52 protein-coding genes (1 of these 52 only partly in view) are annotated in these 56,654 nt (G+C 68.6%); 23 read left to right on the plus strand and 29 right to left on the minus strand.

Features of this window, described 5'->3' with window-relative positions:
• Positions 1–348 precede the first annotated feature (348 nt).
• Entirely contained in the window at positions 349–966 is a 618-nt protein-coding gene (locus ACZ5PB_RS10935) for a GNAT family N-acetyltransferase (RefSeq protein ID WP_468689817.1), read from the plus strand.
• An 83-nt stretch (positions 967–1,049) separates the two neighbouring features.
• On the opposite strand, the gene trxA is transcribed toward ACZ5PB_RS10935, so the two are convergent.
• The 7 genes from trxA to ACZ5PB_RS10970 form a co-directional block, all read right to left on the minus strand.
• Positions 1,050–1,382, minus strand: a complete 333-nt coding sequence (trxA, locus tag ACZ5PB_RS10940; protein ID WP_189822535.1) for a thioredoxin — start codon at positions 1,380–1,382, stop codon at positions 1,050–1,052.
• Between the two features lie 42 nt (positions 1,383–1,424).
• Positions 1,425–2,399, minus strand: coding sequence for a thioredoxin-disulfide reductase (gene trxB, locus ACZ5PB_RS10945; protein WP_468689819.1), 975 nt, complete (start codon positions 2,397–2,399; stop codon positions 1,425–1,427).
• A 127-nt stretch (positions 2,400–2,526) separates the two neighbouring features.
• Positions 2,527–3,441, minus strand: a complete 915-nt coding sequence (locus tag ACZ5PB_RS10950; protein ID WP_468689821.1) for an anti-sigma factor — start codon at positions 3,439–3,441, stop codon at positions 2,527–2,529.
• Complete coding sequence (gene sigM / locus ACZ5PB_RS10955) at positions 3,438–4,142, minus strand: RNA polymerase sigma factor SigM (protein ID WP_468689823.1); 705 nt, start codon at positions 4,140–4,142, stop codon at positions 3,438–3,440. Before sigM ends, ACZ5PB_RS10950 begins: the two co-directional genes overlap by 4 nt.
• Before the next feature lie 31 nt (positions 4,143–4,173).
• A complete protein-coding gene (locus ACZ5PB_RS10960) occupies positions 4,174–5,910 on the minus strand; it encodes a protein kinase family protein (RefSeq protein ID WP_468689825.1) in 1,737 nt (578 codons plus the stop codon).
• 120 nt (positions 5,911–6,030) lie between these two features.
• Positions 6,031–8,178: a murein biosynthesis integral membrane protein MurJ gene (gene murJ / locus ACZ5PB_RS10965; RefSeq protein ID WP_468689827.1), complete on the minus strand. Its 2,148-nt coding sequence runs from the start codon at positions 8,176–8,178 to the stop codon at positions 6,031–6,033.
• 72 nt (positions 8,179–8,250) lie between these two features.
• Complete coding sequence (locus tag ACZ5PB_RS10970; protein ID WP_468690277.1) at positions 8,251–10,557, minus strand: DUF6049 family protein; 2,307 nt, start codon at positions 10,555–10,557, stop codon at positions 8,251–8,253.
• Positions 10,558–10,739: 182 nt separating this feature from the next.
• Between ACZ5PB_RS10970 and ACZ5PB_RS10975 the strand changes: the two genes are divergently transcribed.
• Positions 10,740–12,182 (plus strand): CCA tRNA nucleotidyltransferase, encoded by a 1,443-nt coding sequence (locus ACZ5PB_RS10975; RefSeq protein WP_468689829.1) that lies wholly within the window; start codon positions 10,740–10,742, stop codon positions 12,180–12,182.
• 44 nt (positions 12,183–12,226) lie between these two features.
• Here the strand turns inward: ACZ5PB_RS10975 and ACZ5PB_RS10980 are convergent, their stop codons facing one another.
• The 4 genes from ACZ5PB_RS10980 to ACZ5PB_RS10995 all read right to left on the minus strand — a co-directional run bounded on the left by ACZ5PB_RS10980 (position 12,227) and on the right by ACZ5PB_RS10995 (position 16,040).
• On the minus strand, positions 12,227–13,522 hold the full coding sequence (locus ACZ5PB_RS10980) for an MFS transporter (RefSeq protein WP_468689831.1): 1,296 nt from the start codon (positions 13,520–13,522) through the stop codon (positions 12,227–12,229).
• 75 nt (positions 13,523–13,597) lie between these two features.
• Positions 13,598–14,680, minus strand: a complete 1,083-nt coding sequence (locus ACZ5PB_RS10985; RefSeq protein ID WP_468689833.1) for an inositol-3-phosphate synthase — start codon at positions 14,678–14,680, stop codon at positions 13,598–13,600.
• Between the two features lie 50 nt (positions 14,681–14,730).
• Positions 14,731–15,408, minus strand: coding sequence for a PadR family transcriptional regulator (locus tag ACZ5PB_RS10990; RefSeq protein ID WP_468689835.1), 678 nt, complete (start codon positions 15,406–15,408; stop codon positions 14,731–14,733).
• Positions 15,409–15,914: 506 nt separating this feature from the next.
• Positions 15,915–16,040 carry a hypothetical protein gene (locus ACZ5PB_RS10995; protein WP_468689836.1) on the minus strand — a complete coding sequence of 42 codons (126 nt, stop codon included), beginning with the start codon at positions 16,038–16,040 and terminating at the stop codon, positions 15,915–15,917.
• 72 nt (positions 16,041–16,112) lie between these two features.
• On the opposite strand from ACZ5PB_RS10995, the gene ACZ5PB_RS11000 reads away from it, so the two are divergent.
• A complete protein-coding gene (locus tag ACZ5PB_RS11000; RefSeq protein WP_468689838.1) occupies positions 16,113–18,503 on the plus strand; it encodes a transglycosylase domain-containing protein in 2,391 nt (796 codons plus the stop codon).
• A gap of 169 nt (positions 18,504–18,672) precedes the next feature.
• A complete protein-coding gene (locus ACZ5PB_RS11005; protein WP_468689839.1) occupies positions 18,673–20,154 on the plus strand; it encodes a glycosyltransferase family 87 protein in 1,482 nt (493 codons plus the stop codon).
• Between the two features lie 97 nt (positions 20,155–20,251).
• On the opposite strand, the gene ACZ5PB_RS11010 is transcribed toward ACZ5PB_RS11005, so the two are convergent.
• The 3 genes from ACZ5PB_RS11010 to ACZ5PB_RS11020 form a co-directional block, all read right to left on the minus strand.
• On the minus strand, positions 20,252–21,283 hold the full coding sequence (locus ACZ5PB_RS11010; RefSeq protein ID WP_468689841.1) for an alanine racemase: 1,032 nt from the start codon (positions 21,281–21,283) through the stop codon (positions 20,252–20,254).
• A gap of 102 nt (positions 21,284–21,385) precedes the next feature.
• Positions 21,386–22,507 carry a lipid II:glycine glycyltransferase FemX gene (locus ACZ5PB_RS11015; RefSeq protein ID WP_468689842.1) on the minus strand — a complete coding sequence of 374 codons (1,122 nt, stop codon included), beginning with the start codon at positions 22,505–22,507 and terminating at the stop codon, positions 21,386–21,388.
• Positions 22,508–22,636: 129 nt separating this feature from the next.
• The gene (locus ACZ5PB_RS11020; RefSeq protein WP_468689844.1) at positions 22,637–22,951 is read right to left on the minus strand and encodes a hypothetical protein; all 315 of its coding nucleotides are present in this window, start codon (positions 22,949–22,951) and stop codon (positions 22,637–22,639) included.
• A gap of 267 nt (positions 22,952–23,218) precedes the next feature.
• Here ACZ5PB_RS11020 and rpsF point away from each other — a divergent pair, with 267 nt between their 5' ends.
• The 4 genes from rpsF to rplI all read left to right on the plus strand — a co-directional run bounded on the left by rpsF (position 23,219) and on the right by rplI (position 24,932).
• Positions 23,219–23,509: a 30S ribosomal protein S6 gene (rpsF, locus tag ACZ5PB_RS11025; RefSeq protein WP_005482942.1), complete on the plus strand. Its 291-nt coding sequence runs from the start codon at positions 23,219–23,221 to the stop codon at positions 23,507–23,509.
• Between the two features lie 75 nt (positions 23,510–23,584).
• Positions 23,585–24,187 carry a single-stranded DNA-binding protein gene (locus ACZ5PB_RS11030; RefSeq protein ID WP_468689845.1) on the plus strand — a complete coding sequence of 201 codons (603 nt, stop codon included), beginning with the start codon at positions 23,585–23,587 and terminating at the stop codon, positions 24,185–24,187.
• A gap of 43 nt (positions 24,188–24,230) precedes the next feature.
• A complete protein-coding gene (gene rpsR, locus ACZ5PB_RS11035) occupies positions 24,231–24,467 on the plus strand; it encodes a 30S ribosomal protein S18 (RefSeq protein ID WP_003967857.1) in 237 nt (78 codons plus the stop codon).
• 18 nt (positions 24,468–24,485) lie between these two features.
• Complete coding sequence (gene rplI, locus ACZ5PB_RS11040; protein ID WP_468689848.1) at positions 24,486–24,932, plus strand: 50S ribosomal protein L9; 447 nt, start codon at positions 24,486–24,488, stop codon at positions 24,930–24,932.
• 144 nt (positions 24,933–25,076) lie between these two features.
• Here rplI and ACZ5PB_RS11045 read toward each other — a convergent pair whose 3' ends face one another.
• The gene (locus ACZ5PB_RS11045) at positions 25,077–26,414 is read right to left on the minus strand and encodes an MATE family efflux transporter (protein WP_468689850.1); all 1,338 of its coding nucleotides are present in this window, start codon (positions 26,412–26,414) and stop codon (positions 25,077–25,079) included.
• A 447-nt stretch (positions 26,415–26,861) separates the two neighbouring features.
• Here ACZ5PB_RS11045 and dnaB point away from each other — a divergent pair, with 447 nt between their 5' ends.
• Complete coding sequence (dnaB, locus tag ACZ5PB_RS11050; protein ID WP_468689852.1) at positions 26,862–28,340, plus strand: replicative DNA helicase; 1,479 nt, start codon at positions 26,862–26,864, stop codon at positions 28,338–28,340.
• Between the two features lie 55 nt (positions 28,341–28,395).
• On the opposite strand, the gene ACZ5PB_RS11055 is transcribed toward dnaB, so the two are convergent.
• Together ACZ5PB_RS11055 and ACZ5PB_RS11060 are read right to left on the minus strand one after the other, a co-directional pair.
• Entirely contained in the window at positions 28,396–28,962 is a 567-nt protein-coding gene (locus tag ACZ5PB_RS11055) for a dihydrofolate reductase family protein (RefSeq protein WP_468689854.1), read from the minus strand.
• 85 nt (positions 28,963–29,047) lie between these two features.
• Entirely contained in the window at positions 29,048–29,428 is a 381-nt protein-coding gene (locus ACZ5PB_RS11060; RefSeq protein WP_468689856.1) for a VOC family protein, read from the minus strand.
• A 97-nt stretch (positions 29,429–29,525) separates the two neighbouring features.
• Between ACZ5PB_RS11060 and ACZ5PB_RS11065 the strand changes: the two genes are divergently transcribed.
• Complete coding sequence (locus ACZ5PB_RS11065; RefSeq protein WP_468689858.1) at positions 29,526–30,959, plus strand: serine hydrolase domain-containing protein; 1,434 nt, start codon at positions 29,526–29,528, stop codon at positions 30,957–30,959.
• Between the two features lie 141 nt (positions 30,960–31,100).
• On the opposite strand, the gene ACZ5PB_RS11070 is transcribed toward ACZ5PB_RS11065, so the two are convergent.
• Both ACZ5PB_RS11070 and ACZ5PB_RS11075 read right to left on the minus strand, forming a co-directional pair.
• Positions 31,101–31,580, minus strand: coding sequence for a GNAT family N-acetyltransferase (locus tag ACZ5PB_RS11070; protein ID WP_468689860.1), 480 nt, complete (start codon positions 31,578–31,580; stop codon positions 31,101–31,103).
• Positions 31,581–31,598: 18 nt separating this feature from the next.
• Positions 31,599–32,057 (minus strand): MarR family winged helix-turn-helix transcriptional regulator, encoded by a 459-nt coding sequence (locus ACZ5PB_RS11075; protein ID WP_468689862.1) that lies wholly within the window; start codon positions 32,055–32,057, stop codon positions 31,599–31,601.
• Between the two features lie 190 nt (positions 32,058–32,247).
• Here ACZ5PB_RS11075 and ACZ5PB_RS11080 point away from each other — a divergent pair, with 190 nt between their 5' ends.
• Positions 32,248–33,459, plus strand: coding sequence for an MFS transporter (locus tag ACZ5PB_RS11080; RefSeq protein ID WP_468689864.1), 1,212 nt, complete (start codon positions 32,248–32,250; stop codon positions 33,457–33,459).
• Positions 33,460–33,505: 46 nt separating this feature from the next.
• Here the strand turns inward: ACZ5PB_RS11080 and ACZ5PB_RS11085 are convergent, their stop codons facing one another.
• The gene (locus ACZ5PB_RS11085; protein ID WP_468689866.1) at positions 33,506–34,402 is read right to left on the minus strand and encodes a GNAT family N-acetyltransferase; all 897 of its coding nucleotides are present in this window, start codon (positions 34,400–34,402) and stop codon (positions 33,506–33,508) included.
• A gap of 315 nt (positions 34,403–34,717) precedes the next feature.
• Here ACZ5PB_RS11085 and ACZ5PB_RS11090 point away from each other — a divergent pair, with 315 nt between their 5' ends.
• The gene (locus ACZ5PB_RS11090) at positions 34,718–36,100 is read left to right on the plus strand and encodes a globin domain-containing protein (protein WP_468690279.1); all 1,383 of its coding nucleotides are present in this window, start codon (positions 34,718–34,720) and stop codon (positions 36,098–36,100) included.
• A gap of 74 nt (positions 36,101–36,174) precedes the next feature.
• Here ACZ5PB_RS11090 and ACZ5PB_RS11095 read toward each other — a convergent pair whose 3' ends face one another.
• From ACZ5PB_RS11095 to ACZ5PB_RS11110, 4 genes are all read right to left on the minus strand, one after another.
• The gene (locus tag ACZ5PB_RS11095) at positions 36,175–36,666 is read right to left on the minus strand and encodes an NUDIX domain-containing protein (RefSeq protein WP_468689868.1); all 492 of its coding nucleotides are present in this window, start codon (positions 36,664–36,666) and stop codon (positions 36,175–36,177) included.
• A 70-nt stretch (positions 36,667–36,736) separates the two neighbouring features.
• Positions 36,737–37,633 carry a LysR family transcriptional regulator gene (locus ACZ5PB_RS11100; protein ID WP_468689869.1) on the minus strand — a complete coding sequence of 299 codons (897 nt, stop codon included), beginning with the start codon at positions 37,631–37,633 and terminating at the stop codon, positions 36,737–36,739.
• Between the two features lie 284 nt (positions 37,634–37,917).
• A complete protein-coding gene (locus ACZ5PB_RS11105; protein WP_468689871.1) occupies positions 37,918–39,063 on the minus strand; it encodes a cystathionine gamma-lyase in 1,146 nt (381 codons plus the stop codon).
• A 5-nt stretch (positions 39,064–39,068) separates the two neighbouring features.
• Positions 39,069–39,449, minus strand: a complete 381-nt coding sequence (locus tag ACZ5PB_RS11110; protein ID WP_468689872.1) for a phage holin family protein — start codon at positions 39,447–39,449, stop codon at positions 39,069–39,071.
• Between the two features lie 72 nt (positions 39,450–39,521).
• Between ACZ5PB_RS11110 and ACZ5PB_RS11115 the strand changes: the two genes are divergently transcribed.
• The 4 genes from ACZ5PB_RS11115 to ACZ5PB_RS11130 all read left to right on the plus strand — a co-directional run bounded on the left by ACZ5PB_RS11115 (position 39,522) and on the right by ACZ5PB_RS11130 (position 41,917).
• A complete protein-coding gene (locus ACZ5PB_RS11115; protein WP_468689873.1) occupies positions 39,522–39,839 on the plus strand; it encodes a cupin domain-containing protein in 318 nt (105 codons plus the stop codon).
• Between the two features lie 216 nt (positions 39,840–40,055).
• Positions 40,056–40,289, plus strand: coding sequence for a DUF5326 family protein (locus ACZ5PB_RS11120; protein WP_468689875.1), 234 nt, complete (start codon positions 40,056–40,058; stop codon positions 40,287–40,289).
• A gap of 209 nt (positions 40,290–40,498) precedes the next feature.
• The gene (locus ACZ5PB_RS11125) at positions 40,499–41,383 is read left to right on the plus strand and encodes an IclR family transcriptional regulator (protein ID WP_468689877.1); all 885 of its coding nucleotides are present in this window, start codon (positions 40,499–40,501) and stop codon (positions 41,381–41,383) included.
• Between the two features lie 99 nt (positions 41,384–41,482).
• A complete protein-coding gene (locus ACZ5PB_RS11130) occupies positions 41,483–41,917 on the plus strand; it encodes an SsgA family sporulation/cell division regulator (protein WP_468689879.1) in 435 nt (144 codons plus the stop codon).
• 86 nt (positions 41,918–42,003) lie between these two features.
• On the opposite strand, the gene ACZ5PB_RS11135 is transcribed toward ACZ5PB_RS11130, so the two are convergent.
• Positions 42,004–43,506 (minus strand): YibE/F family protein, encoded by a 1,503-nt coding sequence (locus ACZ5PB_RS11135; RefSeq protein WP_468689881.1) that lies wholly within the window; start codon positions 43,504–43,506, stop codon positions 42,004–42,006.
• Between the two features lie 202 nt (positions 43,507–43,708).
• On the opposite strand from ACZ5PB_RS11135, the gene thiC reads away from it, so the two are divergent.
• Positions 43,709–45,538 (plus strand): phosphomethylpyrimidine synthase ThiC, encoded by a 1,830-nt coding sequence (gene thiC, locus ACZ5PB_RS11140; protein ID WP_468689882.1) that lies wholly within the window; start codon positions 43,709–43,711, stop codon positions 45,536–45,538.
• Between the two features lie 125 nt (positions 45,539–45,663).
• Here the strand turns inward: thiC and ACZ5PB_RS11145 are convergent, their stop codons facing one another.
• Together ACZ5PB_RS11145 and ACZ5PB_RS11150 are read right to left on the minus strand one after the other, a co-directional pair.
• Positions 45,664–46,053 (minus strand): hypothetical protein, encoded by a 390-nt coding sequence (locus tag ACZ5PB_RS11145; RefSeq protein ID WP_468689884.1) that lies wholly within the window; start codon positions 46,051–46,053, stop codon positions 45,664–45,666.
• A gap of 14 nt (positions 46,054–46,067) precedes the next feature.
• On the minus strand, positions 46,068–47,324 hold the full coding sequence (locus ACZ5PB_RS11150) for a helix-turn-helix domain-containing protein (RefSeq protein WP_468689886.1): 1,257 nt from the start codon (positions 47,322–47,324) through the stop codon (positions 46,068–46,070).
• A gap of 903 nt (positions 47,325–48,227) precedes the next feature.
• On the opposite strand from ACZ5PB_RS11150, the gene ACZ5PB_RS11155 reads away from it, so the two are divergent.
• Positions 48,228–48,431: a hypothetical protein gene (locus tag ACZ5PB_RS11155; RefSeq protein ID WP_468689888.1), complete on the plus strand. Its 204-nt coding sequence runs from the start codon at positions 48,228–48,230 to the stop codon at positions 48,429–48,431.
• 338 nt (positions 48,432–48,769) lie between these two features.
• Positions 48,770–49,612, plus strand: coding sequence for a phosphotransferase (locus ACZ5PB_RS11160; RefSeq protein WP_468689890.1), 843 nt, complete (start codon positions 48,770–48,772; stop codon positions 49,610–49,612).
• 1,290 nt (positions 49,613–50,902) lie between these two features.
• On the opposite strand, the gene ACZ5PB_RS11165 is transcribed toward ACZ5PB_RS11160, so the two are convergent.
• Positions 50,903–51,340 carry a GntR family transcriptional regulator gene (locus ACZ5PB_RS11165; RefSeq protein ID WP_468689892.1) on the minus strand — a complete coding sequence of 146 codons (438 nt, stop codon included), beginning with the start codon at positions 51,338–51,340 and terminating at the stop codon, positions 50,903–50,905.
• 159 nt (positions 51,341–51,499) lie between these two features.
• On the opposite strand from ACZ5PB_RS11165, the gene ACZ5PB_RS11170 reads away from it, so the two are divergent.
• The 4 genes from ACZ5PB_RS11170 (at position 51,500) to ACZ5PB_RS11185 (ending at position 55,766) form a co-directional block, all read left to right on the plus strand.
• Positions 51,500–51,868, plus strand: coding sequence for an SCO3933 family regulatory protein (locus tag ACZ5PB_RS11170; protein ID WP_468689894.1), 369 nt, complete (start codon positions 51,500–51,502; stop codon positions 51,866–51,868).
• 134 nt (positions 51,869–52,002) lie between these two features.
• Positions 52,003–53,397, plus strand: coding sequence for a P-loop NTPase family protein (locus ACZ5PB_RS11175; RefSeq protein ID WP_468689895.1), 1,395 nt, complete (start codon positions 52,003–52,005; stop codon positions 53,395–53,397).
• A 52-nt stretch (positions 53,398–53,449) separates the two neighbouring features.
• Positions 53,450–54,181 carry a DUF2637 domain-containing protein gene (locus ACZ5PB_RS11180; RefSeq protein ID WP_468689897.1) on the plus strand — a complete coding sequence of 244 codons (732 nt, stop codon included), beginning with the start codon at positions 53,450–53,452 and terminating at the stop codon, positions 54,179–54,181.
• Positions 54,182–54,317: 136 nt separating this feature from the next.
• Positions 54,318–55,766 carry a replication initiator gene (locus tag ACZ5PB_RS11185; RefSeq protein ID WP_468689899.1) on the plus strand — a complete coding sequence of 483 codons (1,449 nt, stop codon included), beginning with the start codon at positions 54,318–54,320 and terminating at the stop codon, positions 55,764–55,766.
• A 138-nt stretch (positions 55,767–55,904) separates the two neighbouring features.
• Here the strand turns inward: ACZ5PB_RS11185 and ACZ5PB_RS11190 are convergent, their stop codons facing one another.
• A protein-coding gene (locus ACZ5PB_RS11190) for a recombinase family protein (protein ID WP_468689901.1) crosses the window boundary here: on the minus strand, positions 55,905–56,654 show its final stretch. The gene runs 813 nt beyond the window's last position; the window shows 750 of its 1,563 coding nt (coding positions 814–1,563); its start codon lies off the right edge, out of view; its stop codon occupies positions 55,905–55,907.

Here is a 56,654-nt window from a genome sequence, read left to right on the forward strand (position 1 = left end):
AGGTCTTGGGGGAGAGGGAAGGGAAGGAGGGGGGGAGTTGGGCCCCTTGGGAAAATTTTTTTGGGGGGGGGGGGTGTTTGGGGGGGGACCAAACCACCCCCGCCCTTTGCTCGCCGTCGGTACCCGTCCGATTGCCCGGTGGATACGATGCTTGGTGGTACGGCGCATCCACTGTGATCCACCTCGGAGGGGGAACGGAGCCATGCGATCGGTGAGCCGAAGCCAACTGGTGACTGCGGGACTCGGAATCGGGGCCGTCGGCGGATTCGTCGGCAGCTTGATCCACGAATGGAGTGCGCTCAGCGCCGCTCGTGGTGCGGCAGGCGAAGAAAGTGGGGAACAGCCTTCATGGGGCGTCGGCTCGTACCGCTCACGCTGGACAACCTTGCGGACCTTCCCCACCGGTGCCGAGGCTGTGTCTTCTGGGAGCTCGATCCCGTCCGAGGGGAAGCAGCGGTAAACGAGGGCCGGGCCGAACTGGAGAAGGAGGCCTGGATCTCGGCAGTCCTGCTGGAGTGGGGGTCCTGCGGCAGGGTGGTCTATGTGGACGACATCCCGGTGGGCTTCGTGATGTACGCACCACCGGCGTACGTGCCGCGTGCGACGGCATTTCCCACAAGTCCGGTGTCACCTGACGCGGTGCAGCTGATGACAGCTCTGATCGTGCCCGGATACCAGGGACAGGGGCTCGGCCGGGTGATGGTGCAGACCGTCGCGAAGGACTTGCTCGGGCGGGGCTTCAAAGCGATCGAGGCCTTTGGCGATGCACGGTGGAAGGAACCGGGCTGTCTGCTTCCCGCCGATCACCTGCTGGCAGTCGGATTCAAGACAGTGCGCCCGCATCCCACACACCCCCGGCTGAGGCTGGAGCTGCGTACGGCGCTCTCCTGGAAGGAAGATGTCGAGCTGGCGCTCGACAAGCTGCTGGGTGTGGTCCAGAAGGACCCGGTGTTGAGGCCGTTGTAGGAAAAGACGTTGGAGTGAAAAACATTGAGGGCCCATCCCCGCCGGGGATGGGCCCTCAATGTTTCACGTGAAACAGCGGCAGATTACTCGCCGATGAAGGGGTCCAGGTCGCGGACGATCGCGGCCTTGGGCTTGGCGCCGACGATCGTCTTGGCGACCTCGCCGTTCTGGTAGACGTTCAGCGTCGGGATGGACATGACGCCGTACTTGGCAGCGGTGGCCGGGTTCTCGTCGATGTTGAGCTTGACGACCTCGATCTTGTCGCCGTGCTCGGCCGCGATGGCTTCGAGGGACGGCGCGATCTGGCGGCACGGACCGCACCAGGCGGCCCAGAAGTCGACGAGTACGGGCTTGTCGCTCTTGAGGACGATCTCGTCGAAGGAGTCGTCGGTCACGTTCTTCAGGTCGCCGGCCACGGCGGCCTCCTTCACTTCTTCGGGGTGTGGGGTGGGGAAAGGTCAGGCGGCGGGGGTCTTCTCGGGCTCCGCCAGCTTCTCGCTGTCGGCGAGCGCGGCCAGGTAGCGCTCGGCGTCGAGCGCGGCGGAGCAGCCGGTACCGGCGGCGGTGATGGCCTGCCGGTAGGTGTGGTCGACGACATCGCCCGCGGCGAAGACACCGGCCAGGTTGGTGCGGGTGGAGGGGGCTTCCACCTTCACGTAGCCCTCGTCGTCCAGGTCCACCTGGCCCTTGAAGAGCTCGCTGCGGGGGTCGTGGCCGACGGCGATGAACAGGCCGGTCACGTCCAGCGGAGCGGTCTCGCCGGTCTTGGTGCTGCGCAGGGTCAGACCCGAGAGCTTCTGGTCGCCCTCAAGGGAAGCGGTCTCGCTGTCCCAGGCGAACTTGATCTTCGGGTCGGCGAAGGCACGCTCCTGCATGGCCTTGGAGGCACGCAGGGTGTCACGGCGGTGGACGATCGTGACGGACTTGGCGAAGCGGGAGAGGAAGGTGGCCTCCTCCATCGCGGTGTCTCCACCGCCGACCACGGCGATGTCGTGGTCCTTGAAGAAGAAGCCGTCGCAGGTGGCGCACCAGGAAACGCCGCGTCCGGAGAGGGCGTCCTCCTTGGGCAGGCCCAGCTTGCGGTGCTGCGATCCGGTGGAGATGATCACGGCCTTGGCGCGGTGCACCGTGCCCGCCGTGTCGGTGACCGTCTTGATGTCGCCGGTGAGGTCGACGGAGACGATGTCGTCGGGGACGAGCTCGGCGCCGAAGCGCTCGGCCTGGGCGCGCATGCTGTCCATCAGGTCCGGGCCCATGATGCCGTCGCGGAAGCCCGGGAAGTTCTCGACCTCGGTGGTGTTCATCAGCGCACCACCAGCGGTGACGGCACCCTCGAATACCAGCGGCTTCAGCGACGCGCGTGCGGTGTACAGCGCGGCGGTGTAACCGGCCGGCCCGGAGCCAATGATGATCACGTTACGGACGTCGCTCACGGGTTTCTTCCTCGTCTCTGCAGACTGCTTACTGCCAACCGGGGCCCGGTCTGAACCTTTCACCCCACCCAACGGATACTACGGGGCTGGCATTCCCGGTACGGCCGAGCAGATCGAGGCGGGTCCCTCAGCGTCGGGGGTAGGCGTGCGTCAGCAGCAGCAGACCCTTGCTCTCGGGTGCCGTGTCCACGCACGCCGCGTCGATGACGTAGGCCTGGATCCGGGAGCTGTCGGAGACGTGCGGCAGGACGAGGAGGTACGCCTTCTTGCCCTCGTAGGTGCCCTGCTCACTGCCGAGCGGGGCCTCCGTGCGGCCGGTTCCCTGCTGGACGCAGGGCGGGACGTCGAAGGCCTTCCTGGGGGAAGGGGTGGTCGCCTCGGCATTGACCGAAGGGCCGTTTCTGTCCTTGGGGACGAGCGGCTTCCTGGCGTTCGTTCCGGCGAGCAACTGAGCTTGGTCCTGGAGCGGCGAGCCGGAGAACTGCTGGCTCTGCGCAGCGGCAGCGGTGTCCCCCTTGGCCGCGTGGTTCGGCTCTGTCTGCAAGGTCTGCACCATGAGGGCGCCCAGGCCCAGCGCGGCGGCGCCCAGGACGGCGCTCCACACGGCGCGGCGGCGCGGCCGCCGGGAAGCGGTCCATCCGGGGCCGGTGGCAGCGCGGGCGTGGCCAGCCGGTCGGTCCTGTGTGGGGCGCTCGGCCGGCTTCCGGTCCGTGCCGCTCGATGTTTCACGTGAAACGGTGACGGTGTCGTCGGTCTCGGCGGTGTCTTCGGGAGCCGTGGAGTTCAGCAGTGCTTCGGCAGCCAGGGCCGCGTCGATCCGCCCGGCGACGTCGGCGGGCATCCGCGGCGGGCCGGGCAGGGTGCCGAGCAGCCCGCGGATCTCCTCCAGGGACAGTTCGACGTCGGCGCAGAGCTCACAGCCGTCGAGGTGCTGGCGTACGTCCTCGGTGCGGGAGGGCGACAACAGCCCTTCCGTGAGGTCGGAGATCTCCGCGACATCAGGGTGCTGTGTTGTGTCGGCCCTGCCGGTCGTGGATGTCACGCGCGCCCACCTCCGCCCTTCACAGCAGTAGGGCCGGTCGGCCCTGCGTCCCTTTGTTCCGATGCCGGTGGGACGGATGTCCCCGGCCTCCGGTTCCTTCCCCTCCCGGGGTCATCGCTACCCCCGGTACTGCTGCGCAGATGAGTGAGGAGTGGCAGCAGTCTGGCTCTGCCGCGTGCGCAGCGGCTTTTCACCGTTCCGGTCGGTACGTCGAGGACCCGGGCGGCCTCTGCCACCGGGTATCCCTGCATGTCGACGAGGACCAGGGCGGCCCGCTGTTCGGCGGGCAAGGTGCGCAGCGCCGCCAGGAGTTCGTGGTGCAGGGCCTGGCGCTCGGCGGGTGCCTCGGCGGACTCGTGGGGTTCCAGGAGCTGTTCCAGGCGCTCCGTGTCGTCCATGGGCGAGGTCTTGCGGGAAGCGGCCTTGCGGGCGCGGTCGAGGCAGGCGTTCACCGTGATGCGGTGCAGCCAGGTCGTGACCGCGGACTGGCCGCGGAAGGTGTGGGCGGCCCGGTACGCGGAGACCAGGGCGTCCTGGACCGCGTCGGCGGCCTCCTCCCGGTCGCCCAGAGTGCGCAGGGCGACGGCCCAGAGGCGGTCGCGGTGGCGGCGTACGAGCTCGCCGAACGCCTCGGGGTCCCCTTTGACGTGCAGGGCCAGGAGTTCCTGGTCGTCGGCATCTCGCAGTGTGACGTCGTCCAACGGTGAGCCCCCCTCTCCCCTGATGGCTGAGTCAGCCCGTGAACTTCACATCGGTTATGGCCTGCTTGTGGCCCGCGCCGCTGTAGCCGTCCTGGCCGGCCAGGGGCATGGCTGTCATCCAGAGCAGTACGTAGCGCGTCTTCACCGGGTTCTTTGCCTTGATCGAGGACGTCGAACCACTGGTCGTCGCGGTGGCGATCTTCTTCATCGAGTCGACGTCCCCGGACGGGGACAGGGACTCTGCCGCGTACAGGGTGATCGTGGTGTGGTCTCCCGCGTATCGGAGCGCTATCGACGACTCGGCGACATTCTGCTCGCTGCCGAGGTCGTAGACGATGCCCACGCCCTTTTTGATGGAGGGAACCAGGTCGGGGCCGTCGGTGTACCACTTGGTGCGCCAGTAGCTCTTGCTGTCGCCGTCATAGGTCTTCGCCACGTCGGCGGGGGCCTGCGGCGAGCCGTCGGGAGCGTACTCGGCGGCGTCCTTGATGGTGAGCGGCTTGTGTGCGACCGGCTTCGGCCCCTGGTCGTTCTTGGGATCGGTCTGTGTCTGGGTGTCGTTGTTCTTGTCGCGCCGGTCCAGCAGGTTGTCGGCGACCTGCCAGCTGCCCAGCCCGAGTGCCGCGATGAGCAGGGCGGCCACGCCCCACTTGAGGGCCTTGCCGGTGCGGCTCTGCAGCGGGGCAGGGGGCACCGGCGGCGCCACCTGGGCGGCTGGGCGCGGCTGCGGGCGGCCGTACGAACCCTGCTGGTAGCCGGTGCGCTGGTATTCGGGGCGCGGGGTGAAGGACGGCTCAGGCGGCCGGATGCGGGGCATCGCGGCGACGGCCTTGGCCAGTTCGTCGGGGGTCGTGCAGGGCGGCTCCTGGCGCGAGGCGGTGGCGCCGTCGTTGGCCAGGGCCCGCATGGCGAGCTCGGACAGGCCCCGGTGGACGCCGGCCCGCACCTGGTCGGGGGCGACGAGCCCGAGGCCCTTGGGCAGCCCGGTCAGCCCGTAGGCGTCGCTCTCGTACGGCCAGCGCTGGGTGAGCGAGGCGTACAGCAGGGCGCCGATCGCCTCGGTGTCGGTGAGCTGCGGTCGCTCGGTGGTGATGCCGCGCAGTGCGGCGTTCACCGCGAGGCCGCGGATCCGGTACTGGCCTGTGGAGGTGCGCAGTACGGCGCTCGGGGTGAGCCGCAGGTGGGCCAGGCCCTCGCGGTGAGCGGCGGCCATGGCCTGGGAGACCTGGCTGACCAGCTGGTACGCGTCGTGGGGCTCCAGCGGCCCGGAGGCGAGCAGGGCGGTCAGCTCGATGGCGTCGGGCAGCCACTCGTGGACGACGTAGACGAGGTCGTTCTCCTCGACCGCGTCCAGGACCTGTACGAAGCGGGGGTCGCCCAGCAGCGCGGAGGAGCGGGCCGCCGCGAGGACGGAGCGGGCCCGGGCATGGTCGGCGGGCAGGAGGTGCACGCCCACGGCGCGGCGCAGCTTCTCGTCGACCGCACGCCAGCTGCTGAACCCGTCGAGACGGGTGACGCACTCCTCCAGCCGGTAGCGCCTGGCCAGCTTGTGGCCGCTGTGCAACTCCGGCGCGACGATCGCGGACTCGGTGCCCTTCTTCTCGCCGGCCTCGTCCTGCGTGCTCATCTCCGGTGTGTCCTGGCCTTCCGCCACCCCGTCGGCCGTGGCCCTGTCCGCCTCGGCGGCAGACGATGCCTTCCCGCGGGGGGAAGGAGCGTCACCGCTGTTGTCGGCCACGTCGACGGCAGCCGTGCTACGTTCCGCCACCGTCGTTCCTGCCTCCCCATCCGTTGCGAGCTGTCGAGCAGCCCTGCCAATTGTGCCCACAGTCCGCCGCTATGCACGACACACAGCGGTGGGCGATGGTTGTGCGGCCGCTGTGGATACTCAGCGGCCGAGGCGCCCGCGGACCATGCCCACCAGGGCGTTCAGTTCCGCGATGCGCATCTTCTTCGCGGCCACGAAGAAGACTCCGAGCAGTACGGCGCCGCCGACGACCAGAGACGCGAGCGAACCGAGAATGCCCTGGCCGAGGGCCTGGGAGAGCGCATACCCCACTCCACCGGCAGCCATGGCTGCGGGAATCGAGGCAAATGCGAGACGTGCGTACGTACGCAGGACGTTCGCCCCGTCCAGATCGCCGCCGAGCCGCTTGCGCAGCCGCTTCCAGGCGATGCCGACGCCGATGACGTAGGCGAGTCCGTACGAGGCGGCCATACCGGTGACGGCCCAGCGGGGCGGCAGCAGCAGGTAGCAGAGTGCGGAGGCCGACGCGTTGACGACGGCCACGATGACCGTGTTGTAGAAGGGGGTCCGGGTGTCCTCGTACGCGTAGAAGGCACGCAGTACGACGTACTGCACCGAGAACGGGATGAGGCCGAGGCCGAAGGCCATCAGCATGTAGCCCATGTTCGTGGCCGGGGCGGTGCCGGAGGAACCGAAGATCAGGGTGCAGATCGGGACGCCGAGGGCGAGGAAGGCGAAGGCGATCGGGACGATGGCGACGGCCGTGGTGCGCAGGCCCTGGGAGACGTCGTCGCGGACGGCGCCCGTGTCGTTCTCGCTGGCCGAGCGTGCCAGCCTCGGGAGCAGCGCTGCCATGAGGGAGACGGTGATGATGGCCTGCGGCAGACCCCAGATGAGCTGGGCGTTGGCGTAGGCGGCGATGCCCGTTCCCTTCGTGCCCTTCCCTGATGCGGCCGTGGCGAGCTGGGTGACGACGATGGCACCGGCCTGGTTGGCGAGGACGAACAGCACCGTCCACTTGGCCAGCTTGGCCGCCTTGCCGAGGCCCTGGCCCTTCCAGTCGAAGCGCGGGCGCAGCTTGAAGCCGGTCTCGCGCAGGTACGGGATCATCGCCAGGGCCTGGACGACGAGACCGAGCAGGACGCCGACGCCGAGCAGCCGCTCGCCCTCGGGCGGAATGGTCTCGACCGTCATCCCCGAGGTCGCCGAGGTGCCGTACACCCAGAGGAACAGGCCGAGAGTGGTGATGATGACGACGTTGTTGAGGACCGGGGTCCACATCATCGCGCCGAACTTGCCGCGTGCGTTGAGGATCTGCCCCATCACCACGTGGATGCCCATGAAGAAGATCGTGGGCAGGAAGTAGCGGAGCAGGGTGACCGCGACGTCGTTGGCGGCGGGGTTGTGGGAGATCGGAACCGACAGGAACTTGATGAGCAGCGGTGCGGCGATCATCCCGAGGGCGGTGAGCGAGGCGAGCGCGAGGGTGACGAGGGTCAGCAGGCGGTTGGCGTAGGCCTGGCCGCCGTCGTCGTCCTCCTTCATCGCGCGGACGAGCTGCGGCACGAAGACGGAGTTGAGGCCGCCGCCGATGGTCAGGATGAAGATCATCGTCGGTAGCTGGTAGGCCACCTGGAAGGTGTCACCGAGTACGCCGGCACCGAGCGCCGCGATGATCAGCGCGGAGCGGATGAAGCCGGTGAGGCGCGAGACCATGGTGCCCGCGGCCATCACCGCACTGGACTTCATCAGGCCGGCCGCGCGCCCTGCGGGCTTCTTCGGCACGGCCGCGGGGGCGGCCACCGGCTCGGGGGCGGCCTGGGAAGGCACTCCCGGGGTCTGCTGGTCGCGGTAGAGGTGGGCGAACGCGTCCTTCTCCGGCTGTTCCTCCTGGCTCGCCCGGGTGACCAGGTCGTCGACGCCGGTGAACTGCACGGTGCGGGCGTCGTCGCCGTACGGGAGGTGACGGGAGGGCCCGTCGGGCTCCGGCGGCGGGGTCTGGGCCCACACTCTCGGGTTCGGGGCGTGCGGCGGTGCGGCGGGCTGCTGGTAGAGCGGCTGCGTCTCCTGGTACGTGCCGGGAGGCGGCGGGGGGTGCGAGGCGCGGTCGTAGAGCGCCTCGGTCACCGGGTCCTGCGCGGAGAGGTCCTGCGACCGGTAGGGGTCGTGGCCGTACGCGGACTGGAAGTACGGGTCGTCCGGTGCGGTGGGCTGCTGGGGCGGGGGCCCTTGGCCCGCCGCATCGCCGCCCGCGCGCTGGCCGCGGTCACCGTCGTACGGCGCGTTCATTGCAACCCCACCTCATCGTCCCCGGCCGGCGGCCACGACATAGCTCAACGGTCATCGCTTGTACGGCATAGCTCAACGGTCCACTTTCTCACCCGTGGCCGACGGCTCCCCGCTTTCCGGACCGGTGTCCGGGGTCGGGTCACTCGGCTGCTCGGGGTCATCGCCGTCCGACGTGCCGGCGTCGGGCCCGTCGGTGCGGGCGGCCGCTCGCTTGCGCTGCGAGTACATCTTGATTCCGGCGAGCACCAGCAGGAGCACTCCGCCCGCGATCACCAGCATGATCGTGGGGGTGACCTCGTTGACGTTCACCATGAACCGCATCTCGGGTCCGTACGGAATGCCGTCCTCGGTGTAGAGGCGCGCGATCACCGGGACCTTGCCGTTGGCGTTGGCCGTCGTGGCGATCTTCACGGACTGGCTGTGCCCGCCGCGGACCTTGATGGGCTGCTCGGTGACCGCCTGGCCCTCGCCCTCGCCCAGCTTGAGACGGGCGGGCAGGGTCGACTGGAGGCGCAGCACCAGGTGGTCGACGTCCTGCACCAGCTTGTTCTGCACCGTCACGGGGATGGTCGCGCTGCGCCCCGAAAGGGTCGCGGTCGACTTCTCGATCAGATTGACCTCGCCGGTGAGGTCTTCCAGATAGTCCTGCACGGATTCCCGGTAGACGCTCGCCGTGGTCTCGTTGCCGCGCCAGGAGGTCGACATCTCGCGGTTTATGGCGTTGCCGAACGGGGTGACGACCCGCTCCGGCTTGGTGAGGACCACCTTGAAGCGGTCCAGCGTGAGCTGGGTCGCCCTGATGTTCTCGAAGGCGGTGGTGGGGAGTTCCCGGTTGCGGAGCCTGTCCGGGTACGAGGCCCAGCCGGGGATCTGGGTGCTGGCCTCGGGGTCGGGCTTGGCCTTCGCGGCGGCTGCCAGGTCGAGCGGCTGGGTCCAGCGCCGGGAGTCCAGGGCCCGCAGGGCGGACGCCATCGACTGGACCTGGCTGACGGAGGGCATCCGCTGCGGGGCGACGACGATGCTGCGCTGGTTGTCCTCGTCCTGCTGGGTCAGTGCCAGGGTCTGGGCGAGGAACTTCTGTACCGCCAGGGTCGAGTTCTCGGCGTTGGCCATGTCGCCCTGGAAGGCGGTCGAGAGGCGTGCGTCCGCGACCACGGCGGTCCGGCCGGCGCCGATGGGCCGGGCGGCGGTCGGCGTGTAGGACAGCGCGTCGTTCTCGTCGAGGCTGTCGCTGCGGGCGATCACGTTGTGGGCGCCCGCGGAGGTGGCGGTGTTGACGATCGAGGGGTCGATGGCGCCTTCGACGGGCCAGGCGAAGTCGGTGGACGGCTTCACGTGCAGGATCGAGTCGATGGTTCCCGCGGCGGCCTCGGTGGCACGCTGGAGCTGGTTGAGGGAGCCGGGGACGTTCTTGCCGCGGTGGGCCAGCGAGGCCAGGTCGGGGTCCGCGAACGGAAGCGCGATCACCTTCGCGCTCTGTACGGCCTTTTCCAGCGAGTTCAGCCAGTGCTTGGCGACGGCCTGGCTCTTGCCCGGCACCTTGGTGCCGGTCGCCTTGTCCTTGACCGTGTAGCCCTTCACCATCGCGTCGACGGTGGAGAGCAGGTCGGGGTCGATGACCCAGGTCACCGGCAGTTCGTTGCCCAGCGAGACCATCTGCTCCAGGCGGCCGCCCGGTGCGAGCTCCTTGGCGAGGTCGTCGTTCTCGAAGACCGGGGTCTGCTGTTCGTCCGATCCCGTCTCGGCGGACAGCCGGGTCGTGGAGATCAGCGGCCACATGTAGGTGAGCTGAGTCTTCTTCTTCGTGCCGTCGGGCACCCAGGGGAGGAACGTCCGCTCGTTGCCCAGGACCTGCTCGCCGCGGTCCGCCGTCCTGCCGGTGAGTGAGACGCCGAGCTGGTAGACGCCCGTCTCGTCGAGGCCCAGTTTGTCCACGGGCACCGCGATCGTGAAGTCCGTGCTGATCCCCGGGGGCAGCTGCGGGATCTTGACGGCGTACTTCTCCAGCTCGGTGGAGTCGCCGCCCTCGATGTATCCGCTCTGGGAGGCCGCGGCGTCGATCTGTGTCCGGCCGGAGAGCCTGTTGCCCACCCGCAGTCCGACCGTGGCCTCGGTCACGGGCTGCTTGGTCGTGTTGGTGACGGTTCCGGACACGGTGATCGTGTCGCCCTTCTTCGGGGCGTTGGGTGTCAACGAGTCGAGTGCCACATCGACCGGGTCGGTCCCTGCCGCGTCCTGTGCGGCGTACGCGGCCGGAGCGGCCGGCAGCTGTGCCAGGCCGACCAGCAGCGGGGCGCCGGCCATGAGGGATGCCGCGCGCCGGGCCCATCGGCGGGCAGGAGAAGGATTCATCCCCTGAAAGTCTGCCGCCTCGGCCACGCGCTCGCCCGTCCCTCGTCGTTGGCTGCCGTTGTTGGTTGTCCGGTTGCTGCGTCCACGCATGGTAACGATGCGCGCAGCGGCGAAGTGCCGCGCACTGCGCCACATGATCGGAAGAGTCTCTCAGGGTCCGGGAAAAACGATGACACTCCGCCCGGCGGGGGCACGTACCCTTTTCTGTTGTGCCGAACGCCAACGAAGACAACCCCAGCGCCCTGAGTCAGGTGCAGCACCGCGCGGTCAGTGAACTGCTGCGGGTCTCCCCTGTCGCCGACGACCTTGCCCGCAGGTTCCAGGAGGCGGGCTTCAGCCTTGCCCTGGTCGGCGGCTCGGTCCGGGACGCGCTCCTGGGCCGGCTCGGCAACGACCTGGACTTCACCACCGACGCACGCCCCGAGGACGTACTGAAGATCGTCCGGCCGTGGGCGGACGCGGTGTGGGAGGTCGGGATCGCCTTCGGCACGGTCGGGTCGCAGAAGGACGGCTACTTGATCGAGGTCACGACGTACCGCTCCGAGGCGTACGACAGGACCTCGCGCAAGCCCGAGGTCTCGTACGGCGACTCCATCGAGGAGGACCTGGTACGTCGCGACTTCACGGTCAACGCCATGGCGGTCGCGCTCCCGGAGAAGGAGTTCATCGACCCGCACGGCGGGCTTGATGACCTGTCCGCCAAGGTGCTGCGCACGCCCGGGACCCCGGAGGACTCCTTCTCCGACGACCCGCTGCGCATGCTGCGCGCCGCCCGTTTCGCCGCACAGCTCGACTTCGAGGTCGCCCCCGAGGTCGTCGAGGCGATGACGGCGATGTCCGAGCGGATCGGGATCGTCTCCGCCGAGCGGGTACGTGACGAGCTCAACAAACTCCTGCTCTCCGACCACCCGGCGAAGGGCCTGTCGCTGCTCGTCGACACCGGGCTGGCCGCTCACGTGCTGCCCGAGCTTCCCGCGTTGCGGCTGGAGAGTGACGAGCACCACCGGCACAAGGACGTCTACGAGCACTCGCTGATCGTCCTCCAGCAGGCCATGGACCTGGAGGAGGACGGGCCCGACCTGGTGCTGCGGCTCGCTGCCCTGCTGCACGACATCGGGAAGCCGCGTACCCGGCGCTTCGAGAAGGACGGCCGCGTCTCCTTCCACCACCACGAGGTGGTGGGCGCGAAGATGACCAAGAAGCGCATGACGGAGCTCAAGTACTCCAACGACATGATCAAGGACGTGTCGAAGCTGGTGGAGCTGCATCTGCGCTTCCACGGCTACGGCACCGGCGAGTGGACCGATTCGGCCGTGCGCAGGTATGTGCGGGACGCGGGCCCCTTGGTCGGGCGGCTGCACAAGCTGACCCGCTCGGACTGCACCACCCGCAACAAGCGCAAGGCCGCCGCGCTCTCCCGGGCGTACGACGGACTGGAGGAGCGCATCGCGCAGCTCCAGGAGCAGGAGGAGCTGGACTCGATCCGCCCCGACCTGGACGGCAATCAGATCCAGGAGGTCCTGGGCATCAGCCCCGGGCCCGCGATCGGCAAGGCGTACAAGTTCCTGCTCGAACTGCGCCTGGAGAACGGCCCGATGGAGCACGACGCGGCCGTCGCAGCGCTCAAGGAATGGTGGGCCGCACAGGGCTGAGCCCATGTTTCACGTGAAACATCTTCAGTCGGGCGGGCGTTGTTTCACGTGAAACAACGCCCGCTCTGCGTGGTCCGGCGCCAACGGGACAGTGCGAGCGCCACCACGGCGTAGAGCACGGCGACACCGACGACGAGGCCGACCGAGCGTCCGTCGGGCGGCAGTACCAGGGCTGCGACCGCTGCGGCGCTCACGAACGCGACGTTGAACAGCACGTCGTAGAGCGAGAAGACCCGGCCGCGATAGGCGTCGTCCACCGAGGACTGCACCACGGTGTCCGTCGCGATCTTCGAGCCCTGGCTGACGAGGCCCAGGGCGAAAGCGGCGATCAGAACCGGTGCGGGAGCGAAGGACAGCCACAGCGCCGGTACGAGTACGGCAGCCGAGGCCGCGCACACGACCATCCAGCCGTACTCCCCCAGCCGGCCCACCGCCCACGGGGTGATCAGCGCGGCGACGAAGAAGCCCGCCCCGGAGATCCCGAGCGCGAGACCGAGCAGGGCCAGCCCGTCCGTGCCGTCGGTGGAGTCCGTCGTACCGTCCCAGGCGTACCGGCACAGCATCAGGAGCGTCACGGTCAGCGCGCCGTAGCAGAAGCGCAGCACCGTCATCGCGGCGAGCGCGCGGGCGGCGGGGCGGTGCTGTCGAAGATGCCGCAGGCCGTCGGCAAGACCGCGTGCGGTGGAGGCGACGGCAGCGCCCAGCCGGGGCTGGATCTGGTCACGGTCGGGACCCAGCAGTTCACGGTCCATGCGCAGGGACGCCAGGGCGGAGCAGAGGTAGAGGCTCGCACCGAGGAGGACGACCGCCGCGTCGGAGTTCCCTCCGAGCAGCCGCACGGCGAAGGCGAGGCCTCCTCCCAAGGTGGCCGCGAGCGTACCGGCGGTGGGGGAAAGGGAGTTGGCGATGACGAGTCGCTCCTCGTCCACGACGCGCGGCAGCGCCGCCGAGAGCCCGGACAGTACGAAGCGGTTGACGGCGGTGACCGAGAGCGCGGACGCGTAGAAGATCCAGTCCGGGGCCGAGCCGATGATCAGCAGGGCGGTGCCCGCGGCGAGGACGGCGCGCAGCAGGTTCCCGTACAGGAAGACCTGACGGCGTCGCCAGCGGTCGAGGAGGACACCGGCGAACGGGCCGATGACGGAGTACGGCAGGAGCAGTACGGCCATGGCGGAGGCGATCGCGGCAGGTGAGGTCTGCTTCTCCGGGGAGAAGACGACGTATGCGGCGAGTGCCACCTGGTAGACGCCGTCCGCGGACTGCGAGAGCAGTCGCACCGTCAGCAGGCGCCGGAAATCGGGCAGACGCAGCAGTACTCGCAGATCGCGCACGACGGACATGCGAGCAAGGGTCACACACGGAACGCAAGGGGCCCCGGGCGGATGCCCGGGGCCCCTCGCGAGAGTGGCGGAGCTTTAGCGCTCGACCTCGCCCTTGATGAACTTCTCGACGTTGTCGTAGGCCTCGTCGTCGAAGTACTGGACCGGCGGGGACTTCATGAAGTACGAGGACGCGGAGAGGATCGGGCCGCCGATGCCGCGGTCCTTGGCGATCTTCGCGGCGCGCACCGCGTCGATGATGACGCCCGCGGAGTTCGGGGAGTCCCACACCTCAAGCTTGTACTCAAGGTTCAGCGGGACGTCGCCGAACGCACGGCCCTCAAGACGGACGTACGCCCACTTGCGGTCGTCCAGCCAGGCCACGTAGTCCGACGGACCGATGTGGACGTTGTTCTCGCCCAGGTCGCGGTCGCGGATCTGCGAGGTGACGGCCTGCGTCTTGGAGACCTTCTTGGACTCCAGGCGGTCGCGCTCCAGCATGTTCTTGAAGTCCATGTTGCCGCCGACGTTCAGCTGCATGGTGCGCTCCAGGCGCACGCCACGGTCCTCGAAGAGCTTCGCCATGACGCGGTGCGTGATGGTGGCGCCGACCTGCGACTTGATGTCGTCACCGACGATCGGGACGCCCGCCTCGGTGAACTTGTCCGCCCACTCCTTGGTGCCGGCGATGAAGACCGGGAGGGCGTTGACGAAGGCGACCTTGGCGTCGATGGCGCACTGGGCGTAGAACTTCGCCGCGTCCTCGGAACCGACCGGCAGGTAGCAGACCAGGACGTCGGCCTGGGCGTCCTTGAGGGCCTGGACGACGTCGACCGGGGCCGCGTCGGACTCCTCGATGGTCTGGCGGTAGTACTTGCCCAGGCCGTCCAGGGTGTGGCCGCGCTGGACGGTCACGCCGGTCTGCGGCACGTCGCAGATCTTGATGGTGTTGTTCTCGCTGGCGCCGATGGCGTCCGCGAGGTCGAGGCCGACCTTCTTGGCGTCGACGTCGAACGCGGCCACGAACTCCACGTCCTTGACGTGGTAATCACCGAACTGAACGTGCATCAGACCGGGCACGCGACTGGCCGGGTCAGCGTCCTTGTAGTACTCGACGCCCTGGACCAGCGACGCAGAGCAGTTGCCCACGCCGACGATGGCTACGCGAACCGAACCCATTGACGGTTGCTCCCTGTGTGTTCTCGACGAGGCCTGCGGAGTGCAGGGCCTCAGTTGGCGGTGTCGTCGGACGGATCCGGCGGGGTGGAACCCCTGTGCCGGGGCAGGCCGCCCGTGTCACCTGATGTCTGGTCACCGGCTGTGCGGTCATCGGGCCGGCGTTGATCCCGGCCCGCCCGCTCGCTCTCGATGAGCTCGTTCAGCCAGCGCACTTCGCGCTCCACGGACTCCATGCCGTGCCGTTGGAGTTCGAGTGTGTAGTCGTCGAGGCGCTCGCGGGTGCGGGCCAGCGAGGCCCGCATCTTCTCCAGGCGCTCCTCCAGCCGGCTGCGACGCCCCTCAAGGACGCGCATCCGTACCTCGCGCTCCGTCTGCCCGAAGAAGGCGAAACGAGCCGCGAAGTGCTCGTCCTCCCAGCTGTCGGGGCCGGTGTGCGAGAGCAGCTCCTCGAAGTGCTCCTTACCTTCCGCCGTCAGCCGGTAGACGATCTTGGCGCGGCGTCCGGCGAGCGAGGCGGCGAGCGCGTCCTCGGGAGCGCTGCCGGGTTCCTCGATCAACCAGCCGCTGGCGACCAGCGACTTGAGGCACGGATAGAGCGTGCCGTAGCTGAAGGCACGGAAGACGCCCAGCGAGGTGTTGAGCCTCTTGCGCAGCTCGTAGCCGTGCATCGGGGACTCGCGGAGCAGGCCGAGCACGGCGAATTCGAGGATGCCGGAGCGTCTGCTCATCCTTCGCCTCCCCGCCGCGTTCCGTGAGTCCCGTTCACTGTCCGGTACTTATGCCGAGCTGATGTATCGACTCGATACATCCAGACGATAGAACGGCCGTCCGCTCGCGACAAGGCCAGTCATGGTGAACGGCGTCACATCACCAATTCGTGGGAAGCAACTTGCCTGATTTGGGGTGAACGTCGTCACTGGAGAGGTTTTGGCCGTGCGTAGTCTGTGCGGCATGCAAAACACCGGGAGCCGCGTGACGCAAGGGGGCGTCGTGTTCCCGGACGCAGTACGGACGAGCCCGTGGGTGGGCGCGTCCGCATTTCGGGGGGACCGGAACTCAGCTGCCGCTTCCAGGCGATCTCGCCTGCCCGAGGAGTAATCGTTCGATGAGCGAGCACCGTCGCAAGCCTCCGCAGCCGCAAGGCGGCGGACGTGCCGCGGCCAGGAAAGCCGCCCAGCAGCCTTCAGGCCGTCGCGGGGCCCCGTCGTCCCGTGACAGTGCCGTTGGTTCGCCGTCAGGTTCGTACGGTCAGGAACGGCCGTACGGAGGAAGGGCCGAAGCCCGCCGTGCCGCTCAGCGTGGCGGCGGCGGTGGAGGAGGTGGCCGCCGTGGAGGAGGAGGCGGCGACCGAGGCGATCACGAGGGCCCGGGCCGAGGCCGCGGGCGGGGCGATCGCCCCCAGAAGAAGAGGTTCATCGACTACCCGCGCTCCATGAAGTACGGGTGGAAGAGGTTCGTGCCGTCGTGGAAGCAGGTGACGGGGCTGTGCGTCGCCTTCATCGGCGCCGTGCTGGCTGCGGGGAGCATCGCGTACGCCTGGGTGGAAGTGCCGAAGGTGCACGACGCGGCCACGGCGCAGAACAACGTGTACTACTGGGACGACGGCAAGCAGATGGTCGCGACCGGTGGCGAGTTCAACCGCCAGGAACTGGCCATAGACGTCATTCCCGACGCGATGAAGAACGCCGTGATCTCTGCGGAGAACAAGTCCTTCGAGGACGACCCCGGGGTCGACCCCATGGGAATCCTGCGGGCAGTCGGCAAGATGGCGCTCGGCGGTAACACCCAGGGTGGATCGACGATCACCCAGCAGTACGTCAAGAACTCGATGCTCGGCCAGGAACAGACCCTGACCCGTAAGTTCACCGAGCTTCTGATCTCCATCAAGGTCGGCGACACGGTCGACAAAGACAAGATCATGGCGGGCTATCTGAACGTCTCGTACTACGGGCGGGGAGCGTACGGCCTTCAGGCCGCGGCCCGCGCGTACTTCGAGAAGGACGCCGCAGCCCTCAACCCGAGCGAGTGTGCCTTCCTGGCGTCGCTGCTCAAGGGTGCGACCTACTTCGACCCGGCCGGTGCGACGGCGATCGACCCCGAGGCCACCCCGGAGAAGAACCTCGCGCGGGCCAAGGACCGGTGGGCCTGGATCCTCAACGAAGAGGTGAAGGACGGCCGTCTCACCCAGGCGGAGCGCAACAAGTATCCGGTTTTCCCCAAGGTCAAGTCGGTGAAGAAGAATGCCCGGCTGAGCGGACAGATCGGGTATCTGGTCGACCTCGCCAAGGCCAACTTCATCAACAAGAACGACCAGGGAATCGACGCGAAGAAGCTGTCCGAAGGCGGCTATCACATCTACACCACCTTCAACAAGGCAAAGGTGGAGCGGCTGGAGAAGGCCGTGAAGAGCGTCTACGAGAAGAAGATCGACCCCAAGAAGCGGCCCAAGACGGACCCCCATGTTCAGTTCGGCGGCGCCTCGGTCGATCCCAAGGACGGCAAGATCGTCGCCATCTACGGCGGTACGGACGCGACGAAGCACTTCACCAACAACGCGGACCAGACCGGTGCCCAGGTCGGCTCGACCTTCAAGCCGTTCGTGCTGGCAGCGGCGATGCAGTACGGCAAGCGCGACCCCAGCGGGTCCCGGGACCAGGACCTCAGCGAGCGCACTCTCGTCTCCCCGAAGAGCATCTACAACGGCGACAACAAGCTGAAGATCAAGAACTTCGACGGCAGCATCTGGCGGAACGAGAAGGGTCTGGAATGGCTCCAGACCAATGACGGCCATGAGTCCTACGGGCCCATAGACCTGCGCGAAGCGATGCGGGTGTCCGCCAACTCGCCCTATGTGCAGCTCGGCATGGACGTGGGCATCGACAAGGTGCGGCAGACGGCGATCAACGCCGGCCTGCTTGAGTCCAGCCTCGCCAAGGGCGAGAACCCCTCGTTCTCCATCGGCATCTCCGATCCGAGCGCGATCCGGATGGCCGGTGCGTACGCGACCTTCGCGGCCAGCGGCAAGCAGCACGAGCCGTACTCGGTCGCCAAGGTCAAGAAGGGCGGTGTGGACATCTGGGTGCACGAGAAGGAGTCCAAGACCGAGGGCATCGACGAGAACGTCGCCAACAACGTCACCGAAGTCCTGAAGAACGTCGTCGAGAAGGGCACCGGCACCAACGCCAAGCTCCCGGGGCGTGAGGTGGCGGGCAAGACCGGCACCACCGACGGCAACAAGTCGGCCTGGTTCGTGGGGTACACGCCGGAGCTGTCCACCGCCATCGACATGTACCGACTGGACGACAACGCGGACAACAAGAACCGTGCGTTCCTGGAGATGTTCGGCACGGGTGGTGAGGAGAAGATCCACGGAGCTTCCTTCCCCTCCCAGATCTGGCACGACTACATGGTCGACGCGCTCAAGGGCAAGGCGCCTTCGTCCTTCCCCGTGCCCGAGCCCATCGGTGAGACGCTCTACGGAGGTGGCGCCAAGAGTCCGGAGCCGACTCCGACCGCCATTCCGTCGCCCACACCGTCGAAGACGCCCGAGAACACCCCGTCCCCGACCGTTCCGCCCGGGCCCACCCCCGGCACGACGCCGCCCGGCGGCGGCGACGAGTGCGACCCGTGGGACTGGGAGTGCAGGCAGGACCCCGGTAGCGCCGACGGCGGCGGTGGCGCCGCCGACGGCGGGCAGGGAGGCATCGGTGGCGGTGGGACCGCACCGCCACCGCCGACGGAAGGCGCCCACAACGGGGGCCAGAACGGCAATCCCGGCGGAGGCGGCGGCAACGGAGGCGGCCTCCTGGGCGGCAACGAGTAGCGCGCCGCGCGCCCCGCGGTACTCAGCACCACCAAGCAGCACCCCCGAGGGCCGTCGCACCGAATACCGGTGCGGCGGCCCTCGCCGTGCCACCCCCCGCCTCGTACACCTGCGTCGCTAACCAGCCGTACCCCCGCAGCCCACAGGCCCGTACGGCAGGATGTCCCGCATGACGAGCGTGCACGAGGACCGGCCCGTACCACCCACGAGGCAGGACGAAATCGCCGCCGCAGGCAGCGAGGTGATCGGCGGACCCATCGGCCGGTGGGCCCGGCTCGGCGGCAGCCGGCTGACCCCGGTACGGGTCGTCGCGCTCGTGACGATCGGCATGTTCGCCCTCGGCATGGTGCAGAAACTGCCCTGCTACAACTGGGCCTGGTTCCAGGGCGCCAGCTCCCAGTACACCCACGCCTGCTACTCCGACATCCCGCACCTCTTCGTCGGACGCGGCTTCTCCGAGAACCTGGTGCCGTACTTCGACCGGCTCCAGGGCGACATGAACTTCCTTGAGTACCCGGTGCTCACCGGCCTGTTCATGGAAGTGGCCTCCTGGCTGACGCCGACCGACGGCTCCCTCCAGTACCGCGAGCAGATCTACTGGATCGTCAACTGCGGCATGCTGATGATCTGTGCCGTCGTCATCGCCGTCTGCGTGGCACGCACCCACCGCAGGCGCCCCTGGGACGGCCTGCTCGTCGCCCTGGCTCCCGCCTTCGCGCTCACCGCGACCATCAACTGGGACCTGCTCGCGATCGCCCTGACCGCTGCGGGAATGCTGATGTGGTCCCGGGGCCGCAGCCTGGCCTTCGGCATCCTGATCGGCCTGGCGACCGCCGCCAAGCTGTACCCGGTGCTGCTCCTCGGACCGCTCTTCCTGCTCTGCTGGCGGGCCGGGAAATGGCGGGAGTTCGGTGCGGCACTCCTCGGCACCGCAGGATCATGGCTGCTGGTGAACCTGCCGGTCATGCTGCTCGCGCCCGAGGGGTGGAAGAAGTTCTACACCTTCAGCCAGGAACGGCAGGTCGACTTCGGCTCCTTCTGGCTGATCATCACCCAGCGCACCGGCCACTCCTTCAAGGTCGAGGACGTCAACTCCTACGCCACGCTGCTGATGGTCGTGATGTGCGCCGGCATCGCCTGGCTCGCCCTCGCCGCACCGCGCCGCCCGCGCTTCGCACAGCTCGCCTTCCTGGTCGTCGCCGCGTTCATCCTCACCAACAAGGTCTACTCCCCCCAGTACGTCCTGTGGCTCATCCCCCTCGCCGCCCTCGCCCTGCCCCGCTGGCGCCACTTCCTCGTCTGGCAGGCCTGCGAGGTCATGTACTTCCTCGGGATCTGGATGTACCTCGCGTACACCACCAGCGGGGACAAGCACCAGGGACTGCCCACCGACGGCTATCACTTCGCCATCGCGCTGCATCTGCTGGGCACCCTGTACCTCTGCGCCGTCATCGTCCGCGACATCCTGCTGCCGGAAAGGGACGTCGTACGGCGTGACGGCTCCGACGATCCGTCCGGCGGGGTACTCGACAGAGCCCCGGACGTCTTCGCGCTGGGCGCCGCACGGGCACCTCGGCGCGCGGTACAGCAGGTCCAGGGGCCGAGGGTCCAGTGGGGCACCGGCAAGAGCGGCAGTGCCGTGGCCGACTGAGCCGCGGCCGACTGACCCGCGCAAGAACGTGGAAGGGCCCCCGCACGCTGCCGTGCGGGGGCCCTTTCCGTTGTTTCACGTGAAACAACGCACCGCTCTAGCGGTCCACCAGCCGGTCGAACTGCGTGGTCGTGTGCCGCAGATGTGCCACCAGTTCCTCGCCCACCTTCGGTTCCGGCGCGTCCGACGGCACGAAGAGGATCGACACCTGCATGTGCGGCGGCTCGGCGAACCAGCGCTGCTTGCCGGACCAGACGAACGGCGCCAGGTTCCGGTTGACCGTCGCCAGCCCCGCCCGCGCCACGCCCTTGGCCCGGGGCATCATTCCGTGCAGCGCCTTCGGCGCCTCCAGGCCCACCCCGTGCGAGGTACCGCCCGCGACGACCACCAGCCAGCCGTCCGACGCCACCTTCTGCTGCCGGTAGCCGAACCGGTCGCCCTTGGACACCGGAGTCACGTCCAGCACCGCACCGCGGTACTCCGTCGCCTCGTGGTCACCCAGCCACAGCCGCGTGCCGATCCGCGCCCGGAACCGGGTCTGCGGGAACTGCTGCTGGAGCCGGGCCAGCTCCTCGGCCTTGAGGTGGCTGACGAACATGGTGTGCAGCGGCAGCCGCGCCGACCGCAGCCGGTCCATCCACGCGATGACCTCCTCGACCGCGTCGGACCCGTCCGTGCGGTCCAGCGGCAGGTGCAGCGCGAACCCCTCCAGACGTACGTCCTCGATGGCCGAGTGCAGCTGCGCGAGTTCGGACTCCTTCACACCGTGCCGCTTCATCGAGCTCATGCACTCGATGACGACGCGGGCGCCCACCAGAGCGTGCACCCCGTCCACGGAGGAGACCGAGCGGATCACCCGGTCCGGCAGCGGCACCGGCTCCTCGCCCCGCCGGAACGGGGTGAGCACCAGCAGGTCCCCGCTGAACCAGTCCTTGATGCGGGCCGCTTCGTAGGTCGTCCCCACCGCGAGGATGTCCGACCCGAAACGGGTGACCTCATCGGCGAGACGCTCGTGGCCGAAGCCGTAGCCATTGCCCTTGCAGACCGGAACCAGGCCCGGGAACTGCTCGATCACGGACTTCTGGTGCGCCCGCCAGCGCGCGGTGTCGACGTAGAGAGTGAGCGCCATGAGCCGGTCCGGAACCTTTCCCGTTGCTGCCGTGAGTGATGGAGAGACGTACGCGTGCGGTGAGACGTACGCATACGAGGACGCGCGAACGCGTCCGGAGGATCAGCGGCGCGACATGTAGATGTCGAGCGCCTTGTGGAGCAGCTTGTTGAGCGGGAAGTCCCACTCGCCCAGGTACTCGGCCGCCTCGCCGCCCGTGCCCACCTTGAACTGGATCAGACCGAAGAGGTGGTCCGTCTCGTCCAGGGAGTCGGAGATGCCGCGCAGGTCGTAGACCGAGGCGCCCATCGCGTACGAGTCGCGGAGCATCCGCCACTGCATCGCGTTCGACGGGCGGACCTCGCGGCCGATGTTGTCGGAGGCACCGTAGGAGTACCAGACGTGACCGCCGACCACGAGCATCGTCGCGGCGGACAGGTTCACCCCGTTGTGCCGGGCGAAGTACAGCCGCATCCGGTTGGGGTCCTCGGTGTTGAGGGCCGACCACATGCGCTGGAAGTACGCCAGCGGGCGCGGGCGGAAGTGGTCGCGCACCGCGGTGATCTCGTACAGCCGCTGCCACTCGGCCAGGTCGGCGTAACCGCCCTGGACCACCTCGACGCCGGCCTTCTCGGCCTTCTTGATGTTGCGTCGCCACAGCTGGTTGAAGCCCTTGTGGACCTCTTCCAGCGAACGGTTGGCCAGCGGCACCTGGAAAACGTAACGCGGCTGGACGTCACCGAAGCCGGCGCCGCCGTCCTCGCCCTGCTGCCAGCCCATCTTGCGCAGCCGGTCCGCCACTTCGAAGGCACGCGGCTCGATGTGCGACGCCTCGACGTCGCGCAGGCGCTTCACATCGGGGTCCTGGATACCGGACTTGATGGCCGCCGCGTTCCAGCGGCGGATGATCACCGGCGGGCCCATCTTCACCGAGAACGCGCCCTGCTGCTTCAGGTGCGCCAGCATCGGCTGCAGCCAGTCGTCCAGATTCGGGGCGTACCAGTTGATGACCGGGCCCTCGGGCAGGTAGGCCAAGTAGCGCTTGATCTTGGGGAGTTGGCGGTAGAGCACCAGGCCGGCGCCGACCAGTTCACCGGTCCTGTCGAACCAGCCCAGGCTCTCCGAGCGCCACTCCGCCTTCACGTCGGCCCAGGCCGGGACCTGCATGTGGCTCGCCGCGGGCAGGCTCTGGATGTATGCCAGATGCTGCTCTCGGCTGATGGTCCTCAGGGTCAGGCTCGTCATGCGGGGCACTCCTCGGCAGCTGTGTCCCCATGGGGTCAGGGGCTCCGGCTCTCGCGCCGAAGCCTACTGCGCCGATGGAGCGCCCCGTCTGGCCCTGTGCGGCCCCGTCCGGCCAGGACGGCGCCGTACTCAGCCCAGGACGCCGCCGAAGAGTCCGCCGTGTGCCATCCCGAGGAAGAAGCCGATGGCCGAGGCGCCCAGGCCGAGGATGATGACGAACCGCTCACGGGTGGTCGCCGACACGAACATCCCGTAGCCGCCGGTGAGGATTCCGATCAGCCCCGCCCAGGAACTCAGCAGGTGGAGGTTGTGGAACATCGCCGTCACGAGCGCCAGCACACCCAGCACCAGCGTCACCGCCATCAGCGTGTCCTGGAGCGGATGGGGCTTACCGTCGGTCGCGAAGAGAGAGATGGACGAATCGCGTCGCATGGCCTGTGCCATGAGGCACCTCCTGGCAGAAGGCGGCGCACTGTAGCGCCGCTCACACCCCGATGAGTACAGATTGCGTCCCTTCCCGACCCGATTTCAACCGGAAGCCTCTCTACGGGTACTCTGGACGGTCTGCACCGGTGTCATCCCTGCCAGAAAACGAATCCGAGGGCTCGTCCCCCGGGATTGTCAGTGGCAGTCGATACCGTTGCGTACGCATCACGACCCTCCTGCCACGGAACGACCGTGGCCGCTGAGTCCAAAGGAGGTGGGTTCCACATGCGTCACTACGAAGTGATGGTCATCCTCGACCCCGATCTTGAGGAGCGCGCAGTCGCCCCCCTGATCGAGAACTTCCTTTCCGTCGTCCGTGAGGGCAACGGAAAGGTCGAGAAGGTCGACACCTGGGGCCGTCGTCGTCTGTCCTACGAGATCAAGAAGAAGCCCGAGGGCATCTACTCGGTCATCGACCTCCAGGCCGAGCCTGCGGTCGTCAAGGAGCTCGACCGACAGATGAACCTGAACGAGTCGGTCCTCCGGACCAAGGTCCTCCGCCCCGAGACCCACTGAACTTCGGTTCAGCGGTAATCGGGTCCGAGTAGCACCACAGCAGCCAGCAGCAAATCCCGCCGAGAGGTTCACCCAATGGCAGGCGAGACCGTCATCACGGTCGTCGGCAATCTCGTCGACGACCCCGAGCTGCGCTTCACCCCGTCCGGTGCGGCGGTCGCGAAGTTCCGTGTCGCGTCCACTCCCCGCATCTTCGACAAGCAGACCAATGAGTGGAAGGACGGCGATGGCCTGTTCCTCACCTGCTCGGTCTGGCGTCAGGCGGCGGAGAACGTCGCGGAGTCGCTCCAGCGAGGCATGCGCGTAGTCGTGCAGGGTCGGCTGAAGCAGCGGTCCTACGAGGACCGTGAGGGCATCAAGCGCACGGTCTACGAACTGGACGTCGAGGAAGTCGGCCCCAGCCTCAAGACCGCTACGGCCAAGGTCACCAAGACCACCGGTCGCGGCGGCCAGGGCGGGTACGGCGGTGGCGGCGGCCAGCAGCAGGGTGGCGGCGGCAACTGGGGCGGCGGCTCCGGTGGCGGCCAGCAGGGCGGCGGAGCACCCTCCGACGACCCCTGGGCCTCCAGCGCGCCGGCAGGTGGGCAGCCGCAGCAGGGCGGGGGTGGCTGGGGTGGAAACTCCGGCAACTCCGGCTCCGGCGGCGGCGGTGGCTACTCGGACGAGCCGCCCTTCTAGGGCAGCTCGAACCCCCACTTCTTGATCACACAGGAGAAACACCATGGCGAAGCCGCCTGTGCGCAAGCCTAAGAAGAAGGTCTGCGCGTTCTGCAAGGACAAGACCCAGTACGTGGACTACAAGGACACGAACATGCTGCGGAAGTTCATTTCCGACCGCGGCAAGATCCGTGCCCGCCGCGTTACCGGCAACTGCACGCAGCACCAGCGTGACGTCGCCACGGCTGTCAAGAACAGCCGTGAGATGGCGCTGCTGCCCTACACGTCCACCGCGCGATAAGGAAAGGGTGACCGAATAATGAAGATCATCCTGACCCACGAGGTCTCTGGCCTCGGCACCGCCGGCGACGTCGTCGACGTCAAGGACGGCTACGCCCGTAACTACCTGGTTCCCCGCGGCTTCGCGCTGCGTTGGACCAAGGGCGGCGAGAAGGACGTGGCGCAGATCCGCCGCGCCCGCAAGATCCACGAGATCGCGACCATCGAGCAGGCCAACGAGGTCAAGGCCAAGCTTGAGGGCACGAAGGTCGTTCTGGCTGTTCGCTCCGGCGACGCCGGCCGTCTCTTCGGCTCCGTGACCCCGGCTGACGTCGCTTCCGCGATCGTCTCCGCCGGTGGCCCGAAGGTCGACAAGCGCAGCGTCGAGCTGAGCTCCCCGATCAAGACCCTCGGTTCGCACCAGGTCTCCGTGCGTCTGCACGCCGACGTGGCCGCGAAGCTCGGCGTCGAGGTCGTCGCTGCCTGAGTGCAGCACACCACCTCTGCTTGAGCAGGTCTGAGCAGAAGGAAGGGCCGCACCCCTCGGGGTGCGGCCCTTCCTGCGTTCGTTTGGTCATGTTTCACGTGAAACATGACCGGAGGGGGTGGAGTGGGGGTGTGGGCCGGGGCGTCAGCGGGTCGCGCCGGTGACGATCCAGCGGCCCGAGCGGGTGCGCCACCACAGGGTGGCCATCCGGACCGCCATCATCAGTCCCATCGCCCACCAGAGTGCGGTCAGCCCGCCGCCCAGGGCAGGCACGAGGAACGCCACCGGGGCGAAGACCGCGAGCGTGGCGAGCATCGCCCAGGCCAGGTACCGGCCGTCCCCCGCTCCCATCAGGACGCCGTCGAGCACGAAGACGACCCCGGAGACCGGCTGGCTGAGGGCCACGACCAGGAGCGCGGGCAGCAGGGTGTCCTTGACCGCCTGATCGCTGGTGAAGAGCGGTACGAAGAGGGGCCGGGAGAGCGCGACCAGGATGCCGAGGACCACTCCGGCCGCGATGCCCCACTCGACCATGCGGCGGCAGGCGGCGCGGGCGCCCTCCTTGTCACCGGCGCCGAGGTAGCGGCCGATGATCGACTGCCCGGCGATCGCGATGGCGTCCAGGGCGAACGCCAGCAGGCTCCACAGGGTCAGGATGATCTGGTGGGCGGCGATGTCCTTGTCCCCGAGGCGGGCGGCGACCGCGGTGGCGATCATCAGCACCGCGCGCAGCGACAGCGTACGGACGAGGAGCGGTGCGCCGGCCCGGGCAGAGGCGCGTATCCCGGCGGAGTCAGGGAGCAGGGAGGCGCCGTGCCGGCGGGCTCCCCGGACGACCACCACGAGGTAGACGGCGGCCATCGCCCACTGCGCGGCCACGGTGCCCCACGCGGAACCGGCGATGCCGAGGCCGAAGCCGTACACCAGGAGCACGTTGAGGATGCCGTTGGCGACGAAGCCGCCGATGGCCACGTACAGCGGGGTCCTGGTGTCCTGGAGGCCGCGCAGGACACCGGTGGCGGCCAGGACGACGAGCATGGCGGGGATGCCGATGCTGGAGATCCGCAGATAGGTGATGGCGTACGGGGCGGCCGTGTCCGAGGCGCCGAAGAGGCTGATCAGGTCGGGGGCGGTGGGCAGGACCGCCGCGATCACCAGTGCGCCGAGGAGCAGGGCCAGCCAGATTCCGTCCATGCCCTGGCGGATGGCGGCGGCCAGGTCTCCGGCGCCGACCCGGCGGGAGACGGCCGCGGTGGTGGCGTACGCGAGGAAGACGAAGATGCTGACGGCCGTCGTGAGCAGGGCCGAGGCGATGCCGAGTCCGGCGAGCTGAGGGGTTCCGAGGTGGCCGACGATCGCGCTGTCGGCCATCAGGAAGAGGGGCTCGGCAACGAGCGCGCCGAAGGCCGGCAGGGCGAGCGCAACGATCTCGCGGTCGTGCCGGCGGCGGCCTGATTTCGTAGCCGGGGGAGCCTGGGTCATGCACTCAATCTAATCTTCCACAGGTAAGAGATGCAATGGTGCTGCGACCCTTACCCAATGCCGATTCGGAGGTCAGCGCCTGCGCCGTTTGAAGTGATCTTGTGTCGAGTGGGAAAGTTTTTCTCCCCCACAGCCGGTGGATGGGGTTTTTGCAGGTCAGGGGCTTTGTGGAGGGTGTGCTGTGAACTTGTCCACAGCACTGTCCCCCGCTGCGTGCACAGGTTCCGGTGAGTTCTCCACAGCATCGGCCACGTTTCTCACAGGCCCTGTGGATAACCAGATTGGCTGACGGTGCCCACGGGCCTACCGTGGACCGGCGCCCGCCCTGTCTTCCCGTCCAACTTGATGTGCTGGAAGCGGAAGTCGGGCGTCTCATTTGTCAGAGCCGTGCCGTAAGAAAGAGTGGCACAGCGAGGTCCGCGGAGCGGACGGGAGGAGGTGGGCCCGGTGACGATTTCCGAGCCCTTGGACGACCCCTGGGCCGACAGCGGTCCGGGTGACCGTCTGCCCGCCCGCAAGCGTGGTGGCGAAGGCCGGGGCCGTGACGACCGGCACGACCGCGGCTCCGAGGGCGGTGGCTGGGAGGGCGGCGGAGGCAGCGGCTTCGAGCGCGTACCGCCGCAGGACCTGGACGCCGAGCAGTCGGTGCTTGGCGGCATGCTGCTCTCGAAGGACGCCATCGCGGACGTCGTCGAGGTCCTCAAGGGCCACGACTTCTACAAGCCCGCCCACGAGACCGTCTTCCAGGCGATCCTCGACCTGTACGCCAAGGGCGAGCCCGCCGACCCGATCACGGTCAGCGCCGAGCTCACCAAGCGCGGCGAGATCACCAAGGTCGGCGGCGCCCCGTACCTGCACACCCTGGTGCAGTCGGTCCCGACGGCCGCCAACGCCGAGTACTACGCGGAGATCGTCCACGAGCGGGCGGTGCTGCGCCGTCTCGTCGAAGCCGGCACCAAGATCACACAGATGGGATACGCGGGCGACGGCGACGTCGACGAGATCGTCAACTCCGCGCAGGCCGAGATCTACGCCGTCACCGAGCAGCGCACCTCCGAGGACTACGCGCCGCTCGGCGACATCATGGAGGGCGCGCTCGACGAGATCGAGGCGATCGGTTCGCGCAGCGGCCAGATGTCCGGTGTGCCGACGGGCTTCACCGACCTGGACTCGCTGACCAACGGCCTGCACCCGGGCCAGATGATCGTCATCGCGGCCCGTCCCGCCATGGGCAAGTCGACGCTCGCCCTCGACTTCGCGCGGGCCTGTTCGATCCAGAACAACATGGCCAGCGTGATCTTCTCGCTCGAAATGGGCCGCAACGAGATCGCGATGCGTCTGCTGTCGGCGGAGGCGCGGGTGGCGCTGCACCACATGCGTTCCGGTTCGATGACCGATGACGACTGGACGCGACTGGCCCGGCGCATGCCCGACGTGTCCGCGGCCCCGCTGTTCATCGACGACTCCCCGAACCTCTCCATGATGGAGATCCGGGCCAAGTGCCGTCGGCTGAAGCAGCGGCAGGACATCAAGCTGGTCATCATCGACTACCTGCAGCTGATGCAGGCCGGCGGCTCCAAGCGGAGCGAGAGCCGCCAGCAGGAAGTCTCGGACATGTCGCGAAACCTGAAGCTGCTGGCCAAGGAGCTGGAGGTGCCGGTGATCGCGCTCTCCCAGCTGAACCGTGGCCCCGAGCAGCGTACGGACAAGAAGCCGATGGTCTCCGACCTGCGTGAATCCGGATCGATCGAGCAGGACGCGGACATGGTGATCCTGCTGCACCGGGAGGACGCGTACGAGAAGGAGTCACCGCGCGCGGGCGAGGCGGACATCATCGTCGGCAAGCACCGTAACGGTCCGACGGCGACGATCACGGTGGCCTTCCAGGGCCACTACTCGCGGTTCGTGGACATGGCCCAGACCTGATCCCGGTGGCCGCGCCCTCGGTCGTGTGACGGGCGCTCAGTCGTGTGACGGGCGCTCAGCGCCTGGTCTCGTACCTGGTGAGGACCACGCCGAAGGGAAACGTCCGCGTCTCCACCAGGTTCAGGTTCACCCAGCTGTCCAGCGCGGTGAAGAACGGCGTGCCACCGCCCACCAGGACCGGGGCGGTGGCCAGCACATACTCGTCGATCAGCCCGGCCCGCATGGCCGCCCCGGCGAGCGTCGCGCCGCCGATCTCCATCGAGCCGCCCTCCTCGGCCTTGAGCCGGGTGATCTCGGCGACCGCGTCGCCGGTGACCAGGCGGGTGTTCCAGTCGGCCTTGTCGACCGTCGAGGAGAACACCACCTTGGGCATGTCCCGCCAGCGGCGCGCGAACTCGATGTGTGCCGGGGTGGCGCCGGGCTGCTGGTCGCCGGTCGGCCAGTAGGAGCTCATCGTCTGCCACAGTTTGCGCCCGTACAGCGACAGGTCGGTCTCCTGCAGCCGGTCGGACCAGAACTGGAACAGCTCGTCGCTCGGCGGCCCGCCCCAGCCGATGTCGTCGCCGGGCGCGGCGATGTAGCCGTCCAGGGACACGTTCATGCCGTAGATCAGTTTCCGCATGGCGCCGGCGGCCTTCCGTGGGTCGGTCTCGTGGGCGGTCCGTCTGCCCGTCCGTCGGTCGGTCCGTCGGTCCGCTCGGGGCAGATCAGAGGGGCTGGAGCCGGGTGCGGAGGAGGCAGAATTCGTTGCCTTCCGGGTCGGCCAGTACGTGCCAGCTCTCGTTGCCGGTCTGGCCGACGTCGGCGGGCTTGGCGCCCAGCGCGAGCAGGCGCTCCAGTTCGGCATCCTGGTCGCGGTCGGTGGCGTTGACGTCGATGTGGAGCGGGAGCTTCGCGACCCGTGGGTCGGTGGTGGGGCTGAGGACGAGAGTGGGCTGCGGGCCGCCGAATCCGGTGTCGGGCGGCCCGATCTCGATGCTCCCGTCCTCCCTGCTGAGTTCCACGTAACCGAGGACTTCGCTCCAGAAGGAGGCGAGGCGCTCGGGGTCGGCGCATTCGAGGATCAGTTCACTGATGCGGCAGGCCATGCCGGCCAGTGTAGGCAGCCGACCGGGCGCTGTGAGGGTTGATTTGCGGATGGCGCAACGGTTCGACTGGACGTGTTCCAAGGGGTAGTTGTGGCGTATGGCTACTTCTGTGAACGCATCGTCCGAACACCCCGACGTTCCCGCTCTGCTGCCCGGCACCCGGCGGGCCCTGCTGCACCGGATCGCCACCGCGCAGGCCGAGGGCCGGGCGCCTTCGCTGACGGCGGCGTTGCGGCGGGAGGGGCGGGTGGTGTGGAGCGGTGCGCGGGGAACGGCGGCCGAGGGGCAGGAGGCCGGCCCGGAGACGCAGTACCGGATCGGGTCGATCACCAAGACGTTCACCGCGGTGCTGGTGATGCGGATGCGCGACGAGGGGCTGCTGGACCTCGCGGATCCGCTGGAGAAGCACCTTCCGGGGACGGGCGTCGGCGACGTCACGCTCTTCCAGTTGCTGGGGCACACCGGTGGCCTGGCGGCGGAGTCGCCCGGCCCCTGGTGGGAGCGGACCCCCGGTGACCTGCGGCCCGAGTTGGCCGACGTACTGGGCGACGTACGAACGGAAGAGTCGCGTCCGCACCTGCCCGGGCGGGTGCACCACTACTCGAACCCCGGTTACACGCTGCTCGGTTCGCTCGTCGAGGCCGTGCGGGGGATGCCGTGGGCGGAGGCGGTGAGGCAGGAGATCACCGAGCCGCTGGGGCTGACGCGCACCGGTGCGCAGCCGCAGGCGCCGTACGCGGAGGGGTGGGCGGTGCACCCCTGGGCGGACGCGCTGCTTCCGGAACCTGTGGTGGATCTGGGGCTGATGGCTCCTGCGGGGCAGTTGTGGTCGACGGCCGGTGACCTGTGCCGGTTCGGGGCCTTCCTGGCGGAGGGCGACGAGCGGGTGCTGAGTGCGGATTCGGTACGTGAGATGAGGACGCCGGCGGCGCCGCTGGGGTCCGGTGACTGGAGTGCGACGTACGGGCTCGGGGTGCAGGTGCTCCAGGCGGGCGGGCGTGAACTGGTGGGGCACGGTGGCTCGTTGCCGGGATTCGTGGCCGGGCTGTGGGTGAGTGTGGCGGACGGGGTGGTCGGGGCCGCGCTGGCCAATGCGACGTCCGGGGTGTCTGCGGGGCGGCTGGCGGCAGAGCTCGTGGGGATCGTGGCGGAGGCGGAGCCGCGCATTCCGGAGGTGTGGCGTCCGCTGCCGGAGGGTGAAGTGGAGGAAGAGCTGCTGGAGTTGACCGGTGCCTGGTACTGGGGGACGTACGGGTTCGGTCTGCGGCTGCTGCCGGGGCGGGGGTTGTCGCTGGGGCCGTTGGGTGTGGCAGGGGGGCGGAGTTCGCGCTTCCGGGCGAGGCCCGACGGGACGTGGATCGGGCTCGACGGGTACTACGAGGGGGAGACACTGCGGGTGGTGCGGCGGCCGGACGGCGGGGCCGTCAGCCACCTGGACCTGGGGTCGTTCGTCTTCACACGGCAGGTGTACGAGGCGCAGGCTCCGGTCCCTGGGGGTGTGGACGAGCGGGGATGGCGGGGGATCGGCTGAGGCGCGCGCTCGGCTGAAGCTCGGGCTTGGCTGAGGTGTGTGGAGGGCCCGGCGCCGCGATTTCCTTGCGGCGCCGGGCCCGGTGTGTGTGCTGCGCGGCGCGGGGCGTCAGCGCTTCACTGCGTCAGCGCTTCCAGTGCTTCAGAGGGCGAGCTTGAATCCGACGTGCGAGGGCGTGAAGCCGAGGCGCTCGTAGAAGCGGTGGGCGTCCTTGCGGGTGACGTCCGAGGTCAGCTGGACCAGCTGGCAGCCGTGGGCGCGGGATTCCTCGATGGCCCACTCGATGAACCGGGTGCCGAGGCCGCTGCCGCGCTCGTCGGCGTGGACGCGTACCGCCTCGATGATCGAACGGGTGGCGCCCTGGCGGGACAGGCCGGGCACGAAGGTGAGCTGAAGGGTGCCGACGACGCGGCCGGCGCGCTCCGCGACGACCAGGCGCTGGTTGGGGTCCGCGTCGAGCCGCTTGAGGGCGTCGAGGTACGGGGTGAGGTCGTCGGGGGACTCGCGTTGTGCGCCGAGCGGGTCGTCGGCGAGCATCGCGACGATTGCGGGCAGGTCGGCCTCGGCGGTGGGGCGTATGACGAGGCCGTCGGGTGCGGTCGGGTCGTTGGTGGTGGTCATGGCCGAAGACTATGCAGCTCAGGCGGGGGTGCGCAGCTCTTCCACCGTGCGTACCAGGGGCGCGAGTTCGGGCTTTTCGAGGGCTGCGTCGAGGGCCTCGCGCAGGGCGGTGTCATTGGTGGGGCGTGCCTCGGCGAGGAGTTCCTGGCCGGTTTCGGTGACATCGGTGTAGATGCCCCGGCGGTCGGTGTCGCAGAGGTAGCGGGTGAGCAGGCCCCGGTCTTCCAGGCGGGTGACCAGGCGGGTGGTCGCGCTCTGGCTGAGGAGTACGGCCTCGGCGACCTGGCGCATCTGGAGGTGGCCGCCGGGTCCGTTGTGCTGGCGGCTGAGCACGTCGAGCAGGGAGTACTCGCGGACGCTGAGGTCGTGGCGGGACTGGAGGGCCTTCTCGATGTGCGTCTCGATGCGGCTGTGCAGCAGTGACAGGGCGCACCAGCCCTGGGAGAGGGCGGTGAGTGCGGGGTCGGTCGCGGTCATCGGGGTTCTCCTCTGGGCCGGTCTGCCTCGGGGCCGGTCTCCAGGATAGGCGACGTCTGCAATAGCCCGCGCTTGCATTTAATCAGCGTCTGCAATTATTGTGAACGCCTTCAGGGTGCTCCTGCATGTAATCGCGGACGGGCTCCCCACCCGTACCGGCCCCCCTCGCTCCCCCTCGGGAAGGAACTCCATGCCGCTCGCGCTACTCGCACTCGCCATCGGTGCCTTCGGCATCGGCACCACCGAATTCGTGATCATGGGGTTGCTCCCCGAGGTCGCCGCCGAATACCAGGTCTCGCTCCCCGTCGCCGGTTACCTCGTCACCGGGTACGGCCTCGGAGTCGTCCTGGGTGCTCCCCTGATGACCGCCCTCGGCACCCGCATATCCCGCAAGCGGATGCTGATGCTGCTGATGGGCCTGTTCATCGTGGGCAACGTGCTCTCCGCGCTCGCCCCCGCCTTCGGCGTGATGCTGGCCGGCCGGGTGGTCGCCTCCTTCGCCCACGGTGCCTTCTTCGGCATCGGCTCGATCGTCGCGGCCAATCTCGTCGCCCCCGAGAAGAAGGCCGGGGCCATCGCGATGATGTTCACCGGGCTGACCCTCGCCAATGTCGCCGGAGTGCCGCTCGGCACGCTCGTCGGGCAGAACGCGGGCTGGCGGATCACCTTCCTCGGTGTGGCCGCACTCGGCGTGATCGGCCTCCTCGGTGTAGCGAAGCTGGTGCCGGACATGCCGAAGCCCGAAGGGGTACGGCTGCGCGACGAGGTCGCGGCGTTCCGCAACGTGCAGGTGGTGCTGGCCATGGCGATGACGGTGCTGGGCTTCGGCGGGGTCTTCGCCGCGATCACGTACATCACGCCGCTGCTCACCGATGTCGCCGGTTACTCGGCCGCCTCGGTCACCTGGCTGCTGGTGCTCTTCGGTATCGGCATGGTCGTGGGAAACCTGGTCGGCGGCCGATTCGCGGACCGGGCCCTGATGCCGCTGCTGTACGTCTCCCTGGGCGCGCTCTCCCTGGTGCTCGCCCTGTTCACCGTCACGGCGCACAACAAGATCACCGCCGCGGTCACGCTCGTCCTGATCGGCGCGCTCGGCTTCGCGACCGTACCGCCGCTGCAGAAGCGGGTCCTGGACCAGGCCGCAGGCGCTCCCACTCTGGCGTCCGCCATGAACATCGGTGCCTTCAACCTCGGCAACTCGCTGGCCGCCTGGCTCGGCGGGATCGTCATCGCCGCAGGCCTCGGCCTCACGGCCCCCAACTGGGTGGGCGCCGCACTCGCCGCGTCGGCACTGGTGCTCGCCGTGGTCTCCGGCGGGCTGGACCGTCGTACGGCCAGGGGCAGCCGGGTCGTCGCGGGTGCGGCTCCCGCCGAGAAGGTGGCGGTCGGCTCCCTCCGCTGAGCCTCGTCCCGGCGCCTCGGCCGCCCGGTTGTCTCTGCCCGGTGCCTCAGCCCGTTGCCTTCGTCAGGGGGGTGAAGCGGCGGCGGGAGTCCCCGGGCAGGGTGGGCGCGCCGTACGACATGGTGGTGCTGGAGGCGGCCTTGGCGAGGCCGTGGGCGCCCAGCCAGTCGCACAGTTCCGCATGGTGGGTCTCGACGTCGAGGCGCAGGCGGCGGTCGGTGCCGGTGGCGAGGGACGTGACGAGGGCCTTGGCCGTGTCGGTGTCGTGGGCGATCAGCGGGCCCACGGTGTCGATGTCCCGGTCGGACCAGGTGGCCGCGTAGCCGAGCAGGCCGTCCTTGTTCTCGGCCACGCGGAGCTGGTCGGAGAAGGCGGGCAGCCTGGCGATCATGGCGGTGCGGTCGTGTCCGAAGACCTCGGTGTCCAGGCGGATGATCGCGGCCAGGTCATCGGGTACGGCGGGCCGGGTGGCGACCACGGGCGGCGGGCCGGAGGGGCGGAAATGGCCGCGGAAGGTGTCCGCGCGGCCCACGGCGGTGAAGCCGAGCCGCTGATAGAGGCTCTCGCCGAATTCGGTGGCGTACAGGGAGACCTGGGCGCCCTTGGCGCTTCCCGCTTCGGCGAGGGCGTGTTGGGTGAGGCGTCGGCCGAGGCCCTGGCGTTCGTGGCGGGTGGCGACGAGCACCATGCCGAGCACCGCGTACGAGGGGTCGTGCGGGGCGCCGGTCCCGTATGAGGTGAGGGTGCAGGTGGCGATGAGCCGCTTGCCTTCAGGGGCGTTCGGGTCGTCGATCCCGTAGCCGGTGCCGGCGGTGAGGAGCAGGCCCCATTTGTGCTCGGCACGTGGCCAGCCGCGGTCCTCGCCGAGATCTGCGCAGGCGGCGAGATCCCGCAGGGTGAGGCGACGGACGGGGAGTTCGGCGAACGGCATCGGCGTGGGCATGGTGGCCAGGCTGTCGGACGCGGAGATCGTTCGTCCACCGCTTTACCGGATCCCGTTTCACGTGAAACATCGCCGCTGAAGGCAGCCCGTACACCGGATGAACGCAGCCGATGAGCGCGGTGAATCAACCCGCCGAGCAGCTCGGCAATTTGGTGCAACCGGTCCATGCAGGGTGTTTCACGTGAAACATCACAGCCCGCCCCGTGTGTGGTCGCGGGGGAATGGTGCCCTCTTTCCTGGGAATGCGCTCCCGGGCCGAAGGGTCACAGGCGGGGTGCAGGCATGGGGCGAAAAGCAGCCTAGAGGGAAGGAGAGATCGGAAACCCGGACTTCCCGGTCTTCGGTCATTTCGAGGTACGGACTGACACGCTGCGACGACGGGAACTGCGGCCGACATGCCGACATGCAGTCCGAGGTCGACGCGCAGCCTTTTCCGCCTTGTTCTCAATGAGGGAGAAGCGCGACCACATGACGTTCGAGGCGAGGCACAGAATGGACGTTCCGGATACCACCACCGCGCCGGTCGGTGACCGTGATCCCACGGCGGACACGGGCTGGTTCGCTCCCCCCGCTCAGGTGACCCCCGAGCCTTCTCCCGACGCACTCCGGGTGCGCCGCACCCTGGCTGAGCTGGAGCCGGTCGCGGACCGGGCGACCTCGTACTTCTACGCGCTGCTGTTCATCCGGTACCCGGCGCTACGCGAGCTGTTCCCGCCCGCGATGGACACGCAGCGGGACCGGTTGTTCAAGGCGTTGCTCACCGCCGCCGAGCACATGGACAACCCCAAGGTGCTGTCGGAGTACTTGAGGAACCTGGGCTCCGGGCACCGCAAGTACGGCACCCAGCCCGCGCACTATCCGGCGGTCGGGGAGGCTCTGATCGGGGCGCTCGCCCGGTTCGCCCCGGTGACCTGGGACCAGGAGGCGGAGGCGGCGTGGGTGCGTACGTACCGGGCGATCTCGCAGATCATGATCGACGCCGCCGCCGAGAGCGAGCTGCGTTCCCCGGCCTGGTGGCACGCGGAGGTGGTGGCGCACGATCTGCGCACCCCTGACATCGCGGTGGTCACGCTGCGTCCGGACCAGCCGTACCCGTTCCTGGCGGGCCAGTACACGAGCCTGGAGACCCCGTGGTGGCCCCGGATCTGGCGGCACTACTCCTTCGCGGCGGCACCCCGTGCGGACGGTCTGCTCACGCTGCACGTCAAGGCGGTACCGGCGGGCTGGGTGTCGAACGCGCTGGTGCACCGGGCCCGGCCGGGGGACGTACTGCGGCTGGGGCCGCCCGCCGGTTCGATGACGGTCGACCACACCACCGACAGCGGGCTGCTGTGCATCGGCGGCGGTACGGGCATCGCGCCGATCAAGGCACTGGTCGAGGACGTGGCCGAGCACGGTGCACGGCGTCCGGTCGAGGTGTTCTACGGGGCCCGTACCGACTTCGACCTGTACGACATCGACACCATGCTGCGCCTGCAGAAGTCGCACTCCTGGCTCTCGGTGCGCCCGGTGGTCGACGACCGCGCGCAATTCCCGGACGCGGTACGGAAGTTCGGGCCCTGGAACGCGTACGACGCCTATCTGTCGGGCCCGCCCGGCATGATCCGGAGCGGGCTCGACGCACTGCGGACGGTCGGCATACCCGGCGACCGGATACGCCACGACTCGGTCGAGGAGCTCGTGGCCGCGGGGGATTAGCCGGTGTGGGGACCAGGAGGTGCGGGCGCCAGGCGGTGCGGGCGCCGGGCGGTGTGCGTACCGCGGTGCGGCCGCTAGCCCAGGTCCGGAGCCAGCAGTGCCCGTACGCCCTCGATGTTGCCGTCGAGGTAGTGGCGCAGGGACAGCGGTACGAGATGGACGGCCGCGATGCCGACCCTGCTGAAGGGCACGCGGACGATCTCGTAGTCGCCGAGCGGGTCGTCGACCTCGGGGCCGTGCCGCAGGGCGGGGTCCATGGACTCCAGGCGGCAGACGAAGAAGTGCTGCACCTTCACCCCGGCGACGGCCCCCTCTCCCGCGTCGCCCGCGATCTGCTCGACGGTGTCGACGAAGCAGGGCACCACGTCGGTGACCTTCGCTCCGAGTTCCTCGTCGACCTCCCGGTGCAGGGCGTCGACGACCGAGGCGTCCTCGGGGTCCACTCCCCCGCCGGGGGTCACCCAGTACGGATCGACGCCGGGCTTGGTGCGTTTGATGAGGACAAGGTGGTCGCCGTCGAGGAGGACGGCGCGTGCGGTGCGCTTGACCACGGGACGTTCGGTCATGGCAATAACGTGGCCCGCCGGGGCCCCTCCGAAACTCCCGCGCCCCACTTGTCCCCCGGGCAGGGAGCGTTCAGCCCCAGTCCCCCGCGGCGCGCAGCAGCCATTCGTGCGCCCGCGCGATGTGCGGATGAGCGAGTGTGCCGGCGCGTACCGCCAGGAAGTAGGTGCGCAGCGGCGGCACGGCCGGTTCGTAGAGGGCGACCACGTCCCCGGTCGCGAGTTCGTCCTCGCACAGGTAGCGGGGCAGGACGGCCAGACCCGCGCCTGCGACGGTGGCCTTGAGCACGGCGCGCAGATCGGGCGCGATGACGGTGCCGGCGGCTGCGGGCGGGGTGTCGAAGACGGCGGCCCAGTAGCGGGCGACGAGCGGCAGGCTCTCGTGCACCTCGACCACCGGGAGCTGCTCCAGGACGACGGCCCCCTTGTCGGCGAGCAGTTCGGGGGTGAGGTGCTTGGCCCAGCGGGGAGCGGCCACCAGGACGTGCTCCTCGTCGCACAGCGCGGTGGCGGTCAGTAATCCGCCCCGGGGCCGGTCGGTGGTGAGGGCGAGGTCGTGGTGACCCGCGGCGAGCCCCTCCAGGGTCTCCTCGGCGCTGCCGAAGGACACCCGTAGCGCCAGGCCCTGTGCGGTGAGCGGGGAGAGCGCGGGCAGTGCGCGCAGCGAGGTGAACTCCGGGGGACCGGCCAGGTGCAGGGTGCGTACGCCCGAGTTGTCGTCGAGGCCGCTCTCGGTGATCTCGACAAGGGCGTCCAGGTGCGGTGCGGCGCGGTGGGCGAGTTCGTCGCCGATGGCGGTGGGGGTGACGCCTCGGGCCCGGCGCAGGAAGAGCGGGCGGCCCAACTGCCGTTCCAGTGTGCGTATCTGGCCGGTCACGGCGGGCTGGGACAGCCCGAGGAGGGCGGCGGCCCTGGTGAAGGAGCCGGCCCGGTGGACCGTGACGAAGGTGCGCAGCAGGGCCAGATCCATGTCATGCCTTCCGCGTTGCGCGGTGCTCGGCCGACAGGTGGTGAGCACAGCGGACCCGCTGTCTCGTCCCGCCGTCCAGGCACCGTGGTCCGGTCCCCGCCGGTGTGCCCGAAGACGCAGTATAAATATGTCGATAGGTCTCTGTCGCTACTGTGATTGGACACTGACGCAGAGTCAACTAGCCTTGTGCAGGCGGTTCTTCGCGCGCAGAACCGGGACGGTCCGAGCCATGAGGGGGGAGGTTCGGACCGTCCGTCCTACGTATCGCAGCTACGTGCGGCTACTCAATCGGCCGCTGTGTCGAGTGCCCGCAGGACATCGACGATGAGGTCGTCCGGGTCCTCCGCGCCCACCGAGAAGCGGATGAATCCTTCCGGTACGGCGTCCCCGCCCCACCGCCCGCGCCGCTCGGCGGTGGACCGTACGCCGCCGAAACTCGTGGCGTCGTCGACCAGCCGCAGCCCGGCCAGGAACCGTTCGGCGAAGGCCTTGTCGGGCAGCGTGAAGGACACCACGCAGCCGAACCGTCGCATCTGCCGTGCCGCGACGGCGTGCGAGGGGTCTTCCGGAAGCCCCGGGTAGCGCAGCCCGCTCACCTTCGGGTGGGCCTGCAACGAGGTGGCGAGTGCCAGGGCGCTCGCGCCCTGCCGGTCGGCCCGCAGCTGGAGCGTGGCCAGGGAGCGGTGTGCGAGCCACGCCTCCATCGGTCCGGGGATCGCACCGACGACCTTGCGCCAGCGCCGTACCGACGCGGCCAGTTCGGCGCTCCGGCAGGTCACGTACCCGAGCAGGATGTCGCCGTGCCCGGTCAGCCCCTTGGTGCCGCTGGCCACCGAGAAATCGGCGCCCAGGTCGAGCGGGCGCTGCCCGAGAGGGGTGGCCAAGGTGTTGTCGACCGCGACCAGTGCGCCCGCCTCGTGGGCGGCGTCGACCAGGCGGCGGATGTCGCACACGTCGAGCCCCGGGTTGGACGGGGACTCGATCCACAGCAGCTTCGCACCGGCCAGCTCGGCGAGCTGCGCGTCGCCCGCCGTGGGCGCGGTGCGCACCCGTACCCCGTACGCCTCCAGCTGCTCCCGTACGAGGGGCAGTGCCTGGTAGCCGTCGTCCGGGAGGACCACGGTGTCGCCGGCCTTCGCCTGCGAGAGCAGTACGGCGGAGACGGCGGCCATGCCGGACGCGAAGACGGTGGTGTGTGCCGGCCCCTCCGGGGTTCCGCCGGGCGCCTCCAGTTCGCCGATGGCCCGTTCCAGATGGGTCCAGGTGGGGTTCTCGTCGCGGCCGTAGGTGTACGGACCGGTGGGCTCGCCGGGCAGGTGGAAGTGCGCGGCGAAGACCGGGCCGGGGAGGGTCGGCTCGTACGCGACGGCGTCGGGCAGACCGGCCCGTACGGACCGGGTGCCGTCGCCGTCCTCATCGGATATCGGCACCGGGGTCAGCCCTTTCCGTCGGGGAGCGCCAGGTTCAGCGCCCAGGACACGATGCTGACGATCAGAGCGCCGACGACGGCCGTCCAGAAGCCCTCGACGTGGAAGGCGAGGTCGAACTTGTCGGCCAGCCACGAGGTCAGCAGCAGCATCAGGGCGTTGACGACCAGCGTGAACAAGCCGAGCGTCAGCACGAACAGCGGGAAGGACAACAGCCTCACCACCGGCTTGACCAGGAGGTTCACCAGGCCGAAGAGCAGGGCGACGACGATGAGCGTGCCCGCTTTGCGGCCGGTGCTCTCGCCGGTGAGCGTGATGTCCGGGACCAGCCACACGGCCACCCAGAGGGCGAGCGCATTGGCGATCGTCTTGACTACCAAATTCATCATGTGTCTGATCGTGGCAGAGATGATCGGTGTCAGACAGGCGGGACACTGGCACACGACGAGGAGCGAGCGGGCATGAAGGCATTCCGACTGGACGCGCTGGAGGCGGAACGGGCCGCCAACGACGGCGCCTATCTGCAGTTTCTCAAGGAACGGAACATGTCCGCCGGCCTGTACGCGCTCGACGCGGGCGCGAGCGACCCGCAGCAGCCGCACAACGAGGACGAGATCTATTTCGTGGTGAGCGGCCGGGCGGCGATCACGGTCGGCATGGAGACGACGCAGGTCGCGCGGGGCAGCGTCGTGTACGTACCGGCGGGCGTGGCGCACAAGTTCCACCACATCTCGGAGGACCTGCGGGTCCTGGTGGTGTTCTCCCCGCCGGAGAGCTGACAAGGGCGTCGGAAAGGCGTCGGGGCGGGGCCGGAACCGGCTGGGCCCCCGACGGTTTCACGTGAAACATCCCGGGGTTCCCTAGGGGTCGGATCAGGGGTCTTCAAGGGCTGCGGAGCCCCTGTCCGGGGTGGCTCCGCGCCTAGCATCGAAGTCAGGGAAACCAAGTACACACGCCACACCGGGCAGGACCCGGACCGAGGGAGAGGCAAGACAATGGCTGCACGGGAAATATTCGCGGGTCTGCCGGCCTGGGTGAAGTGGGTCGCGATTCCGGCCGTCGTCCTGCTGGTGTTCGGCGGCACGATCCTGGCCGCGATCGGCACCCTGATCGGTCTGCTGTTCAAGCTGCTGGTGCTCGTCGCACTGGTGGGCGGTCTGATCTACGTCGTACGGCGGTTCAAGTCGTCCTCCTCCGGCTCGTCCGACGGGTCCTCGCGCGACTGGTGACACGACCGCCTCTCCCCGATGACGCGGCCCCGCCCCTCTCCCGGGGCGGGTCAGGCAGTCCGTACGGGCGTTAGCCCGCCGGGGGGAACCTGACACGTGAAAACAACTGAGGCCCCGGGCACGGCAGTTAGGGTGAAAAACCGTTGCTGTCATCCGGGACTCCCGCTCCCCGACGACGGCACTGCCCCTCGGGACCCCGGGAGTGACCCATGGCCACGGCCCAGTCCGCCGCTCGCTCGGCCACCTCGTCCGTACGATCCGCCGCTTCTCCTTCTCCTTCTCCTTCCGCTTCAGCTTCCGCGTCCGCTCTTGCTTCCGCGCCCGCCTGTGCCGAAGCCGACGCCCCCGCCCCCACCCTGATCGGGTCGGTGCAGCGCGCCCTGCGTCTGCTGGAGGCCGTCAGCGACCACCGCGACGGCGCCCCCGCCAAGCAGCTCGCCCGGGAGGCCGGGCTGCCGCTGCCCACCGCGTACCACCTGCTGCGCACCCTGACCCACGAGGGATACCTCCGTCGTGAGCAGGGTGTTTTCGTGCTCGGGCCGGCCGCGAGCCGCCTCGGCTGCGGAGGGTCGGGGCAGCTCCGCTGCCAGGTGGTCGACGAGACGATGAAGGAGTGGCGCGACACGCTCGGCGTCGCCGTGTACTTCGCCGTCTACCGCGAGGGCGAGATCGAACTCGCGGCCCTCGCCGAAAGCGCCGAGAACCCCGCGGTCGAGCAGTGGGCCGACTTCCGCGAGACGGCGCACGCCCATGTGATCGGCCAGTGCCTGCTGTCCCAGCTGGACACCCGCTCCCGTCTCGACCACCTGGACCGGTACCCGGTCGAGGCGATCACCCCGTTCACGGTGCGCACCAGCACCTCCCTGATGGAGCGGCTGGGGGCGGCGGAGCGCATGCAGACGATGTGGGAGAGCGAGGAGTACGCGCTCGGCACCGTCTGTGCGGGTATCCCGCTCACCCTCGGGCAGACGGCTGCCGTGATGGCGATTTCCGTGCCCCTCGCTCATGAGGCCCGGCTCGGCCCCGCAGTCGAACGGCTGCGCGATGAAATCAGCGAGGTGGTCCGTTCGCTCATGTTCTCTATCAGTATCTGAAAACTCACTCCTTGTGATCTGTTACTGCTTCAAGCACGATGGCGTCAAGAGGGCCGGAAGCGATCGTTCCGTCCACTTTCATCTACGGCAGGGTTGGCGATGCGCGAGTCGGTTCAGGCAGAGGTGATGATGAGCTTCCTCGTCTCGGAGGAGCTCTCCTTTCGTATTCCGGTGGAACTCATGTACGAGGCGAAGGATCCCTACGCGATCCGCCTGACCTTCCACCTGCCCGGTGATGCCCCTGTGACCTGGGCATTCGGTCGCGAACTGCTGGTCGACGGGATCAACGAGCCCTGCGGCGAAGGCGATGTGCACATCGCGCCGACCGACCCGGACGAGCTCTCCGACGTCCACATCAGGCTCCAGGTCGGCGGCGACCGGGCGCTGTTCCGGGCGAGCGCGGCGCCGCTCGTGGCGTTCCTCGACCGCACCGACAAGCTCGTACCACTCGGCCAGGAGCACACGCAGAGTGACTATGCCGGGTGCCTGGAGGACGAGCTGGGGCGCATTCTCGCCGAGGAGAACGCGGGTTGAAGCGCCGCCTGGAATAAGGCGGTTCAGCAGGTTTCAAAAAGGACTCGCAGAAGAGAGGCGGCGGCCGGGACCCTCCGGCCGCCGCCTCAGGTGGTCTTACGGCGGCGTCCACGCCCGGTCCGTACCGGCGGCGCATCGACGGACGCACCGGAACCGGGCGCTCCGGGCGCTCCGGACGCACCGGAACCGGATACTCCGGGACCAGAAGCCCCCGCCCCGGATACCGCCCTGGATCCGGCCCCCGACCCCGGCTTCGCCCCGGACCGGTCCGCCGACACGACCAGTGCGGCGAGCGCCGTGGTCACCGGCACCGAAGCGACCAGACCGATCGAGCCCACGAGAGTACGGACGATCTCCTCCGCGACCAGCTCGCTGTTGGCGACCGTACCCACGCTGCTCTGTGCGATCGAGAAGAGCAGCAGAAGCGGAAGAGCGGCGCCCGCATAGGCCAGGACCAGGGTGTTCACCACGGAGGCGATGTGGTCGCGGCCGATCCGGATGCCCGCCCGGTAGAGGGCGCGCGGGCCCATCTTCGGGTCCGCCTGGTGGAGTTCCCAGACCGCGGAGGTCTGGGTGACGGTCACGTCGTCGAGGACGCCGAGTGAGCCGATGATGACGCCCGCCAGGAGCAGACCGCTCATGTCGATCGACGGGTAGAGGCTGTGGATCAGGCCGGTGTTGTCGTCGATGTTGCCCGACAGGAACGCCCAGCCGATGAAGAGCGAGCCCAGCAGCCCGATCAGCAGCAGGGAGATGAGCGTGCCGATGACGGCGACCGAGGTACGGGCGTTCAGCCCGTGGCAGGCGTAGAGCGCGATCAGCATGATCGCGCTGGCCCCCACCACGGCCACGACCAGCGGATTCGATCCCTGGAGGATGGCGGGCAGGATGAACAGGGTCAGCACCGCGAAGGACGCGACGAGCGCGATCAGCGCCATCACGCCCTTCATCCGGCCCACGAGCACCACGGCCACCGCGAAGATGCCGGCGAGCAGGGCCAGCGGCAGCTTCCGGTCCACGTCGACGACGGAGTACTGGAGGTCGCGGGGCGCGTCGGGGGCGTACGCGACGACGACTCCCTGACCCTGCTTCAACTGCCGTGTGGCGTCCGGCTGGACGATCTCGGTGAAGGTGCGGCCCTTGTTCGCACCCGAGGTGACCTCGATCTCCGCCTTCTTGCACGTGCCCTTGGCGGGCGGACCGGAGGGGTCGCCTCCGCCGGGCCCGCTGGGCTGGGAGGTCTGCGGGGGCTGCTGGGCGACGTTGGCGTCCTTGCAGTCGATGTCGTCGACCTGGACGACCCGGCCCTGTTCGGTCTGCCGGTCGAAGCCGACACCGGTGCGCTCGTGGGCGGGGGCGCCGCCCGGCCACAGCACGGCGAGACCGACGACGACCGCGGTGGCGAAAGGAATCAGCACGGCCGCGATGACCTTGCGCAGATGCTTGGAAACGGGTGCGGCCGGGCCGTGGTGGTGGCTGTGACCATGGCTGTGCCCGTGGCCGGGTCCCTGCGGAGGGGCAGGTGGGGGCGGAGGGCCTCCGGCGGTCGGCGGGGGCGTCGGCTGCGGGGGTGGCTGTGGTGGGGTCACCGCCCGATCATCGCAAGAACGACGGGGGCCCTCTGTTCAGCGTGGCCGGGGTGGCGCTAGCGTGAGGGCGGAACCTTTGTACACGCGGGAGCTCGGAGCACCGGGCTGAGAGGGCGCTGACCTCCGTACACATGCGTACGGACACGGCTGCGTCGACCGCCGAACCTGTTACCGGGTAATGCCGGCGTAGGGAGTAGGTCTCATGACCACCATGGATGCACGCACGCCTGCCCACGGCCAGAACAGCACGGCCACGACCAGCGCGGACGGTGTGATCAGCGCGACCGGGGGCGAGCGGAAGCCCGGCTGGCACAAGGGGTACGTCGAGGGCTCGCGCCCCGACCTCCGGGTGCCGGTCCGTCAGGTGCACCTGACCAACGGGAAGGACGTGACGCTCTACGACACGTCCGGCCCGTACACCGACCCGACGGTCGAGACGGACGTACGGCGCGGACTCGCGCCACTGCGCGAGAACTGGATCATCGGGCGCGGAGACACCGAGGAGTACGCGGGCCGCCCGGTCCGCCCCGAGGACGACGGCATCAAGCACACCGCGCCGCGCGGCGGCCTGAAGAACCTCGACGCGGTCTTCCCCGGCCGCCCGCGCCAGCCCCGGCGGGGCCGCGAGGGCCGGGCGGTGACACAGCTCGCGTACGCGCGGCGCGGTGAGATCACGCCGGAGATGGAGTACGTGGCGATCCGGGAGAACGTTTCGCCCGAGGTCGTACGGGAGGAGATCGCGGCGGGCCGTGCCGTCATGCCCGTGAACGTGAACCACCCGGAGATCGAGCCGATGATCATCGGCAAGCGCTTCCTGGTGAAGGTGAACGCCAACATCGGGAACTCCGCGGTCACTTCCTCCATCGAGGAGGAGGTGGACAAGATGACCTGGGCCACCCAGTGGGGCGCCGACACGGTCATGGACCTGTCCACCGGCCGCAACATCCACACCACCCGCGAGTGGATCCTGCGCAACGCACCGGTCCCGATCGGCACCGTCCCGCTCTACCAGGCGCTCGAAAAGGTCGACGGCCGTGCCGAGGACCTGAACTGGGAGATCTACAAGGACACCGTCATCGAGCAGGCCGAGCAGGGCGTGGACTACATGACCGTCCACGCGGGCGTGCGCCTCGCGTACGTGCCGATGACCGCGCGCCGCAAGACCGGCATCGTCTCGCGCGGCGGCTCGATCATGGCGGCCTGGTGCCTGGCGCACCACCGGGAGTCGTTCCTGTACGAGAACTTCGAGGAGCTCTGCGAGATCCTCGCGGCGTACGACGTGACGTACTCGCTCGGCGACGGGCTGCGCCCCGGCTCGATCGCGGACGCCAACGACGAGGCACAGTTCGCCGAGTTGAGGACGCTCGGGGAACTCAACACGATCGCCAAGCGTTTCCACGTACAGACCATGATCGAGGGCCCGGGACACGTCCCGATGCACAAGATCAAGGAGAACATCGACCTCCAGCAGGAGATCTGCGAGGAGGCGCCGTTCTACACGCTCGGCCCGCTGACGACCGATGTGGCGCCCGCCTACGACCACATCACCTCCGGTATCGGCGCCGCGATGATCGCCTGGTGGGGCACCGCGATGCTCTGCTACGTGACGCCCAAGGAGCACCTGGGGCTGCCCAACCGGGACGACGTGAAAACCGGCGTGATCACCTACAAGATCGCCGCGCACGCCGCCGACCTGGCCAAGGGCCACCCGGGCGCCCAGGAGTGGGACGACGCCCTGAGCGACGCCCGCTTCGAGTTCCGCTGGGAGGACCAGTTCAACCTGGCCCTCGACCCGGACACGGCCCGCGAGTTCCACGACGAGACGCTGCCGGCGGAGCCCGCCAAGACGGCCCACTTCTGCTCGATGTGCGGCCCGAAGTTCTGCTCGATGAAGATCAGTAGAAGCATCACAGAGCAATTCGCCCCGGACCTCGCTGCGACCAGCGACGATGAGGTTCAAGCAGGGATGCTCGCCAAGTCTAAGGAGTTCGCGGAGGCGGGACACCGGGTGTACCTGCCAATTGCGGACTGATCCTCTGACGTCAGAGCGGCCCCCTGGATATCCAGGGGGCCGCTCTTGCTCTGGCCGGGGGCAGAGCTGGTAGCGCTCGATGGCGGTGATGAACGACGAGGATCGCGAGGGCTGTACGAACAGCGTCAGACTTCGGCCTTCTCGATCGCCTCGAAGATGTCGGCGTCCGTTTCCTGCTGCCACGGCGGTAGGTCCGGCCAGTCCGCCACATACCCCGGCTTCGGGTCCTCGAAGTGCTTGAACATCTGGGCCGTCCAGCACGTGGCGACGAATCGGCTCTTCTGCTCGCGGGAAAGCCGACCCGTCTTACCACCGCTGACCAAGATGAACTGCTGGACCTGGTCGAAGACCGCCCCGGCCGCGTCGCGCTCCCACTGCGGGGTGTCCTCCCAGGGAGTCACATAGCCAGCCTTCGGCTCTCCGGGGAAGTGCCTCCGCACTCCGGTGATCCACGTTTCCCGGAACAACCGCGCGCCTTCTTCCAGGCCCAGCCGGGTGCCTTCGCCCTCCAACATGATGACCCCTTTCGTCACGCCGTACGAAGCGCCCTGATCTCCGCGCCCAGTTTCACAATTCGGTGATCGCGGCGGAGTTGCCCGAACTCGGCTTGCAGGAACTGGAGTCTACGGGCGACGTACCCGGACGCCGAGGCTCGTGCGAGTTTCAGGGCCTCCCCCGCGTAGGTCAGAACCTGCTCGCTGTCGCCCCTCCGCGCTCCGATGGCGGCAAGGTCCGTCAGCACGGCCCCTCTGCGTCTGTAGGAATGTCCTTGCGTGAGGGCTTGTTGGTCGAGAGCCCTCATCAGGGTCTCCTCTGCAAGGTCAAGCCGTCCGAGCTGCACGTAGCGCGCTCCGCGTTCCTCTGCCAGCCGGGAACCGTCGAAGCGGAGCCACCCCCCGTTGTGCCCGTCCGGCGTCAGGTACTGGACCTTCTCCGCCTCATCCATAGCGCGCTCACACCGGCTGAGGTCCTTCAGCCCTGCGTATGCCTCGGCCTGTACGGCAGCGACCCAATGACGGGTGGAGAGCTGCGTGTCACCCCGGCGTGCCACTCGCGACGCGGTGGCAAGGACCTCTGCCGCGTCCTCGTATCGGTGGTCGTACAGGTCGATATACGACTGGCGTACCAACGCGCACGCCCAGAGGTCGAACGATCCCGCGCCGTGGCTCGCCGAGGCTGCCAGGTTGTACGCGGCAGCAGCGTCGGAATAGTGGTTCCGGTCGAAGGCTAGTTCTCCTGCCAACTGGAAGAGATCGGCTGCCGCACTGCTCAGTTCCACGGCCTCGGACGATCGATGGTCTTGCAGCCGGTCCTTCAGCGCCGTGAGCTGGTCACGAACGATGGGAGCTACGGAATGCTTGGAACGGGCCAGTTGGTAGACCTGCCACAGGTGCCCGTTCATGCGCGTGAAGTCGGAGCTGGAAGCTCGCTGAGTGCCTTCGGAGAGAGCGTTGGTCTCATCATCGGAAAGGGCGAGCGCTGCACTCGTCACCGCGATCACGCGGAGGAATTCGCGTCGGATCATGTCGTCAAGGTCCCCTGAGCCGTCGTAGTCGCGTGGCGGCAACCCTGCGGACTCGGTGGAAACGGCTTGTGGCTGGGTCACCAGGGCGTCTAGCTCTTCAAGGTCGAGGTTCAGAAGCTCCGCCAGCCCTGGTCGTAAGGGCGGCTGAGGAACCGTCTTACCGCTCTCCCAGCGACCAACCGTTGTGCGGTCCACGCCGAGGGCTTGGGCAAAGCCTTCCTGACTGTAACCCAGGGATTTCCGACGTTCAGCAAGGCTCACGACGGCCCCTTCCCCACTCCGCGCCGCAGACGTAGTGCGGTGCATCGGATCTGCATCAAGAGTGCCGCAACTATGCCGTGGGCTGCACCAACTCCACCCGGTTGTCTGGATGTTGCAAGGCGAAGCCGCGCCTCCGCTCGCTGTTCGTTCCGAGTAGCGACGGTTGCCGATTGAGGTCGAGCGCGGCACAGACCCGTTGCCGAATGCATCTGGAAGGGAGCGGCTGCGTGAGCACCAAGCCCGTAGCGGACGCGTTGCCTGGGACTCCTGCACAGGGGGACTTTGGCTTGGACGAGACGAACGGCCGGATGGGCATTGTGCAGCTCGCCACGCCTTGTTACGTCCAGTTGCGGCCCCTCGACTGTGGATCTCCGTGGGAAGCCTCCCCGAAGGCCGTGCGGGCGTTGACGGCGCGGGAGTACCTGAGTGCGCGGGTGGCTGTCGTCAATGGGTCGGGGCGGCGGTTCTGGTGACGAGGGATGAAGCGGTGAGGGCGGTCGGCTCGATCGTGGAGCACACGGAGGCTGACGTTCAGGGCGTGTGTGTGGCTGCGGAGGTGTGGGAGAACCCGGGGACGCGGCGGGCGGCTTTCACGGTGTTCGTGCGGCCGGTGGGTGGTGGCAGGGAGTGGACGGCTCCGCCCTCGAAGGTGCGCCTGGTGGTGGATGTCGCATGAGTAGACCGGACTTCTGGTGTGAGATCACGGTGAGCGCGGGCGGGCAGGACTTCCCTCTACGGGGTTACCTGGCTCCCTCGCCCCGGCTTGCCGTGCGGTGGATGCGCGAACAGGCCGGTCGTGTCGCTGACTTGATCGACCCAGGCCCGTGCGCCGCGTGGCTTCGCGGCGCCGATTCCCATCCGGTGGCCGGCACTCGGCCCGTGCTGCAAATGGTGCCCCTCCACATGCCGGACGGACCCCAGGAACTCCGGGGCTGGCGTTCGGACTGGCGGAGTCAGGAGAAGGTCATGGAGACGCTGGCCGATGGCGGCCTGGTCCGCTTCACCGCCGATATCGGCACGGCCGAAATCGTCTTCTCCGCACGCCCGTTGCAGACGGTCTTCTCCGACGAATGGCGGCTGCGTGAGTTGATGCACGTGCCTGCCTGACCCTGATCTTCCGCTCCGGCCGTGTGAGCCCTCAGGAAGGCCCGGTGTCTACCGGGGCAGGGCTCGCGGCTCCCCTCCGCGCGGCTGGGGCGGAACCCTCTCCCGTCCGGCTGCCTGCCATGTCGATCGGCGGCCGGACGGGTCCGCAAGGTTCTTTGGCCTCTAGGGAAGGACACCTGGCATGAAGCCGTGGATTCTGAGCGAGTGCGACCACGACTGGGTTCCATGGAGCGGTAAGCAGCGGTGCCGGAAGTGCGGCGCGACGCAGTAGATCCCATCTCGGGGAGGGGTGTTGGCTGCGTCCGCACCCCTCCCCTCACCACCTGATCGAGGAACGCATGATCGAACGGCTTGAGTGGGAAGAGCTTCCGGCCTCGGTCCGGAAAGCAGTGGAAGAACGTACGGGCCCGGTCTCGGCGGCAGAGCTCGTTGAGGAAGGGCTTAACTGCTCGGTGGCGCTCGTGCTGCACACCCAGGGGGCGGGGCGCCTGTTCCTCAAGGGCGCCCGGACTTCCGCCGCTGATGAACTGGCGGGCCTGGTGTGCGAGGAGCGGGTGAATCCGGTGCTTCTGGGCGTCGGCCCGCAGATCCGCTACCGCATTGAGGTGGACGGCTGGCTCCTGCTGGCCTTCCTCTACGTGGAGGGACGCCACGCGGAACTGAGCCCCGGAACGAATGACCTGCCTGCGGTCGCCTCGGTACTGAGCCGCATGCACCACCTGAGGGTGCCCGCGTTCCCGGTTCCCCCGCTGGAAGAACGGTTCCGCAAGTTCCTGCTGCCGAACGAGATCGGCCACCTGGACGGCTCGCACCTGCTCCACACGGACACCAACCCGCACAACATCCTGATCGGCCGGTTCGGCGGAGGCGCCTACGTCATCGACTGGGCCATGCCCGCGACCGGCCCGGCCTGGGTGGACCTGGCCTACACCGCCGTACGCATGATGGAAAGCGGCCAGACACCCACGTCCGCACTGCTCTGGCTGGGCGACTTCCCCCGCTGGAGAGAAGCCGACCCAAAGGCCGTGGACACGTTCGTGAACGCCTCCTGTCGGCACTGGACAGAGACGGTGGGCGAAGACGGTGCGGGACCCAGCAACGCCCGCTTCCGGCATCTGCTGGGCTTCCGGCACATCACTGCGCAGAAGGGCCAACGGAAGCCCTCCAAGAAGCCTTGCTAGCTCTCAACACCCTCTGTGGCCCCGGTCATCCGCTCTCTCTGCGGACGGCTGGGGCCTTCTGATTCCTCAGGCCGGTGAGCGCTGAGGATGCGCACGCGGGTGGCCGGGGCGGCTTTGGCCGGTGTCCTGTTCGGGTTGGGGTCGGGCATGTTCAGGGGGCCGTACGCTGACCCGGCAACTCGGGCAGTCTGTGGACCTGCCCGGAATTTGAACGAGTGGCCCCCTGGACTTGCCCGACGCGGGCCCCGATCCGAACAGGTGGGTAAAGCCGCCCCGGACGCCCGCCCCAGCCACAGAACTCAGGGCCGCCCCGTGGTCTGCGGATCGACTCTGCGCCGGGGCGGGGTCACCGCCAACTCGCCATGCGCTGAGGGGGGCTGGGGTGGCGCCTGCGGGGTGCTCCGGGTGCTCTGCGGTCTGGCTGGTCGCTCTTGTGGTCTGTGCGGCGCGAGTGGCGGTGGCGTCGCGGAGCGGGGCGGAGACAGGAGCGTGCGGCGGCACAGCCGCCGCGCTGCGCGGGCCGCGAAGCGGGCCGCCTTGATCCAGTAAAGAAACTCTGAACAACTCCCCTCCTGACCCCCTTCCTTGGCCTTTTCCTAGCGCTTTGCTCGCTTTGGTGGCGGTCTGTGATCCGGATCGGCGAAATCTATCCACAGGCATTCCGGGTTTTCCTGAGGTTCGTCGGGCTCGGGATGTCACACGGGTGGCCTTCGGCATACCTCTACGGGCGGCTTCAACGAGACGTGTCCGGTGCGTGAAGGGGTGATGACTGAAGTGCTGGAGTGCGCGACTAACCATGCGACTGACCATGGATCTGACCGGACTTACCACCGTGGTCACCGCTTACACGGGGCGTTGAGACCCATTCGTGATCGTGGTCACCCGGTTTTGGTAAGCAAACCGGTCAGCTCGGGGCGGTTGTGTGCGGTGTGCGGGCGACACCGCACATGCGACTCCGGTCATTCCTGGAGGCGCGGTGTCACACCCTCCGCATTCTCGGGACCTGTAGCAGGTGAAAGGCCCGTGGTGCGGGACGCAAGAGGAAGTCGCGTGACCACGGGGCGGGAGGACTCGAAGTCCTCGACCGCCGGGCGGGCCGGGGCATTTCACCGGTCAGCGGGACGTGGTGGCGTGAACGGGGAGATCAGAGCAAGGAAAGGCGGGGCCTGGTGAACGAGTCCAGGATGGTGCGGCTTGAAGCCGCGACGGCGAAGCTCGACGGCGAGCTGACGCGTCTGGCTGTGGAGGTGGCGGAGCTGTCGGTAGTGCTGGAGCGGGCGCGACTGGACCTCAGTCGTCGATTCCGATCTTCTCGCCGATCTGTTTCATCAGTTCCAGCGTCCCCAGGACCGCGTCATTCAGCTGATTGACCTGCTGGCGCATGTCCGCGACCTGGGCGGCGAGCAGGGCTACCTGCGTTTCGTTGGCGGCAAGCTTTGCCTCCATGGACGACTCGGTGCTTTCGGCCGGCGCTTCGGGCTCGTGGGTGGTGGCGGTGGAGCGTACGAAGCTGCCGCGTCCCTGGGCGCTGTAGATGAGCCCCTCGCCCTTCAGTACGCGGAACGCGTTCTGCACAGTGGCGCTGGCAAGCCCGAACTCCTCCTGGAGGTCCCGGGAGGTGGGGATCTTGTCGCCCGGCTTCAGTTCGCCGCTGCGGATCTGGCTGCGGAGGTAGTCGGCCACCTGGACGTAGGCGGGACGGGAGTCGTCTTCGAGGTCGATTTTCACTGTCCCAGGATACGGGGGCAGGGCTGCCTTACCTACAGAACGCACATGAAGCAGTGCCACTCCTTCAAATGGTTGTTGCACATGTACTAGTCCATGTGTTTCTCTTTGGGGGCGGCGCCGGAACCCCGGTCCGCAACCTCTTGGAAGGGCTCTGTCCTCATGGCTATGAACTTCATCCGCGTCGGCTTCCTGCCGTCCACGGCCTTCATGGTCGGCACGCTGCCGGTGCCGAAGTGGAAGGACCAGGAGAACGGTCTGCGTGCTCTGGACCGCGAAACGGGTCAGCCGATGTTCACGGTGACGCTCTTCCTCATGGAGGACGAGCGTGCGGAGGCTATGAAAATCACCGTTCCGTCGGGCGGTCTGCCCAACGGCCTGCACCCGGGCCGGTTCGTGAAGCCGGTGGATCTGTTCGCGATTCCGTGGGCCCGGATCTTCAACGACTCCCTTCAGGAGGGTGTCGCCTTCCGCTGCGCCTCCCTGGAGCTGGCGGAGGCTCCGGCCGTGACGCAGGACGCGGCGGCCTGACCCCGGTTCATCTGTCTCGCCCGGGACGGCACTTGGCCACCCGCCGCGTTCGCGGCCCGGCTGGCTGCGCCGTCCCGGCGACGGGCGGACCTCCCGCCCCAACTCCCTTGAACGACAACGTGTGAGGAATGATCGTGAACGCATTGAATGACGCCTTCGGGTGGGTGAACGGGGCCGTGGGGATCGGCCTGATCCTGCTCGCCCTGTGGTCGGTGGTGTGGGTGGTCCGGTACGTGCGGGCTTCCCCGATGACACGCCGGAGCATCCGGCAGGCGGCGCGTATCCGCTGGTCCTGGCGGCGGCTGGCCCGGATGGCGAACCTGTCGGTCACCGACCGCATGCCGAGTGCTCTGGCCCAGCTCGCGGGTGGGGAGAAGGAGCCCAAGCCCCGCATCCTGGTGCCCCGAATCAAGGTCACCCCGGATGAGTTCGGGATCATGGCGTGGGCGAAGTGCCTGCCGACGGTGGGCCTGAAGGAGTTTCAGAAAGCCGCCCCCTACCTCGCGGATGCCTGGCGGATGACCCGCGTTTCCGTCCTGCCCGACAAGCCGGGCAGTGTCCTGATCCGGGCCGTGCGGGTGGACCCGCTGATCACCCCGACCACCCATACCCCGACGGGTCGTGAGCCGAAGGAAGTAGCGGTGTGGGAGCTAGGGGTGGACGAGTTCGGCATGCCCGTGTGCATCCCTCTCGCAGATGTGCCCGGGGTGACCATGGCCGGGCTGCCCGGCTTCGGGAAGACCTCCGCCGTCAACCGGCTGATCTGCGACTGGGCCCCGTCGGGGGTGGTGCAGTTCAACGTGTTCGACGGGAAGGTCTCGAACGCCTACGAGGGTGACTACGCGGACGTGGTCTCGCGTCTGTACGCCTTCACGGGTGACGACCTGGAGGCGGCCAACAAGGAGTTCAAGCGCCTGGTGGAGCTGCGGCGGGAGCGCTCGGCCTCACAGAAGCGGCTGCGGGGCGTGCGGAACTTCTGGCACGCCGGGCCCACCGCAGAATGGCCGCTGATCGTGACCATCATCGACGAAGCCCACACGTACTTCCGCGACTACAAGGGCAACGACCCGCAGACCAAGAAGCTCGCGGCGCTGGCCGCCGAGAACGCCCGCCTGGTGGAAGACCTCACCAAGAAGGGCCGGGCGCTGGGCTTTCTCACGGTGATCATCACGCAGAAGACCACCGGGGATGCGATCCCCACCTTCATCCGCGACGTGTGCCCGGTCGGCCTGTCCTTCGCGCAGAAGACCGTGGAGGCTTCCGTGGCGGCCCTGGGAGACGACATCCGCCAGTGGCCCGAAGCCAACCCCGTCACCCTTCAGGACTCCGTCTATGTGGGGGTGTGCGTCATGAACGCCCACGGACGGCCCGGCTTTGTCCGTGTCCGCACCCCCTACGTCGCCGACGACCACACCGCCCGCATCGCCGAGGACACCGCCCACCTCAACCAGGACCCCGGACACCTCCTCGAACTCCTTACCAGCGACCGCACGGTGACCTGGTCCAAGGCCCTCCCGGAAGCCGCCTGACCACCCCACGCGCCACCCTGCCAAACACCCCTTGGAAGGAGGTGAACCCCCGATGACACAAGACCGGATCACGCAGCGCACGGTGACCGTGGTCATGGCCGTGATCGCGCTCCTCGCGTTCGTGTTCTCCTTCGGCAACGTCTGGAACCTGGCCCTGCGCCTCGGTGTTCCCGGCCCGGTCGCCCCGCTAATCGCCCCGATGGTGGACCTGTCCGTGGTCGGCCTCCTGGTCGCCCTGCGGCACCTGTCCCTGCGCGGCGTCCCCGCCGAAGACCTCACCGGCGCAACCCGCCTGATGCACGTCTCCGGCTTCTTCACCCTCGCCCTGAACATCGCCGAACCGATCCTGGCCGGTCACTACGGACGCGCCTGCGTCGACGCGGTCGCCCCGTTGCTCCTCCTGGGCTGGGGAGCGGTCGGCCCCACCCTCCTGCGCCACTTCCATGCCGTCGCCACCCCCGACCCCGTACCGGCCCCGGCCCCCGTGGTGCTGCCGGAACCCGACCACACCGACGAACCCCCGGCGCCCGCCCCGGCCCCTGAGCCTGCCCCGGCCCTGGCTCCCGCCGTGGCCCCGCCCGCACCGGCCATCCCCGCTCCGGCAGTTGCGGCCGTGCCCGCTCCGGCGGCCCCGGTGCCTGCGGCTCTCCTCGACGCCGCGCGACAGATCGCGGACGCACACACCGCCACCCACGGGGAGCCCATCACCACTCCCCAGCTCAAGGCCCGACTGGGCGTCAGCCTCCCGCTCGCCTCAGCCGCGCACGCCGCGCTGAACGGCTGAGCCCCCTGGCCGGCACTCCCGCCCGGCCCCCCCACACCCCGCGCCCGCCTGGGCCCGGTTCGTCATGCCCGCGCGGCGGCACCCACCTGCCCGGTGCCGCCCGCCGGGCCCCAACCCGGAAGGGACACCACTGCTCATGGGCCGCTCCCTCGACCTGCGCCACGTCATCAGTCCCGCCGTCCGTGACCTCCTCGACCTTGCCAACAACCCCAACTTCGACCGCGTCACCGAACAGGTCCGCCACCTGCGCGGCTGCACCGGCCCCATCAACCTGACCGGCCACACCCTCACCCGTACCCCCGCCGGGGAAGTGGTCCGCTCCTACTCGACCGCCGACGAACCGACCGGACGCCTGCTGACGACCTGCGGCAACCGCCGCTCCTCCCGCTGCCCGGCCTGCTCCCGCCTCTACGCCGCTGACACCTACCACCTGATCAAGGCCGGACTCTCCGGCGGCAAGAACGTCGCCGAAACCGTCCGCGACCACCCCCGCGCCTTCCTCACCTTCACCGCCCCCTCCTTCGGCCCCGTCCACAACCAGCCCACCACCAACACCACCCGCCGCTGCCGCTGCGGCACCACCCACCCCGACGACGCCCCCGAACTCGGCACCCCCCTGAGCCCCCGGACCTACGACTACGTCGGGGCCGTGCTCTGGAACGCGCACGCCTCCCAGCTCTGGGCCCTCTTCACCACCTACTTCCGCCGCATCCTCGCCAAACAACTCGGGCTGAAAATGTGGCAGTTGAAGGAGTCGCTGCGGCTGTCCTTCGCGAAGGTCGCCGAATACCAGAAACGCGGCCTGGTCCACTTCCACGCCGTCGTCCGCTTCGATGGCCCCGACGGACACACCACCCCGCCCCCCGCCTGGGCCACCTATGAGGCCCTGGAGAACGCCGCTAAGGAGACAGTCAAGACCACGTCCCTAACCGTGTCCTCCGACACCGTGGGAGACCACGAAATCCGGTGGGGCCGCACGTTCGACTGCCGCCCCATCAAAGCCTTCGGAGAGGGCCAGTACACGGATCAGTCCGTGGCGGGCTACGTCGCCAAGTACGCCACCAAAAGCGCCGAAGGAACCGGCACCGTCGACCGCACCCTGATCTGCCGCACCTGTCAGGGACGCGGAACCGTCGGCGGACGCATCAAAGACATCTGCCCCGACTGCGACGGCACGCAACAAGCCGAACCGCTCCGGGAGCTGCCCGTTCACCGGCACGTCCGGCAGATGATCCGCACCGCTTGGGCACTGGGCGGCCTCACTGAATTCGCCCACCTCAAGCTCCGCAAGTGGGCCCACATGCTCGGCTTCCGGGGCCACTTCTCCACCAAATCCCGCGCCTACTCCACCACCCTCGGCGCACTGCGCGACGTCCGCCGTGCCTGGCGCACCGCCCAAGCCGAAGCGCACCGCCCCGATACCGGCCATGACGAAACCACCCTCGTCACCGAATCCTCCTGGGCCTACCTCGCCACCGGCTACCGGCCCGGTGAACGACTCCTCGCCACACAGACCCGCCACGAAATCGACCAAGCCCGACAGATCAAGGAACGGGCCAAGACAGAAGGAGAGGTGTGGCAGTGACCACCGTCGTGGAGCCGAGTGCGGCGAAGAGTCTGACCTGCGACGAGGCGGCTGTTGACCTTTGGATTGAACGCTGTCTGAGCGATGCCCCGCCGCTTGGAGATGGTCAGCTTCGACGTATCGGCGAAATCCTTGGTGTCACCCTGACTCGGAAGAGCGCCACACCGGCCTGAGCTGCGACACGTCGAATGGCTTTCGGCCCTTGCCGCTCGGTTCGGCGATCACCGCGTGAAGCACACTCTTGACCATCTCTCGCTTCTGGGTGAGGGTCTTTCCCTCCCACTCAGCGTCAATGTCTGCCGTGGCAGCCTCGGCGGCTGCTAGCAGCTCCAAGTGCTTCCGGTAGTCGGCCCGCAGCTCTTTCACAAGCGCATCGAGCGCGGGGAGGTTGCGGAAGAACGTCTCATCGTCGATCTGGCCCGACTGCCAGCGCTGTTCGAGTGCGTTACGTCGGCCGATAGCCGATTCCAACTCATCCCCCCTGGACCAGTCAGGGACCTCGCGGGTGGCGGCTGCGGCATCCTTCTTGAGCTTGGCTCTCACAAGCCGCTCGATGTGCTTGTCCGTCTCGTCGCCCCGCTTGTACGTCTTGTTGCAGCCACCATCCACGGTCTTCTTGCACATGTACGCATGCTTGTAGGTGAGCCAGTCGTTCGCCTTGATGCCGATCATCTTGTTGTTGCAGGAGGTTCCGTCGGACAACTTGCTTCCGCATCGCAGGATGCCGGTAAGCAGGTACTTGTGGACGAGTCCGCCGCGAGGCTGGCCCGTGCCCCGACCTCGCTTCTTGATCGTGGCCACCACGGCGAACCATTGCTTGGGCGTGATGATGGATTCCCACTCACCCACGATGGGTTGCCCGTCGTCGTCCCTCACCAGCTCGCCCTT

It is taken from the genome of Streptomyces sp. NPDC032721 (assembly GCF_055579625.1).

Coding starts and splice junctions, on each gene's coding strand:
- ACZ5PB_RS11070 (WP_468689860.1), bottom strand. CDS start 31,580: ATGACCACCACCAACGACCCGACCGCACCCGACGGCCTCGTCATACGC.
- ACZ5PB_RS11125 (WP_468689877.1), top strand. CDS start 40,499: ATGGCCACGGCCCAGTCCGCCGCTCGCTCGGCCACCTCGTCCGTACGA.
- ACZ5PB_RS11005 (WP_468689839.1), top strand. CDS start 18,673: ATGACGAGCGTGCACGAGGACCGGCCCGTACCACCCACGAGGCAGGAC.
- ACZ5PB_RS11110 (WP_468689872.1), bottom strand. CDS start 39,449: ATGATGAATTTGGTAGTCAAGACGATCGCCAATGCGCTCGCCCTCTGG.
- ACZ5PB_RS11160 (WP_468689890.1), top strand. CDS start 48,770: ATGATCGAACGGCTTGAGTGGGAAGAGCTTCCGGCCTCGGTCCGGAAA.
- ACZ5PB_RS11020 (WP_468689844.1), bottom strand. CDS start 22,951: ATGGCACAGGCCATGCGACGCGATTCGTCCATCTCTCTCTTCGCGACC.
- ACZ5PB_RS11015 (WP_468689842.1), bottom strand. CDS start 22,507: ATGACGAGCCTGACCCTGAGGACCATCAGCCGAGAGCAGCATCTGGCA.
- ACZ5PB_RS11065 (WP_468689858.1), top strand. CDS start 29,526: ATGGCTACTTCTGTGAACGCATCGTCCGAACACCCCGACGTTCCCGCT.
- ACZ5PB_RS11155 (WP_468689888.1), top strand. CDS start 48,228: ATGCCGGACGGACCCCAGGAACTCCGGGGCTGGCGTTCGGACTGGCGG.
- rpsF (WP_005482942.1), top strand. CDS start 23,219: ATGCGTCACTACGAAGTGATGGTCATCCTCGACCCCGATCTTGAGGAG.
- ACZ5PB_RS11115 (WP_468689873.1), top strand. CDS start 39,522: ATGAAGGCATTCCGACTGGACGCGCTGGAGGCGGAACGGGCCGCCAAC.
- ACZ5PB_RS11095 (WP_468689868.1), bottom strand. CDS start 36,666: ATGACCGAACGTCCCGTGGTCAAGCGCACCGCACGCGCCGTCCTCCTC.
- thiC (WP_468689882.1), top strand. CDS start 43,709: ATGACCACCATGGATGCACGCACGCCTGCCCACGGCCAGAACAGCACG.
- rpsR (WP_003967857.1), top strand. CDS start 24,231: ATGGCGAAGCCGCCTGTGCGCAAGCCTAAGAAGAAGGTCTGCGCGTTC.
- murJ (WP_468689827.1), bottom strand. CDS start 8,178: ATGAACGCGCCGTACGACGGTGACCGCGGCCAGCGCGCGGGCGGCGAT.
- rplI (WP_468689848.1), top strand. CDS start 24,486: ATGAAGATCATCCTGACCCACGAGGTCTCTGGCCTCGGCACCGCCGGC.
- ACZ5PB_RS11085 (WP_468689866.1), bottom strand. CDS start 34,402: ATGCCCACGCCGATGCCGTTCGCCGAACTCCCCGTCCGTCGCCTCACC.
- ACZ5PB_RS11170 (WP_468689894.1), top strand. CDS start 51,500: ATGGCTATGAACTTCATCCGCGTCGGCTTCCTGCCGTCCACGGCCTTC.
- ACZ5PB_RS11010 (WP_468689841.1), bottom strand. CDS start 21,283: ATGGCGCTCACTCTCTACGTCGACACCGCGCGCTGGCGGGCGCACCAG.
- ACZ5PB_RS11100 (WP_468689869.1), bottom strand. CDS start 37,633: ATGGATCTGGCCCTGCTGCGCACCTTCGTCACGGTCCACCGGGCCGGC.
- ACZ5PB_RS11130 (WP_468689879.1), top strand. CDS start 41,483: ATGCGCGAGTCGGTTCAGGCAGAGGTGATGATGAGCTTCCTCGTCTCG.
- ACZ5PB_RS11000 (WP_468689838.1), top strand. CDS start 16,113: ATGAAGTACGGGTGGAAGAGGTTCGTGCCGTCGTGGAAGCAGGTGACG.
- ACZ5PB_RS10980 (WP_468689831.1), bottom strand. CDS start 13,522: ATGTCCGTCGTGCGCGATCTGCGAGTACTGCTGCGTCTGCCCGATTTC.
- ACZ5PB_RS10985 (WP_468689833.1), bottom strand. CDS start 14,680: ATGGGTTCGGTTCGCGTAGCCATCGTCGGCGTGGGCAACTGCTCTGCG.
- ACZ5PB_RS11045 (WP_468689850.1), bottom strand. CDS start 26,414: ATGACCCAGGCTCCCCCGGCTACGAAATCAGGCCGCCGCCGGCACGAC.
- ACZ5PB_RS11030 (WP_468689845.1), top strand. CDS start 23,585: ATGGCAGGCGAGACCGTCATCACGGTCGTCGGCAATCTCGTCGACGAC.
- ACZ5PB_RS11055 (WP_468689854.1), bottom strand. CDS start 28,962: ATGCGGAAACTGATCTACGGCATGAACGTGTCCCTGGACGGCTACATC.
- ACZ5PB_RS11180 (WP_468689897.1), top strand. CDS start 53,450: ATGACACAAGACCGGATCACGCAGCGCACGGTGACCGTGGTCATGGCC.
- ACZ5PB_RS11075 (WP_468689862.1), bottom strand. CDS start 32,057: ATGACCGCGACCGACCCCGCACTCACCGCCCTCTCCCAGGGCTGGTGC.
- ACZ5PB_RS11080 (WP_468689864.1), top strand. CDS start 32,248: ATGCCGCTCGCGCTACTCGCACTCGCCATCGGTGCCTTCGGCATCGGC.
- ACZ5PB_RS11145 (WP_468689884.1), bottom strand. CDS start 46,053: ATGTTGGAGGGCGAAGGCACCCGGCTGGGCCTGGAAGAAGGCGCGCGG.
- ACZ5PB_RS11120 (WP_468689875.1), top strand. CDS start 40,056: ATGGCTGCACGGGAAATATTCGCGGGTCTGCCGGCCTGGGTGAAGTGG.
- ACZ5PB_RS10935 (WP_468689817.1), top strand. CDS start 349: ATGGGGCGTCGGCTCGTACCGCTCACGCTGGACAACCTTGCGGACCTT.
- ACZ5PB_RS10990 (WP_468689835.1), bottom strand. CDS start 15,408: ATGAGCAGACGCTCCGGCATCCTCGAATTCGCCGTGCTCGGCCTGCTC.
- ACZ5PB_RS11185 (WP_468689899.1), top strand. CDS start 54,318: ATGGGCCGCTCCCTCGACCTGCGCCACGTCATCAGTCCCGCCGTCCGT.
- ACZ5PB_RS11060 (WP_468689856.1), bottom strand. CDS start 29,428: ATGGCCTGCCGCATCAGTGAACTGATCCTCGAATGCGCCGACCCCGAG.